At 62.6% G+C, this 56,605-nt stretch carries 55 protein-coding genes and 2 pseudogenes (1 of these 57 cut by a window edge); 34 read left to right on the top strand and 23 right to left on the bottom strand.

The annotated features are described in order from the left end of the window. The 6 genes from PQR53_RS31070 to argS form a co-directional block, all read right to left on the bottom strand. Positions 1-89, bottom strand: the start of a protein-coding gene (locus PQR53_RS31070; protein ID WP_408462826.1) for an ABC transporter substrate-binding protein. 1,498 nt of this gene lie to the left of the window's left edge; only the first 89 of its 1,587 coding nucleotides appear in the window; its start codon is at positions 87-89; its stop codon lies beyond the left edge, outside the window. Positions 90-354: 265 nt separating this feature from the next. Then, on the bottom strand, positions 355-1,233 hold the full coding sequence (locus tag PQR53_RS31065) for a helical backbone metal receptor (protein WP_408462823.1): 879 nt from the start codon (positions 1,231-1,233) through the stop codon (positions 355-357). Positions 1,234-1,236: 3 nt separating this feature from the next. Then, complete coding sequence (locus tag PQR53_RS31060; protein WP_408462820.1) at positions 1,237-2,010, bottom strand: SDR family oxidoreductase; 774 nt, start codon at positions 2,008-2,010, stop codon at positions 1,237-1,239. A 16-nt stretch (positions 2,011-2,026) separates the two neighbouring features. Continuing rightward, entirely contained in the window at positions 2,027-2,665 is a 639-nt protein-coding gene (locus PQR53_RS31055) for a thiol:disulfide interchange protein DsbA/DsbL (RefSeq protein ID WP_408462817.1), read from the bottom strand. A 169-nt stretch (positions 2,666-2,834) separates the two neighbouring features. Further along, positions 2,835-3,665: an SPOR domain-containing protein gene (locus PQR53_RS31050; protein WP_408462814.1), complete on the bottom strand. Its 831-nt coding sequence runs from the start codon at positions 3,663-3,665 to the stop codon at positions 2,835-2,837. 61 nt (positions 3,666-3,726) lie between these two features. Next, positions 3,727-5,517 carry an arginine--tRNA ligase gene (gene argS, locus PQR53_RS31045; RefSeq protein ID WP_408462811.1) on the bottom strand — a complete coding sequence of 597 codons (1,791 nt, stop codon included), beginning with the start codon at positions 5,515-5,517 and terminating at the stop codon, positions 3,727-3,729. 450 nt (positions 5,518-5,967) lie between these two features. Here argS and PQR53_RS31040 point away from each other — a divergent pair, with 450 nt between their 5' ends. Beyond that, complete coding sequence (locus PQR53_RS31040; protein WP_408462808.1) at positions 5,968-6,294, top strand: DUF1840 domain-containing protein; 327 nt, start codon at positions 5,968-5,970, stop codon at positions 6,292-6,294. 187 nt (positions 6,295-6,481) lie between these two features. On the opposite strand, the gene PQR53_RS31035 is transcribed toward PQR53_RS31040, so the two are convergent. The 7 genes and pseudogenes from PQR53_RS31035 to PQR53_RS31005 form a co-directional block, all read right to left on the bottom strand. Beyond that, on the bottom strand, positions 6,482-6,691 hold the full coding sequence (locus tag PQR53_RS31035) for an acid-shock protein (RefSeq protein WP_408462805.1): 210 nt from the start codon (positions 6,689-6,691) through the stop codon (positions 6,482-6,484). 158 nt (positions 6,692-6,849) lie between these two features. Next, positions 6,850-9,567 carry a methionine synthase gene (gene metH, locus PQR53_RS31030; RefSeq protein ID WP_408462802.1) on the bottom strand — a complete coding sequence of 906 codons (2,718 nt, stop codon included), beginning with the start codon at positions 9,565-9,567 and terminating at the stop codon, positions 6,850-6,852. Positions 9,568-9,652: 85 nt separating this feature from the next. Further along, positions 9,653-10,723 (bottom strand): homocysteine S-methyltransferase family protein, encoded by a 1,071-nt coding sequence (locus PQR53_RS31025; protein WP_408462799.1) that lies wholly within the window; start codon positions 10,721-10,723, stop codon positions 9,653-9,655. A 263-nt stretch (positions 10,724-10,986) separates the two neighbouring features. After that, positions 10,987-11,244: a BTH_I0359 family protein gene (locus PQR53_RS31020; RefSeq protein WP_007179533.1), complete on the bottom strand. Its 258-nt coding sequence runs from the start codon at positions 11,242-11,244 to the stop codon at positions 10,987-10,989. Positions 11,245-11,362: 118 nt separating this feature from the next. Then, positions 11,363-11,941 (bottom strand): annotated as a pseudogene (locus PQR53_RS31015) (alpha/beta fold hydrolase); the annotation flags it as partial. 16 nt (positions 11,942-11,957) lie between these two features. Further along, a complete protein-coding gene (locus tag PQR53_RS31010) occupies positions 11,958-13,361 on the bottom strand; it encodes a DUF3108 domain-containing protein (protein WP_408462796.1) in 1,404 nt (467 codons plus the stop codon). A gap of 56 nt (positions 13,362-13,417) precedes the next feature. Beyond that, complete coding sequence (locus PQR53_RS31005; RefSeq protein ID WP_408462793.1) at positions 13,418-14,305, bottom strand: IclR family transcriptional regulator; 888 nt, start codon at positions 14,303-14,305, stop codon at positions 13,418-13,420. A 136-nt stretch (positions 14,306-14,441) separates the two neighbouring features. On the opposite strand from PQR53_RS31005, the gene PQR53_RS31000 reads away from it, so the two are divergent. The 6 genes from PQR53_RS31000 (at position 14,442) to rfaE2 (ending at position 20,941) form a co-directional block, all read left to right on the top strand. Further along, positions 14,442-15,425: a fumarylacetoacetate hydrolase family protein gene (locus PQR53_RS31000; protein WP_408462790.1), complete on the top strand. Its 984-nt coding sequence runs from the start codon at positions 14,442-14,444 to the stop codon at positions 15,423-15,425. Between the two features lie 248 nt (positions 15,426-15,673). Further along, positions 15,674-16,894: an ABC transporter substrate-binding protein gene (locus PQR53_RS30995; RefSeq protein WP_408462787.1), complete on the top strand. Its 1,221-nt coding sequence runs from the start codon at positions 15,674-15,676 to the stop codon at positions 16,892-16,894. A 115-nt stretch (positions 16,895-17,009) separates the two neighbouring features. Next, positions 17,010-17,891 (top strand): enoyl-CoA hydratase/isomerase family protein, encoded by an 882-nt coding sequence (locus PQR53_RS30990; RefSeq protein ID WP_323046067.1) that lies wholly within the window; start codon positions 17,010-17,012, stop codon positions 17,889-17,891. 178 nt (positions 17,892-18,069) lie between these two features. Further along, positions 18,070-18,873, top strand: coding sequence for a PhaM family polyhydroxyalkanoate granule multifunctional regulatory protein (locus tag PQR53_RS30985; RefSeq protein WP_408462784.1), 804 nt, complete (start codon positions 18,070-18,072; stop codon positions 18,871-18,873). Between the two features lie 586 nt (positions 18,874-19,459). After that, positions 19,460-20,332, top strand: a complete 873-nt coding sequence (locus tag PQR53_RS30980) for a ferritin family protein (protein ID WP_028198988.1) — start codon at positions 19,460-19,462, stop codon at positions 20,330-20,332. Between the two features lie 126 nt (positions 20,333-20,458). After that, a complete protein-coding gene (gene rfaE2, locus PQR53_RS30975; RefSeq protein ID WP_408462781.1) occupies positions 20,459-20,941 on the top strand; it encodes a D-glycero-beta-D-manno-heptose 1-phosphate adenylyltransferase in 483 nt (160 codons plus the stop codon). 175 nt (positions 20,942-21,116) lie between these two features. Here the strand turns inward: rfaE2 and PQR53_RS30970 are convergent, their stop codons facing one another. From PQR53_RS30970 to PQR53_RS30960, 3 genes are read right to left on the bottom strand one after another with little or no spacing between them, the layout of a single operon-like run. Next, positions 21,117-21,356, bottom strand: coding sequence for a hypothetical protein (locus PQR53_RS30970; RefSeq protein WP_408462779.1), 240 nt, complete (start codon positions 21,354-21,356; stop codon positions 21,117-21,119). Positions 21,357-21,409: 53 nt separating this feature from the next. After that, positions 21,410-22,225, bottom strand: coding sequence for a type III pantothenate kinase (locus PQR53_RS30965; protein ID WP_408462777.1), 816 nt, complete (start codon positions 22,223-22,225; stop codon positions 21,410-21,412). Beyond that, positions 22,222-23,127: a biotin--[acetyl-CoA-carboxylase] ligase gene (locus tag PQR53_RS30960; RefSeq protein ID WP_408462775.1), complete on the bottom strand. Its 906-nt coding sequence runs from the start codon at positions 23,125-23,127 to the stop codon at positions 22,222-22,224. Before PQR53_RS30960 ends, PQR53_RS30965 begins: the two co-directional genes overlap by 4 nt. Before the next feature lie 118 nt (positions 23,128-23,245). On the opposite strand from PQR53_RS30960, the gene PQR53_RS30955 reads away from it, so the two are divergent. From PQR53_RS30955 to PQR53_RS30910, 10 genes are all read left to right on the top strand, one after another. Further along, on the top strand, positions 23,246-24,379 hold the full coding sequence (locus PQR53_RS30955) for an MlaE family ABC transporter permease (RefSeq protein ID WP_408462772.1): 1,134 nt from the start codon (positions 23,246-23,248) through the stop codon (positions 24,377-24,379). After that, positions 24,376-25,254, top strand: a complete 879-nt coding sequence (locus tag PQR53_RS30950; RefSeq protein ID WP_408462769.1) for an ABC transporter ATP-binding protein — start codon at positions 24,376-24,378, stop codon at positions 25,252-25,254. Before PQR53_RS30955 ends, PQR53_RS30950 begins: the two co-directional genes overlap by 4 nt. A 16-nt stretch (positions 25,255-25,270) precedes the next feature. Then, the gene (locus PQR53_RS30945) at positions 25,271-26,269 is read left to right on the top strand and encodes an MlaD family protein (RefSeq protein WP_408462766.1); all 999 of its coding nucleotides are present in this window, start codon (positions 25,271-25,273) and stop codon (positions 26,267-26,269) included. 34 nt (positions 26,270-26,303) lie between these two features. Next, positions 26,304-26,930 carry an ABC-type transport auxiliary lipoprotein family protein gene (locus tag PQR53_RS30940; protein ID WP_408462763.1) on the top strand — a complete coding sequence of 209 codons (627 nt, stop codon included), beginning with the start codon at positions 26,304-26,306 and terminating at the stop codon, positions 26,928-26,930. A 31-nt stretch (positions 26,931-26,961) separates the two neighbouring features. After that, positions 26,962-28,122, top strand: a complete 1,161-nt coding sequence (locus tag PQR53_RS30935) for a VanZ family protein (RefSeq protein WP_408462760.1) — start codon at positions 26,962-26,964, stop codon at positions 28,120-28,122. 106 nt (positions 28,123-28,228) lie between these two features. Next, positions 28,229-28,552: a (2Fe-2S) ferredoxin domain-containing protein gene (locus PQR53_RS30930; protein ID WP_408462757.1), complete on the top strand. Its 324-nt coding sequence runs from the start codon at positions 28,229-28,231 to the stop codon at positions 28,550-28,552. Positions 28,553-28,560: 8 nt separating this feature from the next. Then, entirely contained in the window at positions 28,561-29,205 is a 645-nt protein-coding gene (locus PQR53_RS30925; protein WP_408462755.1) for an alpha/beta hydrolase, read from the top strand. Between the two features lie 354 nt (positions 29,206-29,559). Continuing rightward, positions 29,560-30,789 (top strand): D-alanyl-D-alanine carboxypeptidase family protein, encoded by a 1,230-nt coding sequence (locus PQR53_RS30920; protein ID WP_408462752.1) that lies wholly within the window; start codon positions 29,560-29,562, stop codon positions 30,787-30,789. A gap of 13 nt (positions 30,790-30,802) precedes the next feature. After that, positions 30,803-31,762 carry a D-amino acid aminotransferase gene (locus PQR53_RS30915; RefSeq protein ID WP_408462749.1) on the top strand — a complete coding sequence of 320 codons (960 nt, stop codon included), beginning with the start codon at positions 30,803-30,805 and terminating at the stop codon, positions 31,760-31,762. After that, positions 31,734-32,003 carry a DUF493 family protein gene (locus PQR53_RS30910; RefSeq protein WP_408462746.1) on the top strand — a complete coding sequence of 90 codons (270 nt, stop codon included), beginning with the start codon at positions 31,734-31,736 and terminating at the stop codon, positions 32,001-32,003. The genes PQR53_RS30915 and PQR53_RS30910 overlap by 29 nt, the downstream gene beginning before the upstream one ends. A gap of 79 nt (positions 32,004-32,082) precedes the next feature. Here PQR53_RS30910 and PQR53_RS30905 read toward each other — a convergent pair whose 3' ends face one another. Next, positions 32,083-33,051, bottom strand: a complete 969-nt coding sequence (locus PQR53_RS30905) for a transcriptional regulator GcvA (RefSeq protein WP_408462743.1) — start codon at positions 33,049-33,051, stop codon at positions 32,083-32,085. Between the two features lie 98 nt (positions 33,052-33,149). Here PQR53_RS30905 and PQR53_RS30900 point away from each other — a divergent pair, with 98 nt between their 5' ends. The 3 genes from PQR53_RS30900 to lipA all read left to right on the top strand — a co-directional run bounded on the left by PQR53_RS30900 (position 33,150) and on the right by lipA (position 35,440). Further along, positions 33,150-33,476 carry a DUF2917 domain-containing protein gene (locus PQR53_RS30900; protein WP_408462740.1) on the top strand — a complete coding sequence of 109 codons (327 nt, stop codon included), beginning with the start codon at positions 33,150-33,152 and terminating at the stop codon, positions 33,474-33,476. A 217-nt stretch (positions 33,477-33,693) separates the two neighbouring features. Then, positions 33,694-34,419 (top strand): lipoyl(octanoyl) transferase LipB, encoded by a 726-nt coding sequence (gene lipB, locus PQR53_RS30895; RefSeq protein WP_408462737.1) that lies wholly within the window; start codon positions 33,694-33,696, stop codon positions 34,417-34,419. Between the two features lie 13 nt (positions 34,420-34,432). Next, positions 34,433-35,440, top strand: coding sequence for a lipoyl synthase (lipA, locus tag PQR53_RS30890; protein ID WP_408462734.1), 1,008 nt, complete (start codon positions 34,433-34,435; stop codon positions 35,438-35,440). A gap of 16 nt (positions 35,441-35,456) precedes the next feature. On the opposite strand, the gene PQR53_RS30885 is transcribed toward lipA, so the two are convergent. Both PQR53_RS30885 and PQR53_RS30880 read right to left on the bottom strand, forming a co-directional pair. After that, positions 35,457-35,693, bottom strand: coding sequence for a hypothetical protein (locus tag PQR53_RS30885; protein WP_408462731.1), 237 nt, complete (start codon positions 35,691-35,693; stop codon positions 35,457-35,459). Positions 35,694-35,712: 19 nt separating this feature from the next. Further along, positions 35,713-36,225: a hypothetical protein gene (locus tag PQR53_RS30880; RefSeq protein ID WP_408462728.1), complete on the bottom strand. Its 513-nt coding sequence runs from the start codon at positions 36,223-36,225 to the stop codon at positions 35,713-35,715. A gap of 89 nt (positions 36,226-36,314) precedes the next feature. On the opposite strand from PQR53_RS30880, the gene tauA reads away from it, so the two are divergent. The 4 genes from tauA (at position 36,315) to PQR53_RS30860 (ending at position 40,902) form a co-directional block, all read left to right on the top strand. Then, positions 36,315-37,337: a taurine ABC transporter substrate-binding protein gene (tauA, locus tag PQR53_RS30875; RefSeq protein WP_408462725.1), complete on the top strand. Its 1,023-nt coding sequence runs from the start codon at positions 36,315-36,317 to the stop codon at positions 37,335-37,337. A gap of 49 nt (positions 37,338-37,386) precedes the next feature. After that, a complete protein-coding gene (locus PQR53_RS30870) occupies positions 37,387-38,202 on the top strand; it encodes a taurine ABC transporter ATP-binding protein (RefSeq protein WP_408462722.1) in 816 nt (271 codons plus the stop codon). Continuing rightward, positions 38,199-39,068: an ABC transporter permease subunit gene (locus PQR53_RS30865; RefSeq protein ID WP_408462719.1), complete on the top strand. Its 870-nt coding sequence runs from the start codon at positions 38,199-38,201 to the stop codon at positions 39,066-39,068. Before PQR53_RS30870 ends, PQR53_RS30865 begins: the two co-directional genes overlap by 4 nt. Positions 39,069-39,234: 166 nt before the next feature. Beyond that, entirely contained in the window at positions 39,235-40,902 is a 1,668-nt protein-coding gene (locus PQR53_RS30860) for a Na/Pi cotransporter family protein (protein ID WP_408462716.1), read from the top strand. Between the two features lie 20 nt (positions 40,903-40,922). On the opposite strand, the gene PQR53_RS30855 is transcribed toward PQR53_RS30860, so the two are convergent. After that, positions 40,923-41,693 carry a DeoR/GlpR family DNA-binding transcription regulator gene (locus tag PQR53_RS30855; RefSeq protein ID WP_408462713.1) on the bottom strand — a complete coding sequence of 257 codons (771 nt, stop codon included), beginning with the start codon at positions 41,691-41,693 and terminating at the stop codon, positions 40,923-40,925. 585 nt (positions 41,694-42,278) lie between these two features. Between PQR53_RS30855 and ugpQ the strand changes: the two genes are divergently transcribed. From ugpQ to PQR53_RS30815, 8 genes are all read left to right on the top strand, one after another. After that, positions 42,279-43,043 (top strand): glycerophosphodiester phosphodiesterase, encoded by a 765-nt coding sequence (ugpQ, locus tag PQR53_RS30850; RefSeq protein WP_408462710.1) that lies wholly within the window; start codon positions 42,279-42,281, stop codon positions 43,041-43,043. A 179-nt stretch (positions 43,044-43,222) separates the two neighbouring features. After that, positions 43,223-44,335, top strand: a complete 1,113-nt coding sequence (locus tag PQR53_RS30845; protein ID WP_408462707.1) for an ABC transporter substrate-binding protein — start codon at positions 43,223-43,225, stop codon at positions 44,333-44,335. 127 nt (positions 44,336-44,462) lie between these two features. After that, positions 44,463-45,401 carry an ABC transporter permease gene (locus PQR53_RS30840; protein WP_218899449.1) on the top strand — a complete coding sequence of 313 codons (939 nt, stop codon included), beginning with the start codon at positions 44,463-44,465 and terminating at the stop codon, positions 45,399-45,401. After that, positions 45,398-46,189 carry an ABC transporter permease gene (locus tag PQR53_RS30835; RefSeq protein ID WP_408462705.1) on the top strand — a complete coding sequence of 264 codons (792 nt, stop codon included), beginning with the start codon at positions 45,398-45,400 and terminating at the stop codon, positions 46,187-46,189. Before PQR53_RS30840 ends, PQR53_RS30835 begins: the two co-directional genes overlap by 4 nt. A gap of 70 nt (positions 46,190-46,259) precedes the next feature. Next, positions 46,260-47,330: an ABC transporter ATP-binding protein gene (locus PQR53_RS30830; RefSeq protein WP_408462702.1), complete on the top strand. Its 1,071-nt coding sequence runs from the start codon at positions 46,260-46,262 to the stop codon at positions 47,328-47,330. Positions 47,331-47,721: 391 nt separating this feature from the next. Continuing rightward, a complete protein-coding gene (locus tag PQR53_RS30825; protein WP_408462700.1) occupies positions 47,722-49,002 on the top strand; it encodes a dicarboxylate/amino acid:cation symporter in 1,281 nt (426 codons plus the stop codon). 56 nt (positions 49,003-49,058) lie between these two features. After that, positions 49,059-51,059 (top strand): sensor histidine kinase, encoded by a 2,001-nt coding sequence (locus PQR53_RS30820; protein ID WP_408462697.1) that lies wholly within the window; start codon positions 49,059-49,061, stop codon positions 51,057-51,059. 16 nt (positions 51,060-51,075) lie between these two features. Continuing rightward, on the top strand, positions 51,076-52,428 hold the full coding sequence (locus tag PQR53_RS30815) for a sigma-54-dependent transcriptional regulator (protein ID WP_408462695.1): 1,353 nt from the start codon (positions 51,076-51,078) through the stop codon (positions 52,426-52,428). 110 nt (positions 52,429-52,538) lie between these two features. On the opposite strand, the gene PQR53_RS30810 is transcribed toward PQR53_RS30815, so the two are convergent. Then, entirely contained in the window at positions 52,539-53,069 is a 531-nt protein-coding gene (locus tag PQR53_RS30810; protein WP_408462692.1) for a TlpA disulfide reductase family protein, read from the bottom strand. A 371-nt stretch (positions 53,070-53,440) separates the two neighbouring features. On the opposite strand from PQR53_RS30810, the gene PQR53_RS30805 reads away from it, so the two are divergent. Then, the gene (locus PQR53_RS30805; protein WP_408462956.1) at positions 53,441-53,959 is read left to right on the top strand and encodes a hypothetical protein; all 519 of its coding nucleotides are present in this window, start codon (positions 53,441-53,443) and stop codon (positions 53,957-53,959) included. 332 nt (positions 53,960-54,291) lie between these two features. Here the strand turns inward: PQR53_RS30805 and PQR53_RS30800 are convergent. Beyond that, positions 54,292-54,894: pseudogene (locus tag PQR53_RS30800) on the bottom strand (ATP-binding protein); the annotation flags it as partial. A 495-nt stretch (positions 54,895-55,389) separates the two neighbouring features. Between PQR53_RS30800 and PQR53_RS30795 the strand changes: the two are divergent. Beyond that, complete coding sequence (locus tag PQR53_RS30795) at positions 55,390-56,418, top strand: retron Ec67 family RNA-directed DNA polymerase/endonuclease (RefSeq protein WP_408462689.1); 1,029 nt, start codon at positions 55,390-55,392, stop codon at positions 56,416-56,418. Between the two features lie 57 nt (positions 56,419-56,475). Here the strand turns inward: PQR53_RS30795 and PQR53_RS30790 are convergent. Further along, the coding region (locus tag PQR53_RS30790) for an ATP-binding protein (RefSeq protein ID WP_408462953.1) at positions 56,476-56,605 on the bottom strand (130 nt) is incomplete at its 5' end.

Here is a 56,605-nt window from a genome sequence, read left to right as displayed (position 1 = left end):
CTCGACTCGGTGCAGACGGTCAGCGGCTTGGCGAGCACGAGCGCGGGCGCCGTGAACAGTACGGCGGCTGCGAGCAGTTTGAAGCGCATAGGATCTCCCATAACAAGCGCAGTCAGGCAGTGCGTCTGGTTGTGTGGTTGTATTCTGTTGACGGGCGACGGCAACCGGTGATCGGTGGCCAATCTGGCCGTCGTCTTTATTGTGATACGTTTCCGGCGCTGGCGCATGGGTTGGCTGCGATAGCCCATGTACGCCTCGGCCTTCGCGAAAGCTTATCGAAGGGTGGTTGCGGCGACAACAATTTAATCCGCATATCCATATGGATGGCTGAGGGTTGATGCGCAGTGGGGTGGCTCACGCTGCGCTTGCGCGGCGTACCAGATAGCGCACGCCTTCGATGGCGCGCACTCCGTACCACGACACCAGTTCGCCATCGATCAATTCAATGCGCTTGCCAGCCAGCCTGGGATCGCGTTTCAGCGCGTCGCAATGCGCTTGCGTGAAGCGATACGGCTCACTGGAGAGCAGTATGCGATCGACGCCCGCTAGCCACGGCGCGTGATCGAAGTCGAGCGTGGGATAACGCGCGGCGCCTGCCGGTCCGCCTTCCACATCAGGTAGCGTCTGCCAGTTCACGAGCCGCAGCATTGCCGAGATGTAGGTATCGCGCGCGACGGTCATCCATGGCTCGCGCCAGATCAGATACAACGCGTTTTGCATGGGAAACGCCTGCGCGGCGATTTCGCGCAGACACGCTTCGAGCGCCTCGCTCAAGCGCTGCGCCTCTTGGGCGCGGCCAAATATCGCGCCCAGCAGCGAGTACAGCGAGAGATTGTCCTGCGGCATCAGCGGGTGGGTGACGACGATATGCGGCACAAACGCGCGCAACTGTTCGACGGTATCGCGTTCGTTCTCGTCGATATTGACGATCAGATGGGTGGGCTGCAAAGCACGAATTGCGTCGATGTTGACGGCTTTCGTGCCGCCGACCTTGCGCACGTGCCGCACCTTGTCGTGCGGATGCACGCAAAAACCGGTGCGCCCGACGATCTGCGTGTCGAGCCCCAAAGCGAACAGCAATTCGGTGATGCTCGGCACCAGCGAGACGATGCGGAAATTCGCGCCCGAGGGGTGGGCGCCGCGCGTATCGACGCCCGACCCATGGGCGCCCGACACACGGACGCCCGCCATTTCGTGCGCGACGCCGGCTGCATCGACCGCGCGCGGCTGCATGATTTATTCGGCGGCGACGCGGGGCTTGCGCGGCGCGCGTTCGAACGCGAGGTCGTAGAGCCGGCGCGGCAGCACATGCAGCAGCATCGCCACGATGCGCATCTGCCATGGGAACACGGCGAAGCGCTTTTGCCGTTCGACCGCGCGGGCGACCTTCACCGCGAAGCGGTCGGCGTCCATCAGGAACGGCATGGTGTACGGGTTGTGCTCGGTCATCGGCGTGCGGATATAGCCGGGCGCGATGGTGACCACGCCGACACCCAGCGGCCGCATCTCGACGCGCAACGCTTCCAGATACTTGAGCGCGGCCGACTTCGATGCGCTGTACGCGCCCGACCCCGGCAAGCCACGCACGCCGGCGACGCTGGCGATCCCGACCAGCGTGCCGCTCTTCGCGGCGGCCATCGCGGCGGCGAACGGCTCGAAGGTGGCGACCATGCCGAAGTAGTTGACGTCCATCACTTCGCGGAAGGCGCGCAGATCGCCGTGCCCGGTGACCGCGCCGCGGCTGATGCCGGCATTGGCGATCACGACGTCCGGCAAACCGTGTTGCGCGATGAACTGCGCGGCCGCTTCGGCAAGCGCCTCGGCGTCGCGGACGTCGACGGAATAGATGGAGATGGAATTCTGCGGATGGGACTGCTGGAAAGCGGCGAGGGCGTCGCCGCGACGGGCAACCAGGCCGAGAATCGCGCCGCGCCGCGCATATTCGGCGGCGAGCGCGAGGCCGATGCCACTCGAGGCGCCGGTAATGAAAACCTTCAGGGGTGAACTCATTCCGGCGCCTCGGCTATTACATCTTCTTGGCGCGAACCTGCTGCACCAGGTAGTCGAGTACCTGGATCGTGCCCGGCAGGCTGTTGGTCGCGGCCGGGCCGGTTTCATACTTGCCCTGCACGGCCAGCGTCGGCACGCCGTCGATCTTGTAGTCGTCGAGCAGCTTCTTGTCTTTTTGCAGCGCGCTTTGCGTGGAGAACGAGTTGTACGCGTCCATGTACTTCTTCGGATCGACACCGTTCTTCGCGAGGAATTTGCTCTGATCTTCCGGCGTCAACAGGTAGTCCTTGTTGACGTGGATTTCATTGAAGACCTTCGGCGTGAGTTGGTTCGCAAGGCCGAGTGCGTCGAGCGCGTGGTACATCTTCGAGTGCGGAATGAAGTCGTCGCGGAAGGCAACCGGCACGCGCTTGAACACCACGTCCGGAGCCTGCTTCTTCACCCATGCCTCGAGGAACGGGTCGAATTCATTGCAGTGCGGGCAACCGTACCAGAAGAATTCGGTGACTTCGATCTTGCCGGCCGGCACGTCTGTAGGTTGCGGCGTGGGCAGCACGGTGTAGTCCTTGCCGGAAACCGGTGCGGCCGGCGATGCATACGCCGTGGCAGCTACCAGGCCCAGCGAGAGGAACAGAATGCTCAGCAGTTTTTTCATGTGTTGTCGATCCAAGTAGGCGGTAAAGCGGTGGCGCCACGCAATGCCCGTCACCGTTTCCAGATTCGGCGTTAGACGCTCTAGTCGTCCGTTGTGCTTGTGACACGCGCCGCACGCCGATAGTTCGGCGGCGGCGCGTCCCTGCAAATCACCGTTGTTTATTGTTGGTTTATTGCTTCGTGAAGCGAATCACTGCGGTATCCACGCCCGCGTCGGACAGACGCTGACGGCTCGAATTCATGTCCTCGAACTTCGAGAACGGCCCGATGCGCACACGGTAGTACGTCACGCCACCTGCATCGCGCTGCGTAACCTTCGATTCGAAGCCCTGGAAGGCGAGACGCGCACGCTGCTGCTCGGCATCGGCCGAAGTCTTGTAGGCGCCCACTTGCAGGAAGTACCCGGTGTTCGCATCACCCGGTGCCGGCGCCGCGCCCGAACCCGGCTTGGCGTTGGCAGCCGCGGTGGCCGACGTGTTCTTCGGCGCTGAACCTGCCGCGGTGGCCGTGGGTGCGCTGGAGGCCTGCGGCTTTTTCGCCGGCACGGTGGCCGTGCCGTTGTCGTTTTCCGGCGCGGGTTTCGGTGCGACTGCCGTACCGTTCGCATTGCCACCTGTGTTTCCGTTTGCCGGCGGCACTTCGACGATCTGCGGTTCTTCCAGCATGCCGGACTGCGTCTGCGAGTTGGTCTGACCCGGTGCGGTGTTCGGCGGCGCCGGTTGCGCGGCTTGCGGCACCGGCAGGCCCGGCGTCTTGCCTTGCAGCGGACGGTTCGGGTCGTATTGCTGCGCCTGGCTCGCGCCAGTGTCGGGCGTGGCGGGCGGCGCGACCTTCGAGACGAACGGCGTGGGAGCACGGGTGATATACAGCGCCACCACTACCGCGATCGCGAGACCGACGATCAGGCCCAGCACGATGCCGAGAAAAGTCCCCCCGGTTTGTTTCGATTGCGATTGCTTTGTTGTGCGGCGTGGTTTTGCCATCGTATGAATCACCTGCAAAAAGAATCCTGGAACGGCCGTCGATTATAACGACGGCCGCATGCATGTTACGCCGGAGGACTTACATCTTGACGGGAGCGGAGACGCCGATCGTCGCGAGACCGTTGGCCAGCACCTGGCGCGTGGCCGCAAGCAGCGCGACGCGCGCATTGCGCTCGGCGGCGTCGTCGACCAGCACGCGTTCGGCTCTGTCATTGTAGAACGAGTGGAATTCCCCGGCGAGGTCGCGCAGATAGAACGCGACCGCGTGCGGCGCGAGTTCGTCGGCGGCGTGTTCCAGCATGTCCGGGAACTCGGCGAGCTTGTTCAACAGGGCCATGGCGCGTTCGCTGGTGAGCGGCGAGACGTCCACCTCCGCCAGCGTGGTTTCGTCCGTGTTGTAGCGCGCCTTGCATTCGGCGATGACCGAGCAGATTCGTGCATGCGCATACTGCACGTAGTGCACCGGATTTTCGTCGTTCTGTTTCAACGCCAGGTCGATGTCGAACACGAATTCCGTATCGGCCTTGCGCGAAATCAGGAAGAAGCGCACTGCGTCACGGCCGCGGCGAATCGTCTCCTCGTCGATCAGGTCGACGGCGGCTTCCGAACCCGGCGTCGCGCCGCCCGACCATTCGATCAGGTCGCGCACCGTCACATAACTGCCGGCGCGTTTCGAGATCTTCACTTCTTCGCCGTTGCGCATCACCGTGACCATCTTGTGCAGGATGTAGTCCGGATAGCCCTTCGGAATGCCGATGCCCAGACCTTGCAGGCCGGCGCGCACGCGCGCGATCGTGCCGTGGTGGTCCGAGCCCTGAACGTTGATGACCTTGGTGAAGCCGCGTTCCCACTTGGCGACGTGATACGCGACGTCCGGCACGAAGTACGTGTAGGTGCCGTCGCTCTTGCGCATCACGCGGTCTTTGTCGTCGCCGTCGTCGGTGGTGCGCAGCCACAGCGCACCTTCCTGTTCGTAGGTCTTGCCGGCGGCGACCAGCGACGCGACGGTTTTCTCGACGCGGCCTTCCTTGTACAGCGACGACTCCAGGTAGTACTGGTCGAACTTCACGCCGAAGGCCTGCAAGTCCATGTCCTGCTCGCGGCGCAGGTAGGCGACCGCGAAGCGGCGGATCGCTTCGAGATCTTCGACGTCGCCCGCGCCCGTGACGGGCTCGCCGTCGCTCGCCGCAACGGTGGCGCCATTCAGATAGTCTTTCGCGATATCGGCGATGTACTCGCCGTTGTACGCCGAAGCGGGCCAGCCTTCGTCGCCAGGGGCGATGCCGCGGGCACGTGCCTGGGTGGACACGGCGAGCGTGTGAATCTGCACACCGGCGTCGTTGTAATAGAACTCGCGGTGCACGTCATAGCCTTGCGAGGCCAGCACGTTCGAGAGCGCGTCGCCGAGCGCGGCCTGGCGGCCGTGGCCGACGTGCAGCGGACCGGTCGGATTGGCCGAGACGAATTCGATCAGCACATGCTTGCCGGCGTCGCGCCGCGAGCGGCCGAACGCATCCTTTTCAGCGAATACGGCGGCGATCACCGCCTGCTTGGCGGCCGCCGCGAGGCGCAGGTTGATGAAGCCGGGACCGGCCACTTCGGCGGCTTCCACGAGACCCTTGGCCTGCGGCTGCGCAAGCAGCGCGTCGACGATCTGTTGCGCCAGCTGGCGCGGGTTGGCGCGCAGCGGCTTGGCGAGTTGCATGGCCACATTGCAGGCGACGTCGCCATGCGCGGCGACCTTGGGACGCTCAAGCGTAATGGTGGGCGAGACGAAGGCGGCTTCGCTCGCGCCCTGGGACGCTTGCGCCACTTGCTTCACCGTGTCGGCGAGCAGTGTTTCGAGGGTATGTTTATGTGCGGGCAGCATGCTTGTTGCGAGTCCAGTGAGGCAATCCGGTGATGCGGAAGAGGCGCCGGCCGCGCGCGAGGCGCAACCGATTCGTCAGAAGCGTGGAAAGCGGCGATACACCCGCCGGGACGCGCCGAGGCACATTGGGCCGTCATCGGGCACGTTGCGTGCAACGCAGTTAGCGCGGTGCGCGGCGACATGACGAGACGCTTGCTGCTGCGGTTTGGCGCGGCGGCATGTGGGTTGCGGCCAACCGGGCCGGCCATGCCGCCTGCGTTACGCCGCGCGCAGTGCATTGCGGCGCGCTTTTCCGTCCAGACGGATTTTAGCAGGTGCTAATATGTTCAATGAGATGCCCAACAAGGGCCGTGGCCGCCGTGTCTGATCGGCGCGTCAACGTAACGCGCGCCGGCCGCCGATTTCGGGCTGCCCGAGCGTCAATCAAACATAACGAAAAAGGGAACAGTCATGTTGATTACTTTCAAATGTCGGGCCTGCCCGGACGTGATGATGCTGGAGAATCTTGCCCAGTACCTCGTCGGCATCGTCGGCAAGCGGCTGGGTGAACGTGGTGTGATTACCCATGACGAACTTGCTGCTGCGATCACCAAACTCGAGGCGGCGATCCACGTCGACAAACAGGAACGTGCCGAGCACGACGGCCATTTCCACGAAGGCGAAGAGGGCCGCGAACATCATGAAATTCCGCCGGGACTCGCGCAGCGCGCGTATCCGTTCCTGGACATGCTGCGTGCCGCGCAGAAGGAAAACGCGGATATCGTGTGGGGTTTGTGATTCTGCAGCAGCCCGCGCGCCGGGGCGTCCGCCACGCCGGCACAGGGCTGCAGCGCTGAACTCCGGAGCTCAGCCGAAGCGTAGTCAGCCTGCCTTGAACCCATTTTGCCGCACCCATGAAAAGAGCCCGCACTGAGCGGGCTCTTTGTCATTTACCGGCCTGAATCGACCGGCGTGGCCGCCGTGCTCACTGGCTGGCGGCGTCCGCCGGGGCGGCCACCGGAGCCGACGCACCCTTCTTCATTTTCTTCTTCTTCGGTTTCTTGACGTGCTTCGCGACCGGCGGCGAATACGAACTGACCGCACTGGAACCCGCCGGCGCGGCCGGTTGAGCCTGCGCGACCGAAGCGCCTGCGGCGAGCGAAACAGCAGTCAATAACAGCGTCAGCTTCTTCATACGATTCTCTCCGTTGACGATTGCAATTAGATAAGCCGACGCGTTTTGGCCGCGTCTGGCGGGTTGAAACCATTTTCAGTCTACAAAGCCGAAAATTACGCTGCCGCAAATATTCAGCCTATCTCGCCCGATATAGTAGGTTTCCCGCCCAGCAAGGCTTACAGCAAAGGCGCCAAGGCTCGTTCAGCGTCTGCTTTCGACAGCGACATGCGGTTTGCGTAATCTTCCAACTGGTCCTGGCCGATCTTGCCGACCGAGAAATAGGTGCTGTCCGGATGCGCCAGATAGAAGCCTGAGACGCTTGCCGCCGGCAGCATGGCGAGCGATTCCGTCACGCTCATGCCGATTTCGGTGGCTTGCAGCACGTCGAACATGTCGCGCTTCACGAGGTGATCCGGGCAGGCCGGGTAGCCCGGCGCCGGGCGGATGCCACGGTATTTTTCGGCGATCAGGTCTTCGTTCGAGAGCGTTTCCGCATTCGCGAAGCCCCACAGGTCGCGGCGCACGCGCGCATGCAGTGCTTCGGCGAAGGCTTCGGCGAAGCGGTCGGCGAGCGCCTTCAGCATGATCGCGCTGTAGTCGTCGTGATCCTTTTCGAACTGCTTTTCCTTCACGTCCACACCGAGACCGGCCGTGACCGCGAACATGCCGATGTAATCGGCCACGCCCGAATCCTTCGGCGCGATGAAGTCGGCGAGCGACCGGTTCGGCCGCATCACGCCGTCCACCACCGGCCGCACGCTTTGCTGGCGCAGGTTGCGCCACGTGAGCGCCACTTCCGAGCGGGATTCGTCCGTGTAGATTTCGATGTCGTCGTCGTTCACCGTGTTGGCCGGCAGCAGCGCGATCACGCCGTTGGCTTGCAGCCAGCGGCCCTGGATCAGGCGCGAGAGCATCGACTTGCCGTCCGAAAACACGCGGCGCGCCGATTCGCCGACGATCTCGTCGTTCAGGATCGCCGGGTACGGGCCGGCAAGGTCCCAGGTCTGGAAGAACGGAGCCCAGTCGATGTAGTTCGCCAGCTCGCTCAGATCGAAGTTCTTGAACACGCGGCGGCCGATGAACTTCGGCTTGACTGGCTGGTAGCCGGTCCAATCGACCTTGGTCTTGTTCGCGCGGGCTTCGGCGAGCGTGACCATCGGCAGGGCTTTCTTGTTGGCGTGTTGAAGGCGGATACGGTCGTAGTCGGCCTTCAGGTCGTCCACGTATCGGGCCGCGCCTTCGTCGGACAGCAGGCTCGACGCCACGGAAACCGAGCGCGATGCATCCGGCACGTACACCACCGGACCTTCGTAATGCGGCGCGATCTTCACGGCGGTGTGCACGCGCGAGGTCGTCGCGCCGCCGATCAGCAGTGGAATCTTCTTCACGCGGAAGTAGTCGTCGCGCTGCATTTCCGAGGCGACGTAGGCCATCTCTTCGAGGCTCGGCGTAATGAGCCCCGAGAGGCCGATGATGTCCGCGCCCTCGACCTTTGCCCTGGCGAGAATGTCGTTGCACGACACCATCACGCCCATGTTGACCACTTCGAAGTTATTGCACTGAAGCACCACCGAGACGATGTTCTTGCCGATGTCGTGCACGTCGCCCTTCACGGTGGCGATGACGATCTTGCCCTTCGCGCGCACGTCGGCGCCGGCTTCGGCGAGCAGCTTCTTTTCTTCCTCGATGTACGGGATCAGATGCGCGACGGCCTGCTTCATCACACGCGCCGACTTCACGACTTGCGGCAGGAACATCTTGCCCTGACCGAACAGGTCGCCGACCACATTCATGCCGTCCATCAGCGGGCCTTCGATCACGTTGATCGGACGGCCGCCGGCTGCGGCGATCTTCGCGCGCACTTCCTCGGTGTCTTCGACGATGAAGTTGGTGATGCCGTGCACCAGCGCATGCGACAGACGCTTCTCGACGGGCTGGTTACGCCATTCGAGGTTCTCTTCCTTCTTCGCGGCGCCGGTCTTGAACTTGTCGGCAATTTCCAGCAGACGATCGGTGCCGTCTTCACGGCGGTTCAGCACGACGTCTTCAACACGCTCGCGCAGTTCCGGATCGAGATCGGCATACACGCCGAGCTGCCCCGCGTTGACGATGCCCATGTCCATCCCCGCCTGAATCGCGTGATAGAGGAACACGGTGTGAATCGCCTCGCGCACCGGATCGTTGCCGCGGAACGAGAACGACACGTTCGAGACCCCGCCGCTGATCTTCGCGTACGGCAGGTTTTCCTTGATCCAGCGCGTGGCGTTGATGAAGTCGACCGCGTAGTTGTTGTGCTCTTCGATGCCCGTCGCAATCGCGAAGATGTTCGGATCGAAGATGATGTCTTCCGGGGGGAAACCGACTTCGTTCACGAGGAAATCGTAGGAGCGCTTGCAGATCTGCGTCTTGCGTTCGTACGTGTCTGCCTGGCCTTGCTCGTCGAAGGCCATCACCACCGCGGCCGCACCGTAACGGCGGATCAGGTTCGCGTGATGGCGGAACGCTTCTTCGCCTTCCTTCAGCGAGATCGAATTGACGATTGCCTTGCCTTGCACGCACTTCAGACCGGCTTCGATCACGTCCCATTTCGACGAGTCGATCATGATCGGCACGCGCGCGATGTCCGGTTCCGACGCGATCAGATTCATGAAGCGGACCATTGCCGCTTTCGAATCGAGCATGGCCTCGTCCATGTTGACGTCAATGATCTGGGCGCCGTTTTCGACCTGCTGCCGCGCGACCGCGATCGCGTCGTCGAACTGGTCGTTCAGGATCATTCGCGCGAACGCTTTCGAACCGGTCACGTTGGTGCGCTCACCGACGTTGATGAAGAGCGTCCCGGACGTGACGTTGAACGGCTCGAGGCCGGAAAGGCGCATGGTGTGATCGGTCATGGCGTAGGTGCGGTTCGGTTGCGTGCGGTTACGTGCGTCGGGTTCGATCGCGCGAGAGGGGCGGCTCGGGATCGAGCCGCCGGACTCAGGCTGCGTCGCGGTATTGAGTTGGCCACTGGCGCGGCTTTACTTCGGCCAGCGCCTTGGCAATCGCCGCAATATGCTCCGGCGTCGTGCCGCAACATCCGCCGGCGATATTCACGAGCCCCGCCTGCGCGAACTCCTTCAGCAATCCCGACGTATCTGCCGGCAATTCGTCGAAGCCCGTGTCGCTCATCGGATTCGGCAGACCGGCGTTCGGATAGCACGACACATAGGTGTCGCACAGCTTGGCCAGTTCCGCGATGTACGGGCGCATCAGCGCAGCGCCCAACGCGCAGTTCAGACCGAACGTGAGCGGCTTCGCATGACGCAGCGAGTTCCAGAAGGCCTCGACGGTTTGTCCCGAGAGAATCCGGCCCGATGCATCGGTGACGGTGCCCGAGATCATGATCGGCAGACGCTCGCCGGTGTCTTCGAACAGTTCGTCCAGCGCGAACAGCGCGGCCTTGGCATTGAGCGTGTCGAAGATCGTTTCGACGAGAAACAGATCGCAGCCGCCGTCGAGCAGTGCCTTCGCCTGCTCGTAATACGCGGCGCGCAGTTCGTCAAAGGTCACGTTGCGCGCGCCCGGATCGTTTACGTCAGGGGAAATGCTCGCCGTTTTCGGCGTCGGTCCGATCGCGCCGGCGACAAAGCGTGGCTTGTCGGGCGTCGAGTATTTGTCGCAGACGGCGCGCGCCAGCTTCGCCGATTCGAGATTCATCTCGACGGCGAGCTCTTCCATCCCGTAGTCGGCCTGCGCAACCGTGGTGGCGCCGAACGTGTTGGTCTCGAGGATGTCCGCGCCCGCCGCGAGATACTGCTCGTGAATCTCGCTGATGATCTGCGGCTGGGTGATCGACAGCAACTCGTTGTTGCCTTTGATGTCGCGCCCATAGTCCTTGAAGCGCTCGCCACGATAGCGGGCTTCGTCGAGTTTGTAGCGCTGGATCATCGTGCCCATTGCGCCGTCCAGGATCAGGATGCGTGACTTGAGCAGCGCGGGCAGCGCCGCGCCGCGCGTGTAGGCGGCGTCGGGGCGGACTGGCGTGGCGGTATGAGCAGGCTGGTTCATGGCGGACGTGGGCTTTCGCCGACTTTTTGGGTTTTCGGGAAACCCCTCATTGTAGCCGCTGCGGGGTGGTTTCGCCGGGCGCGGGCCGGGAAGGGGCGTGGCTTTGGCCGTCATGGCATGACCCGGCCAGCAAAGAAAACGGCCCAGCGAGGTGAAAACCTGCTGGGCCGCGTTACTCCTGCTGACCGACTTGTAAAAGCCGCCGGCTGAGCCGGTCGGCGCGGTCGATGTATGTCGCCAAACCGTTACGCCAAACCCTTCAGTTAGTGAAGAATCACCGGTTGATGCATCAAGCTGTCGAACTGCCCGAGGAATTCGTCTACCTCGTCCAGTGACGGTTCCTCTTCGATCAACTTTTGCACATGCTCGCGGAAACGCGCCGCCATTGCGCCGTCAATGTAGATTTCGCGCTGCATGTTTTTGTCGACGATCTCGTAGCCACCCGACTTCATGGCCAGCGGACCTTCCTGTGGCGGGAACTCGACGACACAATAGTTGGGGCTGTTATAGATCATTTGCATGGCGACACTCCTTATTTCCGTTGGCTCCTGGCCATTCCTGCGCCATAGGTGGAGCTTGTGGTGTGGAATTCAAGGGGTGGGTCCGGATTGACGCTTGTAAAAGTTCCGAACCTACCGGTTAGACCGGCCTTTCAAGAAACGTTTCAAGCAGTGCAGCAAAACGGTGAGATTGCTCGATGGACGCAAGATGAGCGGCCTCGAGCAGTTCGAATTGCGCGCCTTTCGATGGCGTCTGCTATTGCCTGCGTAGCAGCAGGTGGCGTGCCCGTGTCGTGACGGCCCGCCACGGCCAACGTCGGGCGACGGATTGTTCCCAGCTTACTGCGTACGTGGAAATCGCGCAGTGCTTCGCACGCTATGGCGTAGCCTTCTGACAACGTATGGCTTGGCACGGCACGGATCTGCTCGACTGCTTCGGGATGCGCGGCGTGAAAATCTGGCGTCAGTCAGCGGCTCAATGTCGCGGGGATCAGGGATGCCACGCCCTTCGTGCGCGCTGCCGCTGCGCGTTGATCCCATACCACGCGGGCCTCAGGCGAGATTACGCCAGCGGTGTCGGCAAGGGGGGTGTATCGATGCGCGATGGATGGTCCAGTGCGAATTGCTGCGCGCTTATGCCGCGCATCGGCATGCCGACGAGATGCGTAGCGGGTGCGTCGAATGCATCGAGCAACGCGGCGAGATCATTGAACAGATCGAGACCCTGCTCGAGGTCAGGGTTTTTCGGGCAGATTGCCGGGAACGGTCGAATCGACCGGTGAGGCGGGGGCGGTTTCGGACGTATTTGCGGGGGCGTTGGCGGGGGACTGGATCGCCGAATTGGCTGAAGGATTACCGCCGTTATCGGTGCTGCCCAGGCCGCTGGAGCCCGCAGAACCAGCAGAGCCAGCAGAGCCAGCAGAACTAGCAGAACCAGCAGAACCAGCAGAACCAGCAGAACCAGCAGAACCAGCAGAACCGCTGCTGCCATCAGCTCCAGTGGCCGGACTGCCGACGTCGTCCGCATTGAGCTGGCCGCGCCACACCAGTTCGAATTCCGCGCCGTTCGGCTCGGTCTGCATGATTCGCGCGGGCAGCCAGCCGAGCGACGGCGCGAGCCATACGTCGATGCGGCGTAGATCGCCGTCATGGCGCGGCAAGCGTTTGAAGTGGCGCGTCTCGAGGTAGCCCTGCGCGGTGCGGATCGTCTCGTCGCCGATCGTCTCGACGGGCCAGTTCTCGCCACTGTCGTTATCGACTACGAAGAATTGCCGCGTCACGCCCGGCTTGTAGGCGGCGGGGTCGCCGCGCACGAGGCTGGCGAGTTGCATCACCATGCTGAAACGGTCTTGCGCGCCGTCGGGCAGCGGCAGCGAGGCCGGTGTCCGCGTGAAGGCGATCTTTTTGTCGGTCCGATTGAAAATCGCCACGTCTTCCGGACGATGGCCGCGCTTTTCGATGTATTGATCCGGCGCGAGGCCGAATGCGTCGATGCGGCCATGGCTCGAATACACGAACGTGCCGACGAACGGCAGCGGTACCGAGACGACCATCTCGTAGCTCTGGGCGTTGCTCGTCCAGTGGATCGTGCCCGGCTGATTGCGCACGCCGTTGTAGAACGTGTCGTAAGCCAGTTCGCCGGATGGCGGCACCGAGAATTTCACGCCCGCTGACGCCTGGGGCGCGCTGGCGGCGGCAGGGGCGCTGGCTGCGCCGGTGGCGCTTGCGGCCGCGTTGGCGTTGACATCGGGAGGGCTCGCTGCGGTCGATGCGCTCGCGGCGGCCTCCGATGCGGCCATGTCCGCGGGAGCCTGCTTTGCCGGTTGCATCGCCGTGAGCACATGTTCACGCGGCTTGCTCGCGGTGGCTTTATGCGCTGGGGCTGGCGTCGCCGGTTGCGGCACGGCGGCGGGTTTGCGCTCGATGCGTTCGGGTGTCAGCAGTGCGACCTGCACGGGGACGCGTTCGTTGTCCGACGGATTCAGCGTCGCGCGGTTGCGCTCCACCCATTGCGCCGCAATCCAGTGCAAGACGGCCACCACCAGCAGAACCGCAAGCCATCGCCACACCCGCAAATCGGCTCGCGGCCCGGCGGGCGGCGTGCGATCAGAGCGGCGTGTGGCGGAAGGTGAGGACATGGGCAAATCAATTCGAAAAGGACGGTTGGTAACGCGGCCATCAGCACATCAGCACATCAGCGCGGCGCCTTGCTAAACCCGAGCTCGTACGAAAGCTTTTGCGCACATTCGCGCAGCGCTGTATCGATCTCGCCACCCCAACGGATATCGAACGCGCCTTCGTGACCGAGCGCGACCAGGCCGAGCGCCAGATCACCGGTCGAGTCGAACACCGGCATGCAGAACGCGTGGATGGTCGGCAGCAACATGCCTTCCACGCGCGCCGCTTCGTGCTGCCTCACGTCGGTCAGCACCCGTTCGACCTCTTCTCGCGTGCGCGGGCCCACCATGTGCGACGAACGGCGCGAATCGGCCAGTTCACGCTCCAGCATCGCGGCGGTCTTGCTCGACGGCAGATAGGCGGCAAACAGCAGACCGGTGGCGGAGCTGAGCAGCGGCATCACGTCGCCGAGCTTGAGCGATGCCTTGGCGGGATGGCTCGATTCCATCCAGTGAACCATCGTTGGCCCCTGGTTGCCCCACACCGCGATGCCCACCGTCAGATCAAGCCGGTCGCGCAGTTCGGCAAGCGCAATTCGCGCGAGTTTCACGCCATCGACGCGGGCAAGCCGCGCGAGCCCCAATTGCAACGCGAAGCCACCCAGTTCGTAGCGGCCCGACAGCGGATCCTGCGCCACGACGCCAAGGCGCAGGAAACTCACGAGGTAGCGGTGTGCTTTCGCAGGACTCATGCCCGCACGTTGCGCCAGATCGCGCAGCATCATTGCGCGCGGTTCGTGGGTCAGCACCTCGAGTAATCTGAAGCCGACTTCGATCGACTGAATGCCGGAGCGCAGCTTTTCCTCGCCGGTCTCGACGCTTTCGTCATCGGATTCGGGTGCTTCGAGCGGTTCAACGGGGCCGGTGTCGGTACGGATCGCGCCGGAGCGGGCAATTGGAGGCATGAGCGAGGCGCGGGAGCGCGTTCAAAAGACAGTGAGAAAGGAGTCGGGCGGGGCTACCCAGCAACGGCACTTGGGTCGCGCCGATTCACCATCGTAGAATAGATTCCTTCTATCGTCACTAACGGTTCACTCCTCTATGAAACTTGCCACGCTGAAGGACGGCACGCGCGACGGTCAGCTGATCGTCGTGTCCCGCGACCTGCACACCGCGGCCGTCGCCGACGCGATCGCGCCCACCATGCAGCGCGTGCTCGACGACTGGACCTTCTACGCGCCGCAACTGCAGGACCTGTACGACGCGCTCAACCAGGGCCGTGCGCGCAACACTTTCCCCTTCGATGCCAGGGAATGCATGGCGCCGCTGCCGCGCGCGTTCCAATGGGCCGACGGTTCGTCGTACGTGAACCATGTAGAGCTGGTGCGCCGCGCGCGTGGCGCGGAAATGCCGCCGGAATTCTGGACCGATCCGCTGATGTATCAAGGTGGCAGCGACGACTTCATCGGCCCGAAAGACGACGTACTGTGCGCATCTGAAGAATTCGGTATCGACTTCGAAGCGGAACTCGCCGTGATCACCACCGACGTGCCGATGGGCGCCACGCCCGATCAGGCACTCAGGAGCGTGCGTCTGGTGACGCTCGTCAACGACGTCTCGCTGCGCAATCTGATCCCCGCCGAACTCGCGAAGGGCTTCGGCTTTTTCCAGAGCAAGCCGGCCACCTCGTTTGCGCCGGTCGCGGTGACGCCTGACGAGCTCGGCGAGAGCTGGCGCGAAGGGCGCGTGCATCGGCCGATGATCGTCCACTGGAACAACAGGAAGGTCGGCCAGCCGGACGCCGGCACCGACATGGTGTTCCACTTCGGCCAACTGATCTCGCATGCGGCGAAAACGCGCAACCTGCGCGCCGGCGCGATTGTCGGCTCGGGTACCGTATCGAACAAGGATGCGAAACGCGGCTACTGCTGTATCGCTGAAAAACGCTGCCTGGAGACCATCGAGCACGGCGCGCCGCAGACCGAATTCATGAAGTTCGGCGATACCGTGAGAATCGAAATGTTCGACGAAGCAGGCAAGTCGATTTTCGGTTCGATCGATCAGGGCATCGCGCCGCTGGATTGAGGCGCCGGTTTTTGCGCGGTACGCGGCGTCGAGATCGCACCCCACACGCGAAAGGGTTTCGCCCGATGCCGCCGCCACTACGCGCCGCTACACTGACTGGCGCGGCGGCGGCCTCGGGGTAATGGTTGTCCGTCGAGCGCGAAACGAGTGTGAACCAGCGCGCAAGCAAGACACAAGCAAGAGACAAACAAGACACAAGCAGCACATCGGCAGTCCATCAAAACGAAAAACCGACGTGAGGAGACAGCATGCCGCGATTTGAATCTTTTGAAAGAAGCACCCAGCGCGCTCGCGCATCGAACCTGCGCACAACACCCTCGCGGCGCGGGCTCCCCCGCCTCGCCGCCGCAATGTTCGCCGCGCTACCCGCCATCGCGCTCGCGCAGGTGAAGATCGGCCTGGTGCTGTCGCTAACCGGACCGGCCGCGTCGCTCGGCATTCCCGCGCGCGATACCGCCACGCTGCTGCCCAAACAGATCGGCGGCCAGAACGTCGAGTACATCGTGCTCGACGACGCATCCGACACCACGCAGGCCGTTCAGGACACCAAGAAGCTGATCTCCGAGAGTCACGTCGACGCGATCATCGGCTCGTCGATCACACCGAATTCGCTTTCGATGATCGATGTGGTTGCCGACGGCGAAACACCGATGATCTCGCTGGCCTCGTCGGCGAAAATCATCGAACCGGTGGATGCGAAACGCCACTGGGTCTTCAAGACGCCGCAGACCGACGCGATGATGGCATCGGCGATCGCCGAGCACGCCAGCGAGCACGGTGTCAAAACAATCGCGTTCATCGGCCAGGCGGATGCGCTCGGCGAGACCTTCTACACCGAGGTCGCCAAATTCGCGCAGTTGCATCACATCAGCGTGGTGGCGAGCGAGCGCTTCAATCGCACCGATCCGAGTGTGACCGGCCAGGTCCTGAAGATTCTCGCGACCCATCCTGATGCGGTGGTGGTCGGCGCGGCCGGCACGCCTGCCGCGTTGCCGCCGAAGACGCTCAGGGAACGCGGCTATAAAGGGCTGATCTATCACAATCATGGGGTCGGCAATAACGACTTCCTGCGCGTATGCGGCGCCGATTGCAACGGCACGTTCCTGCCCGCGAGCCCGGTGCTGGTCGCCGCGCAGCTGCCGGCGGACCATCCGGCCAAGCGCCTCGCGCTCGACTACATCAAGCGCTTCGAAGCATTGCGCGGACCGGGCAGCGTCTCGGCGTTCGGTTCGTACACGTGGGACGCCGGCATGCTGCTCGGCAACGCGATACCGATCGCGCTCAAGGCCGGCGCGCCCGGCACGCCGGAATTTCGCCGCGCCTTGCGCGATGCGCTGGAAGCGACACATGGTCTCGCGGACACCAACGGCGTGGTCAACATGAGCGCCACGGATCATCTCGGGCTCGACCAACGGGCGCGTGTGATGGTCGAAATCAAGAATGCGAAGTGGGTTTATCAACCGCGCTGAGTTGCACTGACATGCGCTGGTTCCGCGGTGACGTAGCGCGGAATGCACCGAATGCGCCAAACGTGTCATCAGGGCGACAGTTTCAACAGACATACCGATAGACGGATTGCACACCATGTCTCAGGCACCACACAGTAACGACGCGTTTTACGCGCACTACCAGTCCCTGCAACTGCATCGCCATCCGCACGGCGTGCTCGAAGTCGTGATGAGCGGCGAGGGCGCGAACAAAAGCGGGCTTGCCACCGCCAACGCGCGGATGCACTTCGAGCTCGCCGAAATCTGGCGCGACATCGATCGGGATCCCGAAACACGTGTGGCGATCATTCGCGGCGAGGGTAAAGGTTTTTCGGCCGGCGGCGATCTGCAACTGGTCGAAGACATGGCGACCGATTTCGATGTCCGCGCCCGCGTGTGGCGCGAAGCGCGCGATCTGGTCTACAACGTGATCAACTGCAGCAAGCCAATCGTTTCGGCGATGCACGGGCCGGCGGTCGGCGCGGGCCTTGTCGCCGGACTGCTCGCTGATATCTCGATCGCCACGAAGTCGGCGCGCATTATCGACGGTCACACGCGTTTGGGCGTTGCCGCCGGCGATCACGCGGCCATCGTCTGGCCACTCCTGTGCGGCATGGCGAAAGCCAAGTATTACCTGCTTCTGTGCGAGCCGGTAAGCGGTGAAGAGGCTGAGCGGATCGGTCTGGTGTCGCTTGCCGTCGATGAAAACGATCTGCGGCCCAAAGCATTCGAAGTCGCGCAAAAACTGGCCAACGGCTCGCAAACGGCGATTCGTTGGACCAAGTACGCGCTGAACAACTGGTTGCGCTCGGCGGGGCCGGCATTCGATACGTCGCTGGCACTGGAATTCATGGGGTTCGCCGGGCCCGATGTGCGCGAAGGCGTGAACTCGCTGCGCGAGCGGCGCGCGCCGGATTTTGGCGGCGCGGACCCGTGGAGCGGACAACCACGGCACACGCCAGGCGATGGGCGTTCCTGAAACCGGAGACCGGCGCGTATTGCACAAAGCCCCGCCGGTCGGCACTTCGGGTGCCGCGTGAGTGGGGCAAACAGCAGCCGAAACTAAGCGCGGTTCGCAGCGTCACGCGCGGTATGATCGAATCAGATGCGCGCGCGATGGCGCGATTTCCTCCCCCTTATGCAGCGAGGCGACAAGCATGACCGATACACCTGGCACCACGCCGCCCTTTGCCGGTTTTCCCGGTTTTCCGCCCGCTGAAATGCTCGAGCAGATGTGGGGCATGATGCGTCTCTCGCCATTCGGCTCGGCATTTTCGGGCGCGCAGGCTGGCAGCAGCCTCGGGCCGTCGCTGTCGATGATGTCCGACATGATGGCGCCGCTGACCAATGTCGAAGAACTCGACAAGCGCATCACCGACATGCGTGCGGTCGAGCAGTGGCTCAAACTGAATCTGAACATGCTGCAGTCCGCCATTCAGGCGCTCGAAGTGCAGCGCGCCACCCTCGCGACGCTGCGTGCGTTCGGCGCGTTCGCGCAGTCGTCGATGTCGCAGCCGGCTTCGGCGACCGCCGCGCCGAGTCCCTCGCCGACGGGCTGGCCGCATCCGGAAGCCGCTTCGGCTTCGACCGGCGCCGGCGCATCGGCTGCGCGCGAGCCGGCCGCCGACGAGGGCGAGGCCGCCGCCACGCCGCCGTTCGACGCCTCCGCCTGGTGGAATCTTTTGCAATCGCAGTTCAATCAGATCGCCCAGTTTGCGGCGGCGCAGCCAACTGCGGCAGCCGCCGCATCCGGCGGTTCGGAAACGGACACGCGCGAAGGCGCGACGGGCGCTGCGGCCTCGGCGGGCGGGGCCGCCGGCGCGCCGGATCAGGCTGCGGGAGACGCAGGGCCCGCCACCAGACAGCCGGCGGCGAAACGGGCCGCGACCTCGACGTCAACGTCCGCGAAGCGCACAGGCAGTTCGAGCGCAGGCCCGCGAGCGGCGAAAAAGTCTACTTAGCGGCAGGAATGAGCCGAGCAGCTGACCCGCACGGGGGGCGGCGCAGAGCTCACTGGACCGGCGGCGCAAACGAGCAGAATTCGCCGCCTGTCATGGTTTTGACCCCGGTCGTCGGCCACACTCCTCGAATCGGGCGCTTTATTGAGAGAAGTCAAGCGGGCGCGGGAATTGCGACTGTCAGGGCACGGGAACAGTAAAGTCAGCGTGCTATCATTGTGTAAGCTTCATTTTTGGCTTTTGGGCGTGCGCAGAAAACAACCAATCCAGCCGCCCTTGCTCCATTTCGCCGCCGGCTACCCGGCGCAGGGCTGGACGGTGCGGATTCATCGCAAACTGGCTCGACCTCAGGCATAGGGTATCCCTCACCCACGGTTGGCCGCGTAGCGCGTAACTTCTGGTTATCAGCGCCGCGCAAAAGGCTGAACTTCTTTGCTGCCCGGTGCGTCTGGGCGCCGGATTACCGCGTAAAATTGAAGGCTTGGCCGATAAACGGCGCACAAAACGGTGCGTTTAGTTCGTCATCAGCAAAAGTACTACACGTAATAGTGACAGACACACACAGTATGCGCAGAACAGGGGTGGGACTATGAACACCATGCTTTATCCGGAACTTTATAAATCGCTCGAATCCGTTCGATGGGACATGGAGAAAGACATTCCCTGGGACAAGTTCGATGCATCGCTATTGACCGACGAGCAGGCCGCGACGATCAAGATGAATGCGATCACCGAATGGTCGGCGTTGCCCGCCACGGAAATGTTCCTGCGGGACAACCATCACGACAGCGATTTCTCCGCGTTCATGAGCGTGTGGTTCTTCGAGGAACAGAAGCATTCGCTGGTGCTGATGGAATATCTGCGCCGTTTCAAGCCGGAAATGTGCCCGACCGAAGAAGAACTGCACGCAGTGCGCTTCGAATTCGATCCAGCGCCCCCGCTCGAAACGCTGATGCTGCACTTCTGCGGCGAAATCCGCCTGAATCACTGGTATCGCCGGGCGGCCGAATGGCACACCGAGCCGGTCATCAAGGCCATCTACGAAACCATTTCGCGCGACGAAGCGCGTCATGGCGGCGCATATCTGCGCTACATGAAGAAAGCGATGGTGCAAACCGGCGATATCGCGCGTGCTGCGTTCGCCAAGATCGGTGTGCTGATGGCGTCGGCGCGCCGCACCGAAAAGCCGCTGCATCCCACCAACCTGCACGTGAATCAGGCGCTGTTCCCGCGCGACACGATTCAATCGCGTCTGCCGGATCCGGAATGGCTCGAACGCTGGCTCGACGAGCAGATCCGTTTCGACGACGGCTGGGAAAAGAAGGTGGTCGAGCGGATTCTGCACAACCTGTCAATTCTGTTCGAGCGCACGTTCAATACGGCGCAGGAATTGAACCGTTACCGCAAGGAAGTCGTCGCGCGCTTGCAGGCCGATCAGAAGTCGGCCGAACAGCCGGCTTGATCGGTTAAGGTTCGCGGTTTTAAGGTTTCAGGAACGGCCCGGCAGGCGTGAGCTTGCTGGGCCGTTTTGCTTCATGCCGTTCGCCGTGTATCGTGGTGGCACTTCTATTTCTTCGCGACTCCCGTCATGGCCGCCATTTTTGAACGCAAGATTTTTACGCGCGATGCGTTGGTGAAGCTTCGCGCTTCGATGCCTGCGCCGGTTGTATTTACCAACGGCGTGTTCGACATCCTGCATCGCGGGCATGTGACTTATCTCGCCGACGCGAAAGCGCTCGGTGCTTGCCTGATTGTCGGCGTCAATAGCGATGCTTCCGTGCGCATGCTAGGCAAAGGGGACGATCGGCCAATCAACAACGAGGCCGATCGGATGGCTTTGCTGGCGGCGCTGGAGAGCGTCGACTACGTGGTTTGTTTTGGCGAGAAGACGCCCGTGGAGCTGATTTCGGCGCTGCGGCCGGACGTGCTCGTCAAAGGCGGCGACTACGACATGAACGTGTTGCCCGAATCGGCCATTGTGCGAGGTTGGGGCGGCAAGGCTTTGGCGATTCCCTTCGAGCATGAACGCTCGACCACCGCGTTACTGAAGAAGGTTCGGGCGCAAGGGTGATGGATTTGGGCGGACAGCGCTTCCTTCACTTCGCCAAAGCTGGGCGAGGCGCCCTTTACGCTACTTCCGGAACGCTGCTGTTGAGCGTTGGGAAACCGATCCGAGCTTAGGCACAGTATGGAACCGACCGCCTTCGGCGTGTACTCAGTTAGGCGAGACAGCGGCCGCCGCTGCTTTACTGCGGCAGCGCCGATGCCGCTATCGGCGCTGCCGGCGCTGGGCCCCCTACTACCGCCTGGTCAGCGGCGTCGGATGCGGTGACGGGCTGCACCTTCAACCACTCCGCATGGAACTGGCGGTTCAGGTGGTTCGGCTCGCGGCCGCCGGCTGTGGGTGTCGGGCCGAATACCCCGCGCATCGCGACGAATGCCAGCATGTTGGCAAGAAACAATATGGCGATCAGCCAGCGCAGCATCGTTAGTATTCCCCGTCCATAAGTTTAGTGGTCGTTATCCGTATGGCCGCGGCTCAGGCGTCGCGTTCCATCGCGCGTCCGGCAGCAATCAGTGCAAGGCCCGACAGCACCAGCGAATCGTGGCGAGTATGCGGCACTTTGAGCGCACTTGTCACTTCGTCCACCGCGCCGCCGTTCACCACGAGGCGTACCGGCACCTGCCATTCGTCCTGCAAGTCACGCCACATGCGCTCGATCAGACCCGCTTGCGCCAACGTGCACCCAGCCGACAACGAACGCGGTGTATCGGTCGCGAAGAATGGGCCGTGGCGTTCTCGCTCCGACGTGGCGTTCGCGTCGAGCAGGCCGCGCGCGGCAGTGGCGTCGAGTGTTGGCAGTTGCGCCGTGTGCTCGCCTAGCGAGCGCATCATCAAGGTCCAGCCCGGCGCAATCAGGCCGCCGACAAAGCAGCCGTCCGCACGCAACGCTTCGAGCGTGGTGGCGGTGCCGAAGGTCGCAATGAGCAGATTTTCACCGGGGAATGCCGCGTGCGCCCCGATCAGGCCGGCCCAGCGGTCGCTCCCGAGGGTATGCGGCGTTGTGTAGCAATTCGTCACGCCGCACTGCTGCGCGCTGGCGCGGATCGTCGTGCGCGGCAGATGCGGCCAGTGAGCGTCGAGGATTGCGGCAATCCGCGCAGCGACACTTTCGCCCGCGACATTCGATATCCACGCGCTGCCCGGAGCCGGCACATTCGACCAGTCAGGCTGGTCAGCACCGCCGTGCGTGAGCGCCCCGGCCATGATTGGCGTACCGTCCGGCTCTACCAGCGCCCACTTGATGCGGCTATTGCCTGCGTCGATCAACAGATAAGGCGCGCCGCTCGTCATGCAGCACCGTCGGCCAGACGCAGCGAGACGTCACCGGTCGCGACGCTCAGACGGCCAGCCGCCGTGTTGAGCAGCAGCTGCCCGAGCTCGTCGACACCCGTCGCCACGCCGCGCGCCAGTTCCCGGCCTTGTTCCAGCAGCACGACTTCGCGGCCTGCATAGGCATGCACGGCGTTCCAGCGCGCCTGGAACGGCGAGAAGCCTTCCGCGCCGAAACGCTGCAACGCCGGTTCGAGCGCGTTCAGCTCCGCCGCCAGCGTGTCGGTAAGGTTCGCATTCGGCAGCGCGCGCTGCAGCGCGGTGGGCACGGTGCCGCGCGCTTGCGCCGGCACGTTCGCGTTCAGCGCGCCGACCTTGGCGGCGAGCTCATCCGCGCCCTTTACATTGGTGCCGATGCCGATCACCACAGCGCTCGCGTCATCCGTGCTCCATGCCGTTTCGATCAGGATGCCGGCCAGCTTGTCGCCTTCGAGCAGGACGTCGTTGGGCCATTTCAGCGCGATCTGTCCAGGGCCCGCGACCGGCAACGAGCGCAATCCGTCGACCAGCGCCACGCCCACCGCGAGACTCAAGCCCGCCAGCCCTTCGAGCGGACGCGGCAGCACGCACGCCACCGAAAACAGCAGCGCATTGCCCGGCTCCGCGTACCATGGGCGGCCACGACGGCCACGGCCGGCGGTTTGCAGATACGCGACCCGCACGATCGGCCTTGGCAGCGCGTTGGCTTTGCGCGGCAATGCCTTGACGCGCGTCATCAGGTCGGCGTTGGTGGAGCCGGTTTCCTCGACGATTTCGATCGGCCAGTCGTGCGCGTGCGGACCGAATAGCGCAACGGCGCGCTTACGGTCGATACGCCAGTCGGAGGCCGCGGCGGCTTGGGGTGGGGTCTTGGAAGCGTTCATGTCTCATATTGTAGCCACAGCGTGTAGTCACAGCGAACGCTGCGAGCCCGCGAGCACGGTTCATCCGCCGCGCCTTCGTTACAATGGCCCCAATCCGATCACCAGGTTCTCGCGATCCTTGAACTACGACACTCCGCCCGGCCTTGAAGTCGCGGCAGGCAGCCAAGGCAAGATCGTCCGGCTTTCGGGCCAGTGGACGGCGCTCGCGCTCGCCCGCGACAAGGCCGCCGGCCACGTGATTCCGCTGTTGCGCTCGTTGATCGGTGCCGAAGGCATCCGCCAGTGGGACCTGTCGCGTATCGATCGGATGGACCACGTCGGTGGCCAGGCACTGTGGCGCGTGTGGGGCCACAAAATGCCGCCGGACACCACGCTCACCGATACGCAACGCGACATTTTCGAGCGCATCGCGCTGCTCGACACGGTGCGTGAAAAGGCCGAACCGGTCGTCAAGTTCGATCCGTTCACCCGACTGGGCCTCGGGATCTTCTCGTTTTTCGAGCACCTGTACGGCGGATTCGGCATGCTCGGGCAGGTCGTGATCGATCTCCTCGCGATCCTGCGCAAACCGAAGATCACGCCATGGACCGAAATCTCCGCGAACATCTATAACGCCGGCACCAGGGCGCTGCCGATCACCGCCCTGGTCGCGTTCCTGATCGGCATTGTGCTGAGTTATCTGTCGGCGCAGCAGCTGCGGCTTTTTGGCGCCAACCAGTACATCGTCAATATTCTTGGGCTGTCGGTGATTCGCGAACTGGGACCGGTTCTGTCGGCGATTCTGGTGGCGGGCCGCTCGGGCTCGGCGATTACCGCGCAAATCGGCGTGATGCGTGTCACCGAAGAACTCGACGCCATGCGCGTGATGGGCATCCCGCATGGGCTGCGGCTGATTCTGCCGCGCGTGGTCGCGCTCGGCGTGGCCATGCCGCTTCTCGTCATGTGGACCAATATCATCGCGCTGACGGGCGGCGCGCTCGCCGCGAAGATCGTGCTCGGCATCGACATGAGCTACTTCGCGCGCGCGTTGCCGGGCGTCGTGCCGGTCGCCAATCTCTGGATCGGCCTCGGCAAGGGCGTCGCGTTCGGCATGCTGATCGCGATCGTCGGCTGTCACTTCGGTTTCCGTATCAAGGCCAATTCGCAGAGTCTCGGCGAGGGCACGACGACTTCGGTGGTGACGTCGATCACCATCGTGATTCTCGCGGACGCGGTGTTCGCGATCCTCTTCCAGAACGTGGGGCTCGGATGATCGCGCCACTCACCCAGGCCGTACGCGGCCAACCGGTGCCCGAGATCGCCGAACCGGTGATCGAAGTAATCGACATCACCAAGCGCTACGGTCGCAACATCGTGCACCAGCATCTGAACTTCGACGTGCGGCGCGGCGAGATCGTTTCGATCGTCGGCGGATCGGGTTCGGGCAAGACCACGCTGGTGCGGCAGATTCTCGGGTTGGAGCGGCCGTCGTCGGGAACCATCAAGCTGTTCGGCGAGAACATTGCCACCATTTCGCCTGAAACCGCGCTGCTCATGCGCAGCCGTTCGGGGATGCTGTTTCAGCGCGGTGCGCTGTTCTCGTCGCTCTCGGTGTTCGACAACATCGCGCAGCCGTTGCGCGAACTCGGCAAGGTGCCGGAGGATTTGCTGCGCGACATCGTGATGCTCAAGCTCGAGATGGTCGGCTTGCCGTGCAAGCACGCGTCGAAGATGCCGTCGGCGCTCTCGGGCGGCATGATCAAGCGCGTGGGCATCGCCCGCGCCATCGCGCTCGAACCCGAGCTGCTGTTTCTCGACGAACCGACCGCCGGGCTCGATCCGCAGGCGTCCGACGAATTCGTCGAACTGATCTCCGCCCTGCATCGCGCGCTCGGCTTGACGGTGGTGATGGTCACGCACGATCTCGATACGATGATCGCGCTGTCCACCCGCGTCGCCGTGCTGGCGGATCGCCAGGTGCTGGTCGCTGCGCCGGTCGAAGAGGCGGCGGGCGTCGATCATCCTTTCATCCGCGAATATTTCCTCGGCCTGCGCGGGCGTCGCGCGCTGCAGGCGCTGCCGCCGGAACGCCGCGCGAAATTGCCGCGCGCGGCGCTCGCATCGGCATCGTCCGAATTGCCGCTGTGAACCAGGGAACCTGACAATGGAAAACAAATCACATGCCTTCTGGGCAGGGATCTTCACGGTGGCCTTGCTGGTTGCCATCGCGGTGGCGGCTTTTTTGTTCAACGTCGACCGTTCCGTGCGGGTGCCGTACGATCTGATTGCGCGCACCAACGTGACCGGCCTGTACACCGACGCGGCGGTGCGCTATCGCGGGCTCGACGTCGGCAAGGTGCAGTCGATCAAATTCGATCGGGATCATCCCGGGCAGATTCTGATCCGCATCCTCGTCGACACACACGCGCCGATTACGCACTCCACGTTCGGCAGCCTCGGGTTCCAGGGCGTGACGGGTATCGCCTTCATCCAGCTGGATGACAATGGGCGCGATCAAAGGCCGCTCGCATCGTCAGCGAAAGAAGTTGCGCAATTGCCCATGCGGCCGGGCTTGCTCGATCAGTTGCAGCAGCGCGGCGACATCTTGCTGCGCAAGCTCGAAAAAGTCGCCGGCGACGTCGACACTTTGTTGTCGCCGGAAATGGTCAGCCAGTTGCATGGCACGGCGGCGAGCATCCAGAAAGCCGCCGACGGCATCGCCACCCTGACCCAGCAGATGGCGCCGGCTGCCGGCAAGCTGCCCGCCACGATCAACCAGCTGGATCGCACGCTGGCGTCGACCAATCAGTTGATCACCAGTCTGAACCGCCCGGACGGACCGTTCGAGATGAACCTGAACAAGGTCGGGACGGCGGCGCAGCAAGCGGGTGATGCGCTGGCGTCGATGGACAGTTCGATCCAGGAGTTGTCGGCGCGCGTGGGGTACGACACGTTGCCGCGCGTCAATTCGCTCGCAGAAGACGTGCGCTCGGCGGCCCGTTCGGTGGACCGCGCCGCTGATACGTTCAGCAACAATCCGCGCAGCGTGTTCTTCGGTGCGCCGGGCGCGTCGCCCGGGCCAGGCGAAGCGGGCTTCGCGTGGCCCGCCGCGCGTGCTGCTGCGCCGGCTGCTGCACCCGCGGCTACGCCCGTCGCTAAATGAAATGATTTGAAGGTTTGAAGAAAGGAAGATTGACATGTCACGCTTGACTCACCGATTGTCGTTCTCGAGTGCCGCGCTCGCGATGCTGCTCGCGTTCGGCGTGCTGGCTGCCGGCTGCGCAGGCAACCCCGCGGCACTCTCGGACATCCGCTATGACTTCGGGCCGCCGAATCCGGCCGCCTCGGCCGGCACGCAGCCGGCGGTGAAGGTGCTCGACGTCAGCGCGCCCGACACGCTCGAGTCCGACAAGCTGATTTACCGCCTGAGCTACGCGGATGCGCAGCAGACGGCGTCGTACGCGAACAGCCACTGGACCATGGCGCCGTCGCAGTTATTGACACAGCGGCTGCGCAGCGCACTGAGTTCGCGCGGTACCGTGCTGACGGGCGCCGACGGCGTGCGCGCCCCGGTGCTGAAGGTCGATCTGAGCGAGTTCGAACAGGTCTTCGACAGCCAGTCGGAAAGCCACGCCGCGATCACCGCGCGCGCCACGTTGACGCAAAACGGCAAGGTGCTCGGCCAGCGCACGTTTATCGCGCGTGCGCCGTCCAGTTCGGCGGACGCCGCCGGCGGGGCGCAAGCGCTTGCTACCGCCAGCGATGACCTCGTCTCGCAGATCAGCGCGTGGCTCGGCGTGCAGGCGCTGGTCGCCGCGCAATGACCGGCATGCAGCGCACGCAACGGAGCGCTGCATGAGCGTTGTTAAACCGTGGCAGCGTCGGCCTTCGGCGCTCGCCCGGCGCGCGCTGGTGCTGTATGCGGCGCTGATCGTCTACGGTTCCTGGTATCCCTTTACCGGCTGGCGTTCGCTCGGCCTCGGTCCGTTCGCCTATCTGTCCGATCCCATGCCGCAATACCTGACGGCATTCGACGTCGTCACCAATGTGCTCGGCTATATGCCGTTCGGCGCGCTGGTGGTGCTCGCCGTGTATCCGCGCTGGCGCGGCACGCTGGCGGTCGCGTTGGCCTTCGTGCTCGGCGGATTGCTGTCGGGCGTGATGGAGGCGGTGCAAACCTATTTGCCGACGCGCATTGCCTCCAACCTCGACCTGGCCGCCAATGCGCTCGGCGCGCTGCTCGGCGCGGCGGTCGTGTCGCCGGCCACCGGCGCGCTGCTTGACCGCGGTTTGCTGCGGCGCTTGCGGCTGCTTTGGTTCGAGCGCGACGCGGCAGCGCTCGCGTGCCTCGTCGCCTTGTGGCCGTTCGCGACGATGTATCCGGCGCCGCGCCTTTTCGGTCTCGGCAACTGGCCACGCGAGCTGTGGCTGCGTTTCGATTCCACGACGCAAGACGCGTTGCTCGCATGGACGCCGCCATCCTGGCACGTCGGCGCGTGGCCGGCACTGGTTGCCGCCTGGCTGCCGGACGACGTCTGGGAAACCCTCATTACCACGCTCAACCTGTTCGCCGCACTGGCGCTGGCTTCGCTGCCGGTGCGCCGCCATGCGCCGCTCGTACGTCTGTTGATCGTGTTCATCGTCACGACCTTGTGCGTTAAGGCGGGCGCAACGTTCCTGCAATCGCAATCCGGTCTTGCGTTCGATTGGGCGACGCCCGGTGCGCTGGCAGGGCTCGTGTGCGGCACGGCCGCGGCACTGCTGGCATTGCGGCTGCGGCGCAGGTCGCGTGCGGCGCTGGCGGCCTGCGCGCTCACGGTCGCACTGGTGTTCGTCAATCTGCTGCCGGTCAATCCGTATTTCGACGCCGTGCTGGCCGACTGGCGCCAGGGCCGGTATCTGCACTTCAATGGGCTCGCGCACTGGATTGCGTGGATCTGGCCGTATGCGGCGCTAGTGTGGTTCGCCTATCTCGTCGAACAGGCGTGGCTCAAGCGCCGCGTGAAGCGCGCGTGATGGAGGAGCGAGCGCCAGCCCCGCTCGCTATAATCGTCCGGACAACATGCGCGCGGCGACGCTCCCAGCGCCATTTCCTACTCTTACAGTTTCGCCTCCGGACACCATGGACTCCTTCTACAAGTACCACGTCTTCTTCTGCCTCAATCAGCGCGAGCCCGGCGCGGAACGTCCGAGTTGCGCGAACTGCAACGCGCAGGAGATGCAGGAGCACGCGAAAAAGCGCGTGAAGAAACTGGGCCTCGCCGGTCCCGGCCAGGTGCGCATCAACAAGGCCGGCTGTCTGGATCGCTGCGAACTCGGACCTACGCTGGTCGTTTATCCCGAAGGCGTCTGGTACACGTACGTCGACGAAAGCGACATCGATGAAATTGTCGATTCGCATCTTGTGAACGGGAAAATCGTCGAGCGTCTGAAAATCGAACAATAAGCCTCGCCATGAACGTACATACCAGGAAGTATCTGATCGACGGGCCGGTCGGCCAGATCGAAGTCGCGCTGGATCTGCCCGACGACATGCGCGAGAACGGTGCCGCGCCGCGCGGCATCGCGCTGGTCGCGCATCCGCATCCGCTATTCGGCGGCACGATGGACAACAAGGTCGCGCAGACGCTCGCGCGCACGCTCGTGCAGCTGAACTACGTGACCTACCGCTCGAATTTTCGGGGTGTCGGCGAAACGCAAGGCGAGCATGACGCCGGCATCGGCGAGCGCGATGATTTGCGGGCCGTGCTCGATCACATGCGCGCGCAACCCGGGCAGGGCGAACTGCCCCTCGTGCTGGCGGGTTTTTCGTTCGGCACCTTTGTGTTGTCGCACGTGGCCGCGAAGCTGCGCGAAGAAGGCCAGGCGATCGAACGGATCGTGTTCGTCGGCACGGCGGCAAGCCGTTGGGAAGTCGCGCCGGTGCCGGAAAACACGCTCGTGATTCACGGCGAAACCGATGACACCGTTCCCATTCAGTCGGTTTACGATTGGGCCCGGCCGCAGGAACTGCCGGTTGTGGTGATTCCGGGGGCAGAGCATTTTCTGCATCGCAAGCTGCACGTCCTGAAGCGGATCATCGTCGACGCGTGGCGTTGATGAGCAAACGCGGAGCACACGTGGCACGTGCGCGGGGCGCGCCGCGCGTGTTTTCCGGGGTACAGGTGCGTGAAAACGCAAATTAATCGCCGCCCTTTGCTCAAAGATACCAGGATAGCGCGCGTATAATGGGCGCTCTTTTTTGGGCGCAGCATTACCCACCCGGCAGTTCGCGCGACGCGTAGCTTCTTGCTCGCGCGCTGCGGTGCCGGATGCGAGGCGTGCTGCGCGAACCGATCGCGTGGCCGGAAGTCCAATGGGCGCCGCGCCGTTTTTACGGCCTGACGCTCGCCGACCGGCTCCTCCAAACTATGCGCCCTGCGCGCGATGTATCTTTCCGCACGAATCGACCCTATGCGTTTCTCCACCTCCGGCCGCACGTCATTCCCGTCAGTTTTTTCTTTCGTTCCCCCTACGCTGAGCCGTGCCGTGACCCTCGGCATCGTGCTGCCGGCAACGCTCGTGGCCAGCACCGCGTTTGCGCAAGTGCCGCCGCCCGCGGTGAACGCGCGCTCGTGGGTGCTCGTCGACGCCACCAGCAATCAGGTGCTTGCCTCGGGCAATGCCGACGAACGCGCTGAACCGGCCTCGCTGACCAAGCTGATGACCGCGTACCTCGTCTTCGAAGCACTGCAGACGAAGAAGATCACGATGGACCAGACGGTGATGCCGAGCGAAGCGGTGCGCCGCGTGGGCACCGACGAATCGCGCATGTTCATCGAAGCGAACAAGCCGGTCACCGTGCACGATCTGGTGTACGGCATGATCATCCAGTCGGGTAACGACGCGGCGATCGCGCTGGCCGAACTGGTGGGCGGCAGCGAGGCGCTGTTCGTCAACATGATGAACACCGAAGCGCAGCGCCTCGGCATGAAGCACACGCATTTCGCCGACGTGAACGGCATGCCTGACCCGCAGCACTACACCACGGCGGGCGACCTCGCGGTGCTGTCGGCGCGTCTGATCCGTGACTTCCCTGACTACTACAACATCTTCGCGGTCAAGGAATTCACGTACAACAAGATCAAGCAGCCGAACCGCAACCGTCTGCTGTGGATCGATCCGACGGTGGACGGCCTGAAGACCGGTCACACGCAAGCCGCCGGCTACTGCCTGATCGCCAGCGCGAAACGTCCGCTGCCGGGCACGACCGACGCCTCGCGCCGTCTCGTCGCGGTGATGATGGGCGAGACCAAGGAACACGATCGCGTGCAGGACGGCCTGAAGATGCTGAACTACGGCTACACCGCCTATGACACGGTGCGTCTGTACAAGGCGAATCAGGTGGTGGGCACGCCGCGCGTCTACAAGGGTTCGCAAGACACCGTGCAGATCGGTGTGAAGAGCGACCAGTACATCACCGTGCCGAAGGGCATGGGTGACAAGGTCAAGCCGCAAATCGAGCAGATCGATCCGCTGATCGCACCGATTGCCAACGGTCAGCAGGTCGGCACGGTGAAGCTGGTGGCCGACGGCAAGGTGGTCGCGCAGTTCCCGGTGGTCGCGTTGCAAGCGGTGCCGCAAGCCGGCGTGGTCGGCCGCGTGTGGGATTCGCTGATGCTCATGTTCAACAAGAAAAAGTAAGAGTCCAATTGCGATGACGGCTGTTTCCGATGTTTCGCTCGACCCGATTGTTTATCTGAACGGCGAGTTGGTGCCCTTGTCCGAAGCGCGCGTGCCGGTTCTCGATCGCGGCTTTATTTTCGGCGACGGGATCTACGAAGTCGCGCCGTTGTATTCGCAAGCGGGCGGCGGCCGGACCGCGTTTCGCTTCCGGCATCATCTGGCGCGCCTCGCGCGTTCGCTGGACAAGATCGGTATCGTCAATCCGTTCGACGACGCCGGCTGGCGCGAGCTGATCGAGCGCGTGGTCGCGGCCAATGAAGCGGACGCCGGGCTGCGCGCCGATCAGGATGCGATTGCCTACGTTCAGATCACGCGGGGCGTGGCGAAGCGCGGCCACGCGTTTCCGGCCGGCGTCCAGCCGACCGTGTTCGTGATGGTCACGCCGCTGAACCTGCCGGACGCGGCACAGCGCGCGCAGGGCGTGCGCTGTGTCACCGCTGAAGATCGCCGCTGGCTCAATTGCGACATTAAGTCGGTGTCGCTGCTCGGTAATGTGCTGATGGCGCAATACGCGGCCGAAAACGATGCGTTCGAGACGATCCAGTTTCGCGACGGCATGCTGACCGAAGGTTCATCGTCGAATATCTGGATGGCGAAGGACGGCGTGTTGTACGCGCCGCCACGCAGCCACAAGATTCTCGAAGGGATCCGCTACGGTCTGATCGAAGAACTGACGAGCGAATGCGGCATCCGTTTCGAAGCGCGCGAGATCGCCGAAGCCGAACTGCGCGCCGCCGACGAGATTCTCGTCAGTTCCGCGACCAAGGAAGTGCTGCCGGTCACGCAGCTAGATGGCCAGCCGGTCGGAGAGGGCAAGCCGGGCGCGGTGTTTGCGGCGTTGTACGCAGCCTATCAGCGTGCCAAGGCCAGGGAAGCGCAAGAGGCGCAGCAAGGAGTGGAAAGTGAATCCCGCGAAAGAATCATTGCTTGAGTTTCCGTGCGACTTTCCCATCAAGATCATGGGCAAGTCGCATCCCGAGTTCGCCGAGACAATTGTCACGGTGGTTCGGCAGTTCGATAACGAAGTCGACCCCGATCGCGTGGAAACGCGGCCGTCCAGCGGGGGCAATTACACCGGTTTGACGGTCACGGTGCGCGCCACCAGCCAGGTGCAGCTCGACGATATCTATCGCGCGCTCACAGGCCATCCGATGGTGAAGGTGGTGCTCTAAAGTGCTGCTCTGGCAGGCGCCGGCTTTACTTGACCGTGGCGCCCGCCCGCATTGCAGGCCGTGCGAATGAGGTCTCGTATCAAGGCGTGACGCGCAATGCGTTCGCCGCGAAGCCAGCGCGTGCTGCGGGCCCCGCCTCGCAAGCCCGCTCGAAAAGCTGTTTGAATCGGCCCACTTCCTCAAATACCCAATCGCGGAACGCCTTGACCCGCGCGGTTTCGAGCATCTGCGGCGGGCAAATGAAGTAGTACTGCCACGGGCTCGGCCCATCCACGTCGAATAGCCGCACAAGGCGGCCTGCTGCGATCTCGTGCATCGCCAGCGAACGGCGCGTGAGCGCGATCCCCTGGCCGTCGATGGCCGCCTGCAGCAGATTCGACGAATCCTGATACAACACGCCGCGCTTGGGCTCCGGCCAGTCGGCGAGCCCCGCGGCGTCGAACCATGGGCGCCAGAGCTCGTCGTCCGAGCGCAGCAGCGGGGCTTTAGCCAGCTCGGCTGGAGTTTGCGGCAGCTTGCCGCCGTTGAAATCCGGCGCGCAGGCCGGAAAGAAAATCTCCTCCAGCAGCAATTCCGCGTGCAGCCCCGAATATTTGCCGTAGCCAAAGCGGATCGCCACGTCGACGTCGTCGCGTGCGAAGTCCGTTAGTGCGTTGGTGGACAGCAATTCGAGGTCCCATTGGGGGTGCGCCTCGATAAAGCTGCCGATACGTGGCGTCACCCAACGCGCTGCAAACGACGACAGCATCGAAACGACCAGCCGCCGCTCACGGTCGCCGGCGCGGACTTCACGGGTCGCGTCGGCGAGCGCCATGAGCGCGGTGCGCACGCGCGTGGCATAGCGGCGCCCGGTGTCCGTCAGCCGTACGCGCTTGCCGTCGCGGGCAAACAGCGTGATGCCCAACTCCGCTTCCAGCGCGCGAATCTGATGGCTGACGGCGCCGTGCGTGACGAACAGCTCGTCAGCGGCGCGCGAGAAGCTCTCGTGGCGGGCGGCGGCTTCAAACGCCTTGATCGCATTCAACGGGGGGAGTTGCCGGAGGTCCATCGCAATATTTCTCACATAGAGGTGAAAATAGATCGTTTTGCGTAAACCCTTGCTGCACCTAGGATTGTAGTCATGAAACGAACTTTGGCGAGGGCATCATGCGAGAAATTTCCTCTAGTATCGCTTTTGAAATCCGCAGCGGCGAAACCATTCCCATGAAGGTAGCACGCAGCACCAAGCTCGTTGTACATGGCGGCGCGGTGTGGGTCACGCGCAGCGACGACACGGAAGACTACTGGCTGCAGCCCGGCCACACGCTGCGGTTGCGGCGCGGCGAACGCCTGTGGTTGAGCGCGGAAGGCAGCACCCGGGCGAAGGTCGCGTTTTCCGTGCCGACGCGCTGCGACGAACGTGCGCTGAACTGGTTCGCGCGGGTCGGCGAACGGTTGGCGGCCCGGATGCGTGGAGGCTGGCGGACGGTGTGAATGCAGCAGGCGCCGCCGTGCTGCCGATGAGCGCAGTTGAAAGGCGCAGAAGATGAGAGCGGGGCTTCGGGCGGAACGGCGTGGCATTGGAAGGATGCCTGGCCGGGGTCACGCTGCAACAAAGCAATGCTCTGGTGGGAAGCCGTAGCGACGCGGGTGCGCGATGGCGAAGCCAGCTCCGGCGGGGATTCCCAGATTTCGGTAAACTGTCGGCACCATGTGCGCCACCCCGGTTTCCCCGTCTCCCTTGTCCGCCACGTCGCCGCTTACGCTGCGCTGGCTTGGCAGCGAACCCTACGAAGCCAGTTTCGAAGCAATGCGCGCGTTCACCGACGCGCGCCTCGCCGATACACCTGACGAAATCTGGCTGGTCGAACACCCCCCCGTCTTCACGCTCGGCCAGGCCGGCGACCCGGCGCATCTATTGGCCGTCGATAGCGGCATTCCGCTCGTCAAGGTCGACCGGGGCGGCCAGATTACGTACCACGGGCCCGGACAGGTGGTTGCCTACCTGCTGCTGGACCTGCGCCGCCGCAAGCTGATGGTGCGCGAGATGGTCACGCGGATCGAGCAGGCCGTGATCGACACCCTCGCGGCGTATAATCTCGCCGGAGAACGCAAGGCGGGCGCCCCTGGCATCTACGTGGCGCCCGGGCCGCACGCCGGGCTGCATGCCGGCGCCAAGATCGCCGCGCTGGGTCTGAAAATCCGCAACGGCTGCAGCTATCACGGCGTGAGCCTGAATGTGAACATGGACTTGCGGCCGTTTCTGGCCATCAACCCATGCGGCTACGCGGGGCTCGAAACAGTCGATATGGCAACGCTGGGCGTTACCGCCGGCTGGGACGACGTGGCCCGTACCTTTGCAACACGCCTCACCGCAAACCTCGACGGCAGTCCCGCGGCCGTCGCCCAACCGCAGGCCGGTGCTCTCACCGCCTGACTGGATCGAACGAATGACTGACGTTACCGCGAACCTCGCAGCTTCCCCCGCTTCTGATGCCGTGCCGGCTTCCGCCGCTGCCTACGACGCCACCGCGAAGCAGAAAGCGCAAGCCAAAACCGCCCGTATCCCGATCAAGATCGTCCCGATCGAAAAGCTGAAAAAGCCGGACTGGATCCGCGTCAAAGCGGCCACCGGCAATTCGCGCTTCTACGAAATCAAGCAGATCTTGCGCGAGCACAACCTGCACACAGTGTGCGAGGAAGCGAGCTGCCCGAACATCGGCGAATGCTTCGGCAAGGGCACCGCGACGTTCATGATCATGGGCGACAAGTGCACGCGCCGTTGCCCGTTCTGCGACGTCGGCCACGGCCGCCCCGATCCGCTCGACGTCGATGAGCCGGGCAACCTGGCGCGCACCATCGCCGCGCTGAAGTTGAAGTACGTGGTGATCACGAGCGTCGATCGTGACGATTTGCGTGACGGTGGCGCTGCTCACTTCGTGGAATGCATCCGCCAGACGCGCGAGCTGTCGCCGGAAACACGCATCGAAATTCTGACGCCGGACTTCCGCGGACGCCTGGATCGCGCGATCGGCATTCTGAACGCAGCCCCACCCGATGTCATGAACCACAACCTCGAAACGGTGCCGCGTTTGTATAAGGAAGCGCGCCCCGGTTCAGACTACGCGCATTCGCTGAAGCTGCTGAAGGACTTCAAGGCGCTGCATCCGGACGTCGCGACCAAGTCGGGCCTGATGGTCGGTCTTGGCGAAACCGAGGAAGAAATCCTGCAAGTGATGCGCGATCTGCGCGAGCACAACGTGGACATGCTGACGATCGGCCAGTACCTGCAACCGTCGGAACACCATCTGCCGGTGCGCTCGTATGTGCATCCGGACACGTTCAAGATGTACGAAGAAGAAGCGTACAAGATGGGCTTCACGCACGCAGCGGTAGGCGCAATGGTTCGCTCGAGCTACCACGCCGATCTGCAGGCGCATGGAGCTGGGGTGGTCTGAACGCTTTAGTGTGTTGTCAGTTTGAAAATGCAAAGCCCGCACGTGTTGCGGGCTTTGTTTTTTGCGGGCGCGGGAGTGGGCGATCCAGCAGTTCCGCCCGGCGATCTGCCTGCGCTGCCTGGCGGTAATGGCGCGCGAGCAGACTGCAAGTAACCGAAATGATTCCGCCGATGATCGTGAACGGGTAAAGAAAGAGGATGAAGCGATCGCGGAATGCGTCGTCTCCGATGAGCCGGTCGATCAAATTGGGCATGTTGAATCTCCTTGTGAGACTAGGGGTAAAAAGTATAGCGCAGCACACTCAAATTAGTTAGGTAAACGAATAAGAGCACGTGCCAGAGAAGTGCCGCCAACATGAGCGCTAACGTGCTGTGCGTCGGCGCTCCGCTCAAGGCGCAACCGATCTCGTAGCACGCGCTCGCACACATCGAAATGACGACCCAGAAAAGCTGGCCATCCTCAATGGATCGCCGCGTAATGCTCTGCGCCACGTGCCGGTAATAGCGCGAAAAATTCAACAGAGGAAGTAACGCAATTGGCGCAAAGACAGGCACGCCGACATTGAAGAACAACCAGCTCAGGCGGCTAAGAAAATAGACCATAGGAATGCGAAGTGAAGGCAAGCCGCCGATCATGCCGCCGCCGCGAAGGCAAGACAATCGGCCGAACGGCCAGCTTGCGCTGAGACACCGCAGGCCGTCATCATTCGCTGGAGCCGCCCACTGCGAACCGCAACAGTCGCGCCGATCCAACTCGGCTGAAAAGCAATGCTTGAACAGCGTCATTAGTAATCGTGGATTAATTAGAACCATGCGCGGACAAACTCCCTATAGTCGAAACCCTCCCAGACAACACGCACTAAAGGGGCTTTCCGATGAACCGCCTGCTTCGTCCGCTCGCCGCATTCGCAACGCTGTTCGCGCTGTCCGCGCCGTTTTCTACCGCCGCACACGCCGACACCAAAGAAGTAGTGATCGCGTATCAGGACATGGTCGTGCCGTGGCGCTATGCGCAGGCCACGGGCGAGGTCGAGAAAGCCACCGGCTACAAGGTCACCTATCGCAAGCTCGGCAGTGGCGCCGACGTGATCCGCGCGCTGGCATCGGGCTCGGTGCAACTCGGCGAAGCCGGGTCGAGCCCGATCGCAGCCGGGCTGTCGCAAGGTGTCGATATTTCGCTGTTCTGGATTCTGGACAACATCAACGATGCCGAAGCGCTGGTCGCACGCGACGGTTCCAACGTCACCAGCATCGCCGGTTTGAAGGGCAAGAAGATTGGCGTGCCGTTCGTGTCCACTTCGCACTTTCACACACTGGTCGCGTTGCAGAACGCCGGCGTGAATCCGTCGGATGTGAAGATCGTCAACCTTCGTCCGCCTGAAGTCGCGGCGGCGTGGGAGCGCGGCGACATCGACGCGACTTACATCTGGGACCCGGTGCTCGCGAAGGTGAAGAAGAACGGCAAGGTGCTGATCACATCGGGTCAGGTTGCGCAGCAAACCGGTAAGGCGACTTTCGACGGCTTTGTGGTCGATCGCAAGTTCGCTAGCCAGAACGCCGAGTTCGTCGCACGTTTCGTGAAGGTGCTGGCCGCGACCGATGCAAGCTACCGCGACCACACGTCGGCATGGACCGCGACGTCGCCGCAGGTCGAGGCGGTTGCGAAGGAGTCGGGCGCCACCGCACAGGAAGTGCCGGCGAGCCTCGCGTTGTATGCGTTCCCGACGCCCGTGCAACAGGCCTCGAATGTGTGGCTTGGCGGTGGCGCGCAATCTGGTGCGGCGAGATCGCTGGCCGCGACAGCCGCGTTCCTGAAGACGCAAGGCACGATTCAGAACGTGCTGGCCGATTACTCGACCGGCGTCGATCCACAGTTCGTGCAGCGTGCGGCGCGGTAACTTTTGAGCAGCTTTGCATGCTTACCCATCAGCATCATGAGGCCCGGCGATGAGCGGTCTTGAGATCCGGCGGCTGCAAGTCGCCTACCAAGGCCCACGCGGCGCGGCGCCGCACATCGCGCTCGCCGATGTTGATCTGTGCATTGAACCGGGTGAATTCGTCGTTGCGCTGGGCGCGTCCGGTTGCGGCAAGACGACATTGCTGAACTGCATCGCCGGTTTCATTCAGCCCACCGAGGGCGAGGTGCGTCTGAACGGTGAACCCGTGCTTGGCCCGGGCGCGGACCGCGGTGTCGTATTCCAGAAGTACGCGCTGATGCCCTGGCTCGACGTGCTGGACAATGTCGCGCTCGGCCTACGCTTTCAGCGTGTGCCGAAGGCGCGGCGCGAGCGCATCGCGTTGGAGATGTTGAACCTGGTTGGCCTCGAGCAGCATGCGCGCGCGCGGGTCTACGCGTTGTCGGGTGGCATGCAGCAGCGCGTGGGCATTGCACGCGCGTTGGCGAGCGATCCGCAAGTGCTGCTGATGGACGAGCCGATGGGCGCACTCGATGCAATGACGCGCGAGTCGATGCAGGAGCTTGTACTGGACGTCTGGGGCCGCACGCGCAAGACGGTGTTTTTCATTACGCATAGCGTTGAGGAAGCGCTGTTTCTGGCGACACGTCTCGTCGTGATGACTCCAGGGCCGGGCCGTATCGCCGAGAGCTACGACCTGCCATTCGCGCGGCGCTTTCTCGAGACACGCGACGCACGCGTGGTGAAGTCGTCGCCGGATTTCATCGAGTGGCGCGAACGGTTGGTGCGCCGTCTGCACGAACGCAATGAGCGCAACCCGCGGGACCAGCAAGAGGTGCTGTCGTGACGGCTTCGCGTGACGCTTTGGGCAACGCGCCTCTGACCCAGGCAAGCAAGCCGCCGCGACGCAAGGCGCGCCCGGTGCGCGGCTGGCGCCTGCCGGGCGAAGGCCCGACCGCGGCGCTAAGCGCGGTCTCGGTCACGACGCTCGCGGCGCTATGGTGGCTGGCCACGCATCTGCACTGGCTGCCTCCGCTATTTCTGCCGACCCCCGAGGCGGTCTGGGCTGCGTTTCTGGACGCCTGGCACGGGCGCATTCAAGGCGGCTTGCCGCTCTCCGAGCATCTCGCGTGGAGTGCGCTGCGCGTGTTCGGCGCGTTCGCGCTCGCCGCGATCACGGCGGTGCCGCTCGGGATTCTGATGGGCGTGAGCCGGGTTGCGCGCGGCTTGCTCGATCCGCCGCTGGAGTTCTACCGACCGTTGCCGCCGCTTGCCTATCTGCCGCTGGTGGTGATCTGGTTCGGTATCGACGAGACGGCGAAGATCGTCGTGATCTACCTTGCCTGTTTCGCGCCGATTGCCATGGCGGCGCGCGCAGGCGTGCGTAGCGCAACCATCGAGCAGATTCATGCGGCTTATTCGCTGGGTGGCCGCTTCACGCAGATCGTGCGCTATGTGGTCCTGCCGGCGGCGTTGCCTGAGATCCTGACCGGCTTGCGGATCGCGATCGGTTTTGGCTGGACCACCCTGGTTGCCGCCGAGATGGTCGCGGCCACCGCCGGCCTGGGTCAGATGGTGCTCAACGCGTCGAGCTTTCTGCGTACCGATGTGGTGGTGATGGGCATCGTGCTGATCGGACTGATCGCGTGGCTGTTCGATCTCGGCATGCGCGCGCTGGAGCGGCGGCTGGTGCCGTGGAAGGGACGCGTGTAGTTGCTGTTTCCGCCCAGTCGGTCCCGTGGTTGCACGGGCGCATATTTAAAAGCACAAAATTACAATAAGGCAAAAATGTGCAACACTACTGTCATAAACATCCCGGGTGCCGGCTCACGCGGCATGCGGTTCGGGTTATGGCAGCAGGACGGATGCGCAGTGCCTTATGTTGATTCTCCTTAACCTTCTAGCCGGTGTGGCGCTCCTCGTGTGGGGCTCGCACATTGTACGTACCGGCATCCTGCGCGTGCTCGGCGCCGACCTGCGCAGCGTCCTCGGGCGCAGCACCAGCAGCCGCTGGCGCGCCTTCCTCGCGGGCGTCGGCGTCACGAGCCTCGTGCAGAGCAGCAATGCAACGGCGGTGATCGTCACGTCGTTCGCCGCGCAAGGTTTGCTGCCGCTCACCAGCGGCCTCGCGATCATGCTGGGCGCCGACGTCGGCACCGCGCTCATGGCGCGGCTGCTCACGCTCGATCTGTCATGGCTGTCACCGATCCTGATTCTGTTCGGCGTGCCGCTCTTTCTGTCGCGCAAGCAAACCCGTCTCGGCCAGGCCGGCCGGACGCTGATCGGGCTCGGCTTGATCCTGCTGGCGCTGCATCTGATCGTCGAAGCCGCGCAGCCGATGATGCAAGGCGCCGGCGTGCGCGTAATGTTCGGTGCGCTGACCGGCGACACCATGCTCGACGCGCTGGTCGGCGCGGCATTTGCGATGCTGTCCTATTCGAGTCTCGCGGCGGTCCTGCTGACGGCAACGCTTGCCTCGTCCGGCGTGATTTCACTGAAGGTGGCGTTGTGTCTCGTGATCGGCGCGAACCTCGGCAGCGGCCTGCTCGCGCTGATGGGCACGGTCGCGCAGAACGCGGCGGCGCGGCGTCTCGCCTTGGGCAGTCTGGCGTTCAAGCTGGCCGGCGCATTGCTGATCCTGCCGTTCGCACCGCTGCTTGCACGCGGGCTGCCGGTGCTGATCGCGAATCCGCGCGAAGCGGTGGTTGGCTTTCACGTGATCTACAACACGCTGCGTTGCTGCGCATGCCTTTCGCTGATCGATCCGGTGGCGCGCATCTGCTCACGGGTGTTGCCGGACCGGCCGCTGCCGAACGGCGAACTGCGGCCGCTGCATCTGGATGCCGCAGCGCTTTCCACCCCCACGCTCGCACTCGCGCATGCCGCGCGGGAGGTGCTGCGCATCGGCGACATCGTGCGCACCATGCTCGATAACGTCGCGGAACTGATTCATCAAAACAGCATCGAGAAGGCGCGCGAAACGGTCCGTATGGACGACGACGTGGACGAACTCTACGCCGCGGTCAAAAGCTATCTGACGCTGATCTCCCGCGAGCAACTCGACGAAGCCGACAGCCGCCGCTGGACTGACATCATCGCGTTGACGATCAATCTGGAGCATGCGGGCGACATCATTGAGCGGATCGTCCGCGATATCGAGGAAAAGAAGATCGCGCACCGGCTGTCGTTTTCGGAGGAAGGGCTGGGCGAACTGGACGACCTGCAGGCGAGGCTCGTCAGCAATCTGCAGCTTGGGCTGTCGGTGTTTCTGAACAACGATCTGCGGTGTGCCGAACGGCTGCTGGCGGAGAAGGAGCGCTTTCGCGATCTGGAGCGCGCGTATTCATACAAGCACCTGGACCGGCTTGCCGGGCAAAGCTTGCGCAGCATCGAGACCAGTGCGTTGCATCTGGATCTGATCAGCGACATGAAGCGGCTCAATTCGCTGTTTTGTTCAACGGCCTATCCGGTGCTCGACGCAGCCGGCGCATTGCATGACACGCGGCTGCGCAAGCGTGTGCTCGATACGATGCATGTGAAGGAATAGGGCGAGGCCTACTTCTACGCCTACGCCAGAACGATCTCGTCCAGCTTCTTTTTGAGTGACGCAAAATCGGCGGCTTCGGCCGCCTTTTTGTTGGTGACGAGTACATCGATCCGATTGACTGGACAGTACGAAATCCGGCTGCGCTGACCGATCTTGCTGTAGTCGGCGAGGATCACCACGCGGTCCGCATTGGCGACCATGGCGCGCGCGACTTCGGTTTCGGCGTGATCGTAGTTGGTCGCGCCATGCCGGTGATCGATACCTACCGGCGAGAGCAGAGCCATGTCCGCACGATAGCGGTGGATGTCGAGCACGGTAGTGGCGCCGGTGGTCGCCATGGCGCGATCGCTGATCGAACCGCCCAGCAGGATCACTTCGTTGGCGGCTTCCGTTTGGTCCACGGCGCCGCGCATTTTCAGCGCGACGTCGATCGAATTGGTGACGATCGTCAGGTTCGCCAGTTTTGCCAACTGTTCAGCGAGTGCCGCCGTAGTGGTGCCCGCATCGATGAAAAGCGTTTGCCCGCTCGCGATCAATCCCGTGGCCGCCTTGGCGATCGCCGTTTTGGATTTGACACGCATGTGGGCGCGCTCGGCGATTGGCGCTTCGCTCACGGGTTTGATCGCGCCGCCATGCACGCGCTGCAATTCACCCAGCGCTTCCAGGTCGAGCAGATCGCGCCGCACGGTTTCGCGCGACACCCCGAGATCCGCCATGATCCGTTCGGTCGACACGCGTTGAAGCGTGGACAGCAACGCGCGAATTCTCTGATGACGGTCTTCCTGCCACATGCAATTTTCCCTGGATGCGAACGCGCGCTCACACGGCTTGTTTTTGATCGTGTCATCGTGGACATGGATGTGTGTCCGGACGATGTCAAGCCTACTACTTTGGCCCCATTGTGTTGTATTTTTTTGGCAGCTTGCAAGTTTGTGTATTTCACCTTAGCCTTCGCAGATTGAGGCTGGGCGCCGTTTTCGAACATCAAATGTTCGAAAAGGAATTGAATGTCCAGTCGCGAGCGTTTCGCGGCGCTTTGGGGCAATCTGATTGACTGATGCCGTCGCCATAATGGATCCTCGGAGTTGCCGCCTGAACCATTTCCCGCAGCACGTGCGCTGCCTGGAAGCCGCACGGTTTGGGATCCTGACAATAAGATTGCCGGGCGGACACGCAGCTGACCGTCGCGACGCGCGCGCGGGCCTGGCCATATGACCAGCTATCGCAGCGTCGCCCTTGGCGCGATACTACGCTCGGGGCTCACGCGCGGGACCGACGCATAAACGCTGCACGGCGCGGCTGTGGCATGGCGGCGGTGGCAGCCGGGAACGTGTCGAGAGCATATTTAACCCGCTCTATCTGGAAGGTAACGAGACGTGGGAAACGGGATTGATCGCACCTTATCCGCAGACTGGCCGTATCCGAAGCTGATTGCGCATCGTTGCGGCGGCACGCTGGCGCCGGAGAACACGCTGGCTGGTTTCGACGCGTGCGTGCGCTACGGCTACCGCATGGTCGAATTCGACGCCAAACTCTCCGCTGACAACCAGCTCTTTCTGCTGCACGACGACACGCTGGAACGCACAACCAACGGCCATGGCGCCGCTGCTGAACACACTTGGAAGCAACTGGCCGCGCTCGATGCCGGCGCCTGGTTCGGGCCGCAGTTCGCCGGCACGCACCTGCCGACACTCTCCGAGGCCGCCGGACGTTGCGCACGGGATGGGCTTGCCGCCAACATCGAAATCAAACCCTGCCCTGGCCGTGACGAGATCACCGGGCGCCTCGTCGCAAGCGGCGCACTGACTTTGTGGCAGGGGCAGACGCCGCCGCTGCTTTCATCGTTTTCGTTCGAGGCGCTCGTAGCGGCGCGCGATGCGGCGCCCTCGCTGCAACGCGGCATGCTGTTCGAAGAGGTGCCGGCTGACTGGCTGCGCATCGTGCGGGAACTGGACTGCGTGTCGTTGCACGCGAGCCACCGGTATCTGACCGAGCCTCTGGTCGCCGGGATCAAGGAGGCCGGGTTGCGCGTGCTGGCCTACACGGTGAACGATCCTGAGCGGGCGCGGCTGCTCGCACAATGGGGCGTCGACATGATTTGTACAGATCGCATCGATAGACTGGAACACGCCATGTTTTGAGCGCGGGTTGAGCGCGGGAGAGCGCGGACCGGGCACACGGCATGGTGTTTCAGGCGCGGGTACACCCGGACCGCGCATCGCGCGAGCGAATGAGTTCGAGCTTGCACGGCGTGTGTCCAGACAGCGAGAAACCAGAAATTTTCCAAACGTAGCAATTTCGGCAGAGGATGGGGAAGACTATGAAGCGCACCGCGTTAGCCCGTTTACTTTCGATGTCGGCCGCTGCGGGTGTCGCCGCAGCCGGCGTGAGCAGCGCTTCGGCCGCGCCGCTCGATGCACTGGTCGCCGCCGCGAAGCAGGAAGGCCAACTCACCGTGATCGCGTTGCCGCACGACTGGTGCAACTACGGCCAACTGGTGGCCGGTTTTCAGAAGAAATACGGCATCAAGATCAACGAGCTGAATCCGGATGCGGGTTCCGGCGACGAAATCGAAGCCATCAAGGCGAACAAGGGCAACAAGGGTCCGCAAGCGCCTGACGTAATCGACGTGGGTTTGTCGTTCGGTCCGAGTGCGAAGGCCGAGGGTTTGCTGCAGCCGTACAAGGTCGCTTCGTGGAACTCGATTCCGAAAGAGTCGAAAGATGCCGACGGCTATTGGTATGGCGATTACTACGGCGTGCTGGCTTTTGAAGTGAACGCCGACATGATCGACAAGGCGCCTTCCGACTGGAGCGATCTGCTCAAGTCAGACTATAAAAATGCCGTCTCGCTGGCCGGCGACCCGCGTTCAGCCAACCAGGCGATCCAGGCAGTGTTTGCCGCAGGCCTCTCGCAAAGCAAGGGCGATGTGAGCAAGGCGGACAAGGCCGGCCTCAAGTATTTCGCCGATCTGAACAAGAGCGGCAACTTTGTGCCGGTGATCGGCAAGGCCGCGTCGCTCGCGCAGGGCACCACACCGATCGTCGTGCGTTGGGACTACAACGCGCTGGCTGATCGCGACACGCTCAAGGGCAATCCGAAGGTGCAGGTGGTGATTCCGAAAACGGGCGTAGTCGCCGGTGTGTACGTTCAGGCAATCAGCGCTTATGCGCCGCATCCGAATGCCGCCAAGCTGTGGATGGAATACCTGTATTCCGACGAAGGCCAGATCGGCTGGCTGACCGGCTACTGCCATCCGATGCGCTATAACGAATTGGTGGCCCAGAAGAAGGTGCCGCAGGCGCTGCTCGACAAGCTGCCGCCGCCGTCGTCTTACAAAAACGTGGTGTTCCCGACATTGTCCCAACAGGACGCCACCAAAGACACGATCACGAAGCATTGGGACGAAGCGGTCGGCGCGAACGTCAAATAGTCGGCGTGACGCATGTCCGCGAACGGCTCGGGCTCGTAGCGCAGGGTGCTGCGGCGAGCAATTCGCGGCTGCGTCCCGCCACGGTTGATGAGCATAAGCGGGCCAGAAAAGCCCCGAAGGGTGAGCTATGAGTGCTTCATCGGATGCTGGATCGGTGCAGCCGGAATTGCTGGTTCCGCCTGTGCCCACGCCAACGCCTCGGATCGACGGTCCGGGCCGCGCGTCGCAGTTGCTTGCGTGGATCGGCGTGGTGCCGTTTTTTACCTTCGCGTTGTTGTTCCTGATTCTGCCAACCGGCTTTCTGATGGTCGGCGCATTTCAGGATTCGCAAGGCCACTTCACGCTCGCCAATTTCCGTGATCTGCTCCAGCCCACGGTGATGGACGCCTACTGGATCAGCTTCAAGGTGAGCGCCGCTTCCGCGCTCGGCGGCGCGTTGATCGGCTCGCTGCTCGCGTGGGCGGCCGTGCAGGGCAAACTGCCGGGCTGGATTCGCCCTACGCTGATGACGTTCTCCGGCGTCGCGTCGAATTTTGCCGGCGTGCCGCTCGCGTTCGCCTTCATCTGCACGTTGGGACGCGTCGGTCTCGTGACCGTATTGCTGAAGAAGTACCTCGGCTTCAATCTGTACTCCACAGGCTTCAGCGTCTTGAGCTTCTCCGGGTTGACGCTGACCTACCTGTACTTCCAGATTCCCTTGATGGTGCTGATCGTCACGCCCGCACTCGACGGGCTGAAGCGCGAATGGCGTGAAGCCTGCGACTGTCTCGGCGGCACGGCCTTCCAATACTGGCGCCACGTGGCGTTGCCGGTGTTGTGGCCGAGCGTGCTCGGCGCGACGCTGCTGCTGTTCGCCAATTCATTCGGCGCGGTCGCCACGGCTTATGCGCTGACCGGCAGTTCGCTGAACATCGTCACGATCCTGCTGTACGCGCAGATTCGCGGTGACGTGATGCACAACACGAATCTCGGCTATGCGCTCGCCCTCGGCATGGTGCTCGTGACGGGCTTGTCGAATGGCGGCTACATCTGGTTGCGTTCGCGCGCTGAAAGGGGGCGTCGATGAAAGGCCAATCGCGGGTGGGCGCGTGGACCGCGATGATCGTCGGTTCGCTGTACTTTCTGATTCCGTTGCTCGCCACGTTCGAATTCAGCCTGCGCATGAAGCGCGGTGTCTATAGCTTCGAAGCGTATAGCGTCGTGCTGGGCGATCCGCGGTTTCAGGCCTCGTTCGGCTATTCGATCCTGATGGCGGTGCTGACGATTATCGTCGGCGTATTGCTGGTGGTACCCACTGCGTACTACGTGCAGTTGCGGTTGCCGAAGCTTAGGCCGGTCGTCGAATTCATCACGCTATTGCCGCTGGTAGTGCCGGCGATCGTGATCGTGTTCGGTTATCTGCGCATCTATGACAGCAGCTCGATTCTGCCGCTCACCGGCAACGAACGCGCGACCGACCTGTTACTGGTGTTCGGTTACGTGACACTCTCGCTGCCCTATATGTATCGCGCGGTCGATGCCGGTTTGCGCGCGGTCGACGTGCGGTCGCTGACCGAAGCCGCCGAATGTCTTGGTGCAAATTGGCCGACGATCCTGTTCAAGGTGATCTTCCCGAATATCCGCTCGGGCATTCTGTCCGGCGCGTTTCTCACCTTTGCCGTGGTGATCGGCGAATTCACGCTGGCGAGTCTGCTGGACCGCCCGGCGTTCGGTCCGTATCTGCAATTGATCGGTGCGAACCGTGCGTATGAACCGTCGGCGCTCGCGATCATCGCGTTTGTGATTACGTGGGCGTCGATGGGTCTGATTCAGGTATTCGGCTCGGCCCGCGCGCTTAGCGGCCAGAAAGTTTGACAAGCAGGTTCGACAGCTAAGTTTGACGGCTAAGTTAGACCAATAAGTGTGACCACTGAGGCGGCGAATCATGGCATTCCTTGAGATCGAAAATCTGCATAAGGCCTTTGGGGTGAACACGGCGCTGCATCACTTCGACATGAAGATCGAGCGCGGCGAATTCATCACGTTCCTTGGACCGTCCGGCTGCGGCAAGACCACGGTGTTGCGGATGATCGCCGGCTTCGAAACGCCGACGCGCGGCACCATCCGGATCGATAACAAGGACGTGACGCATCTGCGCACGCGGCAGCGCAAGGTCGGCATGGTGTTTCAGTCGTATGCGCTGTTTCCGAACATGACGGTGGCCGATAACATCGGCTTTGGATTGAAGATCACGCACCGTCCGCAGGCGGAGATCGGCAAGCGCGTCGAGGAGATGTTGCAACTGATCAAGCTGCCGCATCTCGGCGAGCGGTATCCGTGGCAATTGTCCGGTGGTCAGCAGCAGCGTGTGGCATTGGCGCGCGCACTTGCCGGCAAGCCGCAAGTGCTGTTGCTCGATGAACCGCTGTCGGCGCTCGACGCGAAGATTCGCATTTCGTTGCGGCAAGACATTCGGGCGTTGCAGCGGGAGTTGGGCATCACGTCGATTTTCGTGACTCACGATCAGGAAGAGGCGTTGTCGATTTCGGACCGCATCGTCGTGATGAACGAGGGGCGTGTCGAGCAGATCGGCTCGCCGCTGGAGATCTACAACTATCCTCGCACGCGGTTTGTCGCGTCGTTTGTTGGAACGCTCAATATTCTGGCTGGGCATGTGATCGATCCGAAAACCGGCAAGATGACCGTCGACGGTCAGGAGCTGACCACCACGCAAGAGCTGCCGGCAGACGATGCCGGCAAGAAACGTATGCTCGCGTTACGGCCCGAAGCAATCGTGCTGGAGCCGGCCGCGCCGGGCCGCAACACGCTGAACGCAACCGTCGAAGAAGTGAATTTCCTCGGCGCGGTGGTGCGCATCAGAACGCGCGTGAAAGATGCGGTCATTTCTCTCGATGTGTTCAACGATCCGAATCGCGGCTTGCCTGAGCGGGGGCAACCGGTGTCGCTCGGTTTCTCGCATGAGAATCTGCTGGTGCTGGAAGAAGGCGGTGCATAGAAACCGAACAGCCGAAATCCGCGAAACCCGCAGCCCAAAAGGCTCTGCGGGTTTTCCCGAGGTCTGCGGCGAAAGGATTCCGGATTCCCCGACACCCCTCGTCCGGATTTCCGGAATCCCGGACGGCGCCCGCCGTAACGCACCAAAAACCCTATAAAAATCAAAGCGATTGGCTTTTCATCAAGCTGGCATCGAGCTTGCAATTTAGAGGACGCGGCCGCAACGGTCCGACAACTAAAGCAAGGAGACAACGATGTCTGATTTCCCTCCCCGGTATTTCTGAATTCGTCGTCTTGTCGCGGCCTTATGCCGTGCACAGGCGTGACGACTATTCGTTCGCATGATGCGCAGCGTGGCAGGCCTTGAGCTCACCCATATCGCAGGAAACATCGTGAAGAAACCTATCCACAAAGTGCTGTACGTCCAGGTGATCGTGGCGATCATCATCGGCATTGCGCTCGGCCATTATTCGCCGGACTTCGCCGTCGACATGAAGCCGCTCGGCGACGGCTTCATCAAACTCATCAAGATGGTGATCGGGCCGATCATCTTCTGTACGGTGGTGACAGGTATCGCCGGTATGGAAGACATGAAGAAGGTCGGGCGCGTCGGCGGCAAGGCGCTGCTGTACTTCGAAGTGGTGTCGAGCTTCGCGCTCGTGCTCGGTCTGATCGCAACCCACGTGCTGAAGCCTGGTGTCGGCTTCAACATCGACCCGGCCACGCTCGACGGCAAGGCGGTCGCTTCGTACGCCGCCAAGGCGCACGGCCAGACCACAGTCGACTTCCTGATGCACATCATCCCGGACACGCTCGTGTCGGCCTTCGCACAGGGTGAGATCCTGCAGATACTCCTGATCGCGCTGCTGTTCGGCGCGGTATTGGCCACGGCCGGTGAGAGGGGCAAGGTCGTGACGAACTTTATCGACGGCCTCTCGCATGTGTTGTTCGGCATCGTGCGCATCATCACGAAGCTGGCGCCGATCGGTGCGTTCGGTGCGATGGCCTTCACCATCGGCAAGTATGGGATCGGCTCGCTGGTACCGATGCTCAAGCTGATCGGCACGTTCTATCTGACTTCGATCGTGTTCGTGGTGGTCGTACTCGGCATCATCGCGCGTGCGGTTGGTTTCAACATCTTGCGCTTTGTCGGCTACATCAAGGAAGAGATGCTGATCGTGCTCGGCACGAGTTCGTCCGAAGCAGCGCTGCCGCAACTGATGCTGAAGCTCGAGAAGCTCGGCTGCTCGCGCTCAGTGGTGGGCCTTGTGGTGCCGACCGGTTATTCGTTCAACCTCGACGGCACCAACATCTACATGACGATGGCCGTGCTGTTCATCGCGCAAGCCACCAACACTGACCTCACCTGGACGCAGCAGCTCACGCTGCTGGCGGTGACGATGCTGACCTCGAAGGGCGCGAGCGGTGTGACGGGCGCAGGCTTCATCACGCTGGCCGCTACGCTCGCCGTGGTGCCGACCATTCCGCTGTCGGGCATGGTGCTGATTCTCGGTATCGACCGCTTCATGAGCGAATGCCGCGCGCTGACGAACATCGTCGGCAACGGTGTGGCGACGGTGGTGGTATCGGCATGGGAAAAGGAACTAGACCGCAACAAGCTGAACGCCGCATTGCGGGGTGACGTCGCGGTTAAAGAGCCGGCTGGCGTTTAAGCCGCACCGGCCGCGACTTCCGCCATCCTCCCGATCACGGCCGCGGACGCCCACCGATGAAAGCGGCGCCCGCGCACCGGGATCCCGCGCCGTCGGCCGCCCAGGTTCGCGCCGACGGCGCGTCGCCTTATGCCACAATGTCTGATCCTCACCGATCGGATATTGCCAACGTGACGCGTCGCCTGCTGATCCTCTTCGCGCTCGTGGCTGGGCTCGCGGCGGCGTGCGGGCTCACGTACAGCATCGCATGGCAGCGCGGCATCGGCAATTTGCGGCACAACGCCTCGGTGCGGGTCGATCGCACCACCAGCGCGCTGAAAAGCACGCTCGAGCGTTATGAGTCGCTGCCTTATCTGCTGGCCGAACATCCCATTGTGCAAGACGTGCTGGTCAATCCCAGTCCCGCCAACGTCGAACGCGCCAATCTCTATCTCGAAGACCTCAACCGCCATGCGCGAGCAACGGTCACCTACATCATTCCGCTCGACGGCTATTGTGTTGCCGCGAGCAACTGGCAAGGGCCGGGCAGTTTCATCGGCGCGGGCTATCAATTCCGGCCGTATTTTCTCGATGCGGTGAAGGGCGGCGTGGGCCGCTTCTTCGGTATCGGCACGATTTCACAGGCGCCGGGTTACTACATCTCGCAGCCGGTGCGGCGCGAGGGCAAGATCGTCGGCGTGGCGGTCGTCAAACTCGATCTCGAATGGTTCCAGGGCGTGGATGCGTCCGAGCCCCTGGTTGTCGCCGACGACCATGGTGTGATCTTTCTGTCGTCAATGCCGGCGTGGAAATACCACACGATCCGGCCGTTGTCGGGGCCGGTCGCCGATTCGATCTATCAGGCGCGCCAATACGCGCAGCAACCGATCGCGCCGCTGCCGGTGACGATCGAGCGCACGCTCGAAGACAACGCGCAGATCGTGCGCATCGGCGGTGGCCGCTATGCCCCGCGTTATCTGGCGTCGCGGCGCGGCATGGGCGAGCCGGACTGGCATCTGATTACGATGTCGCCCGTCAATCCGGTCGATGCCGACGCGCGCAATGCCACCATCGTCACCGGCTTTGGTTACGTGTCGCTGGTGTTGCTCGCGTTCTACTGGAGAATGCGCCGCGCGCGGGTGCGTGAGGTGATGCGCAGCCGCTCGTTGTTGCAGAAGGCCTACGCTGAATTGAACCAACGCGTGGCCGAGCGCACCGTGGATCTCTCGCAGGCAAACGAGCAATTGCAGAAGGAAGTCGCCGAGCGTACGCGCGCCGAACAGGAACTGCGCGCGGCTCACGACGAACTGATCCAGGCCAGCAAACTCGCCGCGCTGGGTCAGATGGCGGCGGGCATCACGCATGAATTGAATCAGCCGCTCGCGGCGCTGCGCGGTTTCTCGGACAACACGCGCGTGCTGCTGGAACGCGGCGACCAGGCAGCGGCGCGCGAAAATCTTGAAGCGATCGCGGCGCTCACCGAGCGCATGGGCAAGATCACCAATCAGTTGAAGCTGTTCGTCGGCCGCGCGCGGCCGCGCAGTGCGCGTGCACCGATCATGCGGGCGTTGCGCAACGTGATCGCGTTGCTGCAAAAGCGCTTGCAAGGCGTCGAAGTCGAGTTCGCTTTGCTCGATGCCGACACCGGCGTGGATACGCCGCTGAATCTCGCAGACGATCATCCCGAGCTGGTTGCCCATTGCGACGATCTGCGGCTTGAACAGGTGCTAATCAACCTGCTCGGCAACGCGCTCGACGCAACGGCGGGAATGACGCCGCCGCGCATTTCGATCGAGATCGAAGCGGCTGAGACGAGCCTGTCGTTCGCTGTGCGCGACAACGGCCCAGGCATTCCCGACGACGTGCTGCCGCGCCTGTTCGAACCGTTCTTTACGACGAAGGACATGGGCCAGGGGCTGGGGCTCGGTCTCGCGATTTCATCGTCGATTGCACGCGATTACGGCGGCGCCCTGGTGGCGCGCAACGCTCAGGACGGCGGTGCACTATTCGTGTTGACGCTGCGCCGCGCGCGCGTGCAGACGAGCCATACATCGGATCCGCTCACCACGGGTTCCTGAATCAGACGAGAACGACATGCTGAACCACGGCTTGCAAGTGCTGTACATCGAAGACGACGAACTGGTGCGGCGCGCCAGCGTGCAGAGCTTGCAACTGGCGGGCTTCGACGTGATCGGCCATGCGTCGGCGGAATCCGCGGCGAAGATGATCAGCGCGGATTTCTCCGGGGTGGTGGTCAGCGATATTCGCTTGCCTGGCGCGAGCGGTCTCGAATTGCTCGCACAGTGCCATGAGCGTGCGCCCGACGTGCCAGTGATTCTGGTCACCGGTCATGGCGATATTTCGATGGCCGTGCAGGCCATGCGTGACGGCGCCTACGACTTCATCGAAAAGCCATTTGCCTCCGAGCGCCTGATCGAAACCGTGCGACGCGCACTGGAGCGCCGCAAGCTGGTGTTGGAGAATCTCGCGCTGCGTCGTGAACTGGCCGGGCAGAACTCGGTGGCGCCGCGCATCATCGGCCGTAGTCTGGCGATCGAACAGGTGCGGCGGCTGATCGCGAATATCGCGCCGACCGACGCGTCGGTGTTGATCAACGGCGACACCGGCGCGGGCAAGGAGTTGATCGCGCGCAGTCTGCATGAACTGTCGCCGCGACGTGACAAGCCGTTTATCGCGGTGAATTGCGGCGCGCTGCCGGAGCCGATGTTCGAGTCGGAGATGTTCGGTTACGAACCCGGTGCATTCACCGGCGCGGCAAAACGCCGGATCGGCAAGCTTGAACATGCTTCGGGCGGCACGCTGTTCCTCGACGAAATCGAGAGCATGCCGCTTGCGTTGCAAGTCAAGCTGCTGCGCGTGTTGCAGGACGGCGTACTGGAACGGCTCGGCTCGAATCAGCCGATCCGCGTGAATTGCCGGGTGGTGGCCGCCGCCAAGGGCGACATGGCCGAGCATGTCGCCGACGGCTCGTTCCGTCGCGACTTGCTGTACCGGTTGAACGTGGTGACGATTGCCCTGCCGCCCCTGGGCGAGCGTCGCGAGGACATCGTGCCGTTGTTCGAACACTTCCTGCTGGATGCGGCGGTGCGTTACCAACGCCCTGCGCCGATTCTCACGGACCGGCAGCGCGCGAGCCTGATGCAGCGCGAATGGCCGGGGAATGTGCGTGAACTGCGCAATGCCGCCGACCGCTTCGTGCTCGGCGTCGCCGAGGATCCGGTGATGTCTTTTACCGACGAGGGCGTCGCGACGCAACCGCTGAAAGAACGCGTCGAGCAATTCGAGCGGGCGGTAATCGCGGAGGCGTTGGAGCAGGCCGGCGGAGTGGTCGCAGTCGCGGCAGACAGGCTGCAGCTTGGCAAGGCGACGCTCTACGAGAAGATCAAGCGATATGGCCTCGCGGCCAAAGGGGAAGGGGAGCGGTGAGGATTTGAAGCGCCGGCGGCGGGGAGGTAGGACCTCGGCGCCGCCGCGTTTGAGTGAGGGTGCTTTGCTTCAGGCGTAGCGTTGCGATCAAGCGGTGATCAGGCCAGTACTCAGGCCGCGTTCAACGCTTTTTCCAGCAACTGGTCGAGTTCCGCGAATTGCGGTTCGCCCACGTAGCGTTTCAGAATCCTGCCGTCCTTGTCGACCAGGAACGTGGTCGGCGTGAGCTGGACGTTGCCAAACTGCCTGGCGGCCGAGCCGTCGTCCATCGCCACCTTGAACGGCAACTGGCGGGTTTGCGAGTAGTTGGCCACGTACATCGGCGCATCGTAGTTCATCGCGACGGCGACGAATTCGAGCCCTTTGCCCTTGAAGCGGTTATAGGTCTGAACCATCTGCGGCATTTCCTTCATGCAGGTGTCGCAGCTGGTCGCCCAGAAGTTGACCAGATAGACCTTGCCTTTCAGGTCGGCGGTCGAAACTTTCTGGCCCGACAGCAAAGTGAAAGTTGCATCCGGCACGCGTTGTTGGCCCGCAAACGCGAAATAGCCAGCAATCGCAATCGCGACGGCCACCACGGCGATGATGATGATGCGAATCGGATTCGCGCGCCGTGCGGCGGTGGACGGAGTGGAGCTCATGAACGGAACCTCGAGAGTCGCGCGGAACGCGCGGGACAGTGCGTTGGTCTGGATTGCGTTTGGACTGTTAGATCCGGGTGCTGCCAAGCGTCGTTATTGTAGCCCTATTCCGGCCGCGCGGCAGAGCGCAGCCCGGGAGGGGATAATAGGGTTTTACGTTCCTGTCAGTCCGATCTTCTGTCTCCATGCTCCGAACTGCTTTTCGTTGCCTCGCCCAAATTTCCGTAGCCTTGCGAATCCCGCGCATCCCGATAACCCCGTTTGGCCGCTCCATTAGCCGTTCCTTGAGTTTCTCCCTGGCCGACCGTCGCACGGCCAGTGCCGCTTCTGGCTTGACTCGCTCGCAGCAGGGGCGTGCAGTACTTGTCGCGATGGTTGGCGCGCTAGCGTTGGGCGGCGCATTGACAGCCTGTTCGCCGACCTTTGACTGGCGGACCATCATGAATAACGACAACGGCTACACGGTCGATCTGCCGGCCAAGCCGGGCAATGACCAGCGCGCGGTCCAGATCGACGGCAAACCGATGCAGATGGCGATGCAGACAGCCGAAGCCGGCGACGCCGTGTTCGCAGTCGGCACCGTCATGCTGCCTGACGACGACGAAGCGACGCAGCGCGCCGCCCTCGAATTTTTGCGCACTGGTCTCGCCCGCAACATCGGTGCCGCGCCAGATGCACACGGGGTGCAAATCCCGCTCGCCGCCGGCGGCCAGGTGCCGGGTCTGGAAATGAAGCTGAGCGGTGAGGCTGGTTCCCAACACGAAACGCGTACCGTCTATGCCCGGCTGGTCGCGCGTGGCCGCCATGTGTATCAGGCCGCGATCATTGCTTCCAAGCCGCTGCAGCAGGAGCAGGTCGACCAGTTTTTTTCGTCGTTCCAACTGTATTGAGAGCGGTAGCTTTGGCCGATTCGGCGCGCGGTAGATCGTAGGGCATAGTGAAAGTTCCTTCGTAGCATCGCGCGCTAATTCCCGGTTTACGTTGAGATTTTTTGGTTGCGCACCGTGCCTGTGGATAACTCTGTTGAGAACTCCGCGTTTTTTGCCGCAGATGCCCATCCCATGGGCATTCTGTCAGAGTCGGGCGGCTCGCGGCAGGCAAAAAAACTCAATAAAATCAATACCATTTCGTCGCATGCTTCCGTGGGCCTTTCAGATGTTTCAAAATTTATCTGGAACGCCCACATGTGCATAAGTCAAGTCTTGACAGTGGATTTTTCGCCTTATAGCGACCCGAAAGCCCGGCGATATTGAATGGCTTCGCCAATCTGCGCGGCGCTCGGCATGGCGGTGCCGGCGAGGTCGGCGATGGTCCGCGCCACCTTCAGGACTCTGTAGTACGCACGCGCCGACCAGCCGAAGCGCTCGCCGGCCTGACGCAACAGCGCTTCGCCCGCGGCGTCCGGGCGGCAGACCTCGTCCACTTCCCTTCCGCCCAGTTCCCGATTGGTTTTGCCTTGCCGCGCTAGTTGCCGCTCGCGAGCGGCATTTACCCGCAGTGCGATCGACGCGCTCGATTCACCGGTAACGGTGGAGCGTGCCGACAACTCCGCTGGAGTTAGCGCAGGGATCTCGATCTGAATGTCGATCCGGTCGAGCAGTGGCCCCGAGAGTTTGCGCAGATAGCGCGCCGCGATCTCCGGCGTGCAGCGGCAGCGGCCGTTGGGGTCGCCGCGCCATCCGCATGGACAAGGGTTCATCGCGGCGATCAGTTGGCAGGCTGCCGGAAAGTCCGCTTGCAGGGCGGCCCGGGAGATCGTGATGCGACCGGCCTCGAGTGGCTCGCGCAGGGTTTCCAGCACGTGACGTTCGAACTCCGGCATTTTACTGTTTGGCGAAATTCTCCAGAAATGGTCCAAGTTTTGACCGGCTTCGCCGCCTGTACCCTAGCTGGACACAATGCCGGATGGTGCGGCTCTATCTTGAATTTTGGCAACCCGGCGAACCCGGCCCGTCACGCGTTCAAGTGCGTGAAACTCCATATCCGCCGTTGAGCCAGCTGGCCGCACCCTTGCGGTGTGGGCAGCTGAGTTGTGCCCGCAGGTTACTTGCGATGCGTCTGTAGACCGAAAGGAGAGGCGGCGAACTTGGTTGAGGAGGTGTCTGATATCGTCAAAGGATTGGCCGTGTTTCAGCATCGTAGAGGTGATTTTGCTTTGGATAACATGCCTCTCGGTCGAGCTCTTTGATATTATCTGAACAGCCTCGTAGACAGAATTTCTGCCATGAATCATGGCACTTGGTAACAAAGTTAGGACCTATGCTGCATCGATATCATCCGAAATGACGCCATGAGGAGATAGCGAACAATACGCGTTGGAGTGTCTACGGGGTTTTTCATTGAAATGTTGCCGAAGAATAAACTGGAGTGGTTTCAATCCGCCAAATCGCGTGCGGCGCTCGCAATGCTCTTGGATATCAAGCACCAAGACCTGACGTATCTGCTCTACGTAAAAAAAGACGCAGAAAAATACAATCAGTTTTCTATTCCCAAGAGGAGCGGCGGAACCCGAGATATTTTCGCTCCCACCTCAGAATTGAAGTCGTTGCAGCGGAAGCTGGCGGCCGCATTGGAGGAGTGCATTTCTGATATCGAAAAGCTTACCAATAGAAAAAATAAAGCATCTCACGGCTTTCGACTTGGTAAGAGCATTCTCACAAACGCTTCCGCTCACCGTAATAAGCGTTACGTTTTCAACATAGACCTTGAGGATTTTTTTCCTAGTATCACTGGCCAGAGAGTCCGGGGTTTTCTCATCAAAGACAGGAATTTTGCATTCGATGCGAGTATCGCCACCACTATCGCTCATATTGCGTGTCGAGACGGAAAGCTCCCCCAAGGTAGTCCATGTTCCCCTGTTATCTCAAACATGATTGCAGGGGTTTTAGATGTTCATCTTTCGCGACTGGCAAAGGTGCATGGTTGCATCTATACCAGATACGCCGACGACATCACATTTTCCACGAACAAAGAAGACTTCCCCGTCGATATTGCTTGCCGTGATGACGGTAACGAACATTGCTGGAAAGTTGGTGCAGAGCTGCATCGATTGATTCTGAGAAGTGGATTCGCAATCAACGAAAAGAAGACCCGCATGCAGTATCGAGATTCGAGGCAGCAGGTTACCGGGCTCGTGGTGAACAAGAAGGTCAACGTCAGCGCCGAATATCGCTATCTTGTGCGTGCTTACGTCGCGGCATTGGTTAAGAACGGAAAATATGTTGTCAAGCGTCAGGTTACCGATGTGACGGGCAACCTAGAAACGGTCACTGAAGACGGAACGCCGGCGCAACTCCAAGGGATGTTGGGCTTCATTCATTCTGTCGATAGTGTTGTTAATTTGCGCTGAATCCTGACCCAGGATTTGCATCGAATACTGACCCACCCTTTGATCCAGTTTTGGGGTTCAGGTTGGGTGTTTCGGGGTTCGTTTTCTCTCCTTTTCAGGCTGTGTCGTGCTGTTCCTGAAACGATAGCTATCGTTGCCGGTTTCTACAATGTGACAGTGATGCGTGAGCCGGTCGAGCAGCGCCGTG

Source organism: Paraburkholderia fungorum (assembly GCF_046027605.1).
Taxonomy (GTDB): Bacteria; Pseudomonadota; Gammaproteobacteria; order Burkholderiales; family Burkholderiaceae; genus Paraburkholderia; species Paraburkholderia fungorum_F.
Note: the sequence above shows the minus strand (reverse complement) of the source record. Positions and strands in the feature narration are given on the sequence as shown.

Bases quoted from the DNA above. Each gene is read 5' to 3' on its own strand.
- PQR53_RS31010 (WP_408462796.1), bottom strand. From the start codon at position 13,361: ATGTCCTCACCTTCCGCCACACGCCGCTCTGATCGCACGCCGCCCGCC.
- PQR53_RS30965 (WP_408462777.1), bottom strand. From the start codon at position 22,225: ATGACGAGCGGCGCGCCTTATCTGTTGATCGACGCAGGCAATAGCCGC.
- PQR53_RS30920 (WP_408462752.1), top strand. From the start codon at position 29,560: ATGCGTTTCTCCACCTCCGGCCGCACGTCATTCCCGTCAGTTTTTTCT.
- PQR53_RS31020 (WP_007179533.1), bottom strand. From the start codon at position 11,244: ATGCAAATGATCTATAACAGCCCCAACTATTGTGTCGTCGAGTTCCCG.
- PQR53_RS30815 (WP_408462695.1), top strand. From the start codon at position 51,076: ATGCTGAACCACGGCTTGCAAGTGCTGTACATCGAAGACGACGAACTG.
- PQR53_RS30810 (WP_408462692.1), bottom strand. From the start codon at position 53,069: ATGAGCTCCACTCCGTCCACCGCCGCACGGCGCGCGAATCCGATTCGC.
- PQR53_RS30980 (WP_028198988.1), top strand. From the start codon at position 19,460: ATGAACACCATGCTTTATCCGGAACTTTATAAATCGCTCGAATCCGTT.
- PQR53_RS30840 (WP_218899449.1), top strand. From the start codon at position 44,463: ATGAGTGCTTCATCGGATGCTGGATCGGTGCAGCCGGAATTGCTGGTT.
- PQR53_RS30830 (WP_408462702.1), top strand. From the start codon at position 46,260: ATGGCATTCCTTGAGATCGAAAATCTGCATAAGGCCTTTGGGGTGAAC.
- PQR53_RS30950 (WP_408462769.1), top strand. From the start codon at position 24,376: ATGATCGCGCCACTCACCCAGGCCGTACGCGGCCAACCGGTGCCCGAG.
- PQR53_RS30945 (WP_408462766.1), top strand. From the start codon at position 25,271: ATGGAAAACAAATCACATGCCTTCTGGGCAGGGATCTTCACGGTGGCC.
- PQR53_RS30900 (WP_408462740.1), top strand. From the start codon at position 33,150: ATGCGAGAAATTTCCTCTAGTATCGCTTTTGAAATCCGCAGCGGCGAA.
- PQR53_RS31040 (WP_408462808.1), top strand. From the start codon at position 5,968: ATGTTGATTACTTTCAAATGTCGGGCCTGCCCGGACGTGATGATGCTG.
- PQR53_RS30905 (WP_408462743.1), bottom strand. From the start codon at position 33,051: ATGGACCTCCGGCAACTCCCCCCGTTGAATGCGATCAAGGCGTTTGAA.
- PQR53_RS30930 (WP_408462757.1), top strand. From the start codon at position 28,229: ATGGACTCCTTCTACAAGTACCACGTCTTCTTCTGCCTCAATCAGCGC.
- PQR53_RS30940 (WP_408462763.1), top strand. From the start codon at position 26,304: ATGTCACGCTTGACTCACCGATTGTCGTTCTCGAGTGCCGCGCTCGCG.
- PQR53_RS31000 (WP_408462790.1), top strand. From the start codon at position 14,442: ATGAAACTTGCCACGCTGAAGGACGGCACGCGCGACGGTCAGCTGATC.
- PQR53_RS30925 (WP_408462755.1), top strand. From the start codon at position 28,561: ATGAACGTACATACCAGGAAGTATCTGATCGACGGGCCGGTCGGCCAG.
- PQR53_RS31060 (WP_408462820.1), bottom strand. From the start codon at position 2,010: ATGAGTTCACCCCTGAAGGTTTTCATTACCGGCGCCTCGAGTGGCATC.
- rfaE2 (WP_408462781.1), top strand. From the start codon at position 20,459: ATGGCCGCCATTTTTGAACGCAAGATTTTTACGCGCGATGCGTTGGTG.
- lipA (WP_408462734.1), top strand. From the start codon at position 34,433: ATGACTGACGTTACCGCGAACCTCGCAGCTTCCCCCGCTTCTGATGCC.
- PQR53_RS30805 (WP_408462956.1), top strand. From the start codon at position 53,441: ATGGTTGGCGCGCTAGCGTTGGGCGGCGCATTGACAGCCTGTTCGCCG.
- PQR53_RS30915 (WP_408462749.1), top strand. From the start codon at position 30,803: ATGACGGCTGTTTCCGATGTTTCGCTCGACCCGATTGTTTATCTGAAC.
- PQR53_RS31055 (WP_408462817.1), bottom strand. From the start codon at position 2,665: ATGAAAAAACTGCTGAGCATTCTGTTCCTCTCGCTGGGCCTGGTAGCT.
- PQR53_RS30985 (WP_408462784.1), top strand. From the start codon at position 18,070: ATGACCGATACACCTGGCACCACGCCGCCCTTTGCCGGTTTTCCCGGT.
- PQR53_RS30870 (WP_408462722.1), top strand. From the start codon at position 37,387: ATGAGCGGTCTTGAGATCCGGCGGCTGCAAGTCGCCTACCAAGGCCCA.
- PQR53_RS30935 (WP_408462760.1), top strand. From the start codon at position 26,962: ATGAGCGTTGTTAAACCGTGGCAGCGTCGGCCTTCGGCGCTCGCCCGG.
- PQR53_RS31035 (WP_408462805.1), bottom strand. From the start codon at position 6,691: ATGAAGAAGCTGACGCTGTTATTGACTGCTGTTTCGCTCGCCGCAGGC.
- PQR53_RS30995 (WP_408462787.1), top strand. From the start codon at position 15,674: ATGCCGCGATTTGAATCTTTTGAAAGAAGCACCCAGCGCGCTCGCGCA.
- tauA (WP_408462725.1), top strand. From the start codon at position 36,315: ATGAACCGCCTGCTTCGTCCGCTCGCCGCATTCGCAACGCTGTTCGCG.
- PQR53_RS30885 (WP_408462731.1), bottom strand. From the start codon at position 35,693: ATGCCCAATTTGATCGACCGGCTCATCGGAGACGACGCATTCCGCGAT.
- metH (WP_408462802.1), bottom strand. From the start codon at position 9,567: ATGACCGATCACACCATGCGCCTTTCCGGCCTCGAGCCGTTCAACGTC.
- PQR53_RS31025 (WP_408462799.1), bottom strand. From the start codon at position 10,723: ATGAACCAGCCTGCTCATACCGCCACGCCAGTCCGCCCCGACGCCGCC.
- PQR53_RS30880 (WP_408462728.1), bottom strand. From the start codon at position 36,225: ATGACGCTGTTCAAGCATTGCTTTTCAGCCGAGTTGGATCGGCGCGAC.
- argS (WP_408462811.1), bottom strand. From the start codon at position 5,517: ATGCTGCCCGCACATAAACATACCCTCGAAACACTGCTCGCCGACACG.
- lipB (WP_408462737.1), top strand. From the start codon at position 33,694: ATGTGCGCCACCCCGGTTTCCCCGTCTCCCTTGTCCGCCACGTCGCCG.
- PQR53_RS30970 (WP_408462779.1), bottom strand. From the start codon at position 21,356: ATGCTGCGCTGGCTGATCGCCATATTGTTTCTTGCCAACATGCTGGCA.
- PQR53_RS30990 (WP_323046067.1), top strand. From the start codon at position 17,010: ATGTCTCAGGCACCACACAGTAACGACGCGTTTTACGCGCACTACCAG.
- PQR53_RS30820 (WP_408462697.1), top strand. From the start codon at position 49,059: ATGAAAGCGGCGCCCGCGCACCGGGATCCCGCGCCGTCGGCCGCCCAG.
- PQR53_RS30845 (WP_408462707.1), top strand. From the start codon at position 43,223: ATGAAGCGCACCGCGTTAGCCCGTTTACTTTCGATGTCGGCCGCTGCG.
- PQR53_RS30855 (WP_408462713.1), bottom strand. From the start codon at position 41,693: ATGTGGCAGGAAGACCGTCATCAGAGAATTCGCGCGTTGCTGTCCACG.
- PQR53_RS31065 (WP_408462823.1), bottom strand. From the start codon at position 1,233: ATGCAGCCGCGCGCGGTCGATGCAGCCGGCGTCGCGCACGAAATGGCG.
- PQR53_RS31005 (WP_408462793.1), bottom strand. From the start codon at position 14,305: ATGCCTCCAATTGCCCGCTCCGGCGCGATCCGTACCGACACCGGCCCC.
- PQR53_RS30960 (WP_408462775.1), bottom strand. From the start codon at position 23,127: ATGAACGCTTCCAAGACCCCACCCCAAGCCGCCGCGGCCTCCGACTGG.
- PQR53_RS30860 (WP_408462716.1), top strand. From the start codon at position 39,235: ATGTTGATTCTCCTTAACCTTCTAGCCGGTGTGGCGCTCCTCGTGTGG.
- PQR53_RS30835 (WP_408462705.1), top strand. From the start codon at position 45,398: ATGAAAGGCCAATCGCGGGTGGGCGCGTGGACCGCGATGATCGTCGGT.